46 protein-coding genes, 1 tRNA gene and 1 riboswitch (2 of these 48 cut by a window edge) are annotated in these 57,671 nt (G+C 45.9%); of the genes, 19 read left to right on the forward strand and 28 right to left on the reverse strand.

The window, feature by feature from the left end; translation table 11 throughout:
• On the forward strand, positions 1–1,198 hold the 3' portion of the coding sequence (locus WIG73_RS04965; RefSeq protein ID WP_337399529.1) for a sugar-binding domain-containing protein. 554 nt of this gene lie to the left of the window's left edge; 1,198 of the gene's 1,752 nt are visible here — the last part of the coding sequence; its start codon lies off the left edge, out of view; its stop codon occupies positions 1,196–1,198.
• Between the two features lie 54 nt (positions 1,199–1,252).
• Here the strand turns inward: WIG73_RS04965 and WIG73_RS04970 are convergent, their stop codons facing one another.
• Complete coding sequence (locus WIG73_RS04970; RefSeq protein ID WP_337399531.1) at positions 1,253–2,980, reverse strand: hypothetical protein; 1,728 nt, start codon at positions 2,978–2,980, stop codon at positions 1,253–1,255.
• Between the two features lie 61 nt (positions 2,981–3,041).
• Positions 3,042–3,722 (reverse strand): hemolysin III family protein, encoded by a 681-nt coding sequence (locus WIG73_RS04975; protein WP_337399533.1) that lies wholly within the window; start codon positions 3,720–3,722, stop codon positions 3,042–3,044.
• 239 nt (positions 3,723–3,961) lie between these two features.
• On the opposite strand from WIG73_RS04975, the gene WIG73_RS04980 reads away from it, so the two are divergent.
• The 3 genes from WIG73_RS04980 to WIG73_RS04990 all read left to right on the forward strand — a co-directional run bounded on the left by WIG73_RS04980 (position 3,962) and on the right by WIG73_RS04990 (position 7,515).
• A tRNA-Thr gene (locus WIG73_RS04980) sits at positions 3,962–4,037 on the forward strand.
• Between the two features lie 89 nt (positions 4,038–4,126).
• A complete protein-coding gene (gene gdhA / locus WIG73_RS04985; RefSeq protein ID WP_177678978.1) occupies positions 4,127–5,470 on the forward strand; it encodes an NADP-specific glutamate dehydrogenase in 1,344 nt (447 codons plus the stop codon).
• A gap of 266 nt (positions 5,471–5,736) precedes the next feature.
• Positions 5,737–7,515: an S-layer homology domain-containing protein gene (locus tag WIG73_RS04990; RefSeq protein ID WP_337399534.1), complete on the forward strand. Its 1,779-nt coding sequence runs from the start codon at positions 5,737–5,739 to the stop codon at positions 7,513–7,515.
• A gap of 154 nt (positions 7,516–7,669) precedes the next feature.
• Here the strand turns inward: WIG73_RS04990 and WIG73_RS04995 are convergent, their stop codons facing one another.
• Together WIG73_RS04995 and WIG73_RS05000 are read right to left on the reverse strand one after the other, a co-directional pair.
• Positions 7,670–8,995, reverse strand: coding sequence for a 2-hydroxyglutaryl-CoA dehydratase (locus tag WIG73_RS04995; RefSeq protein WP_337399535.1), 1,326 nt, complete (start codon positions 8,993–8,995; stop codon positions 7,670–7,672).
• Complete coding sequence (locus WIG73_RS05000; protein WP_337399536.1) at positions 8,992–11,937, reverse strand: acyl-CoA dehydratase activase-related protein; 2,946 nt, start codon at positions 11,935–11,937, stop codon at positions 8,992–8,994. The genes WIG73_RS04995 and WIG73_RS05000 overlap by 4 nt, the downstream gene beginning before the upstream one ends.
• A gap of 193 nt (positions 11,938–12,130) precedes the next feature.
• Between WIG73_RS05000 and WIG73_RS05005 the strand changes: the two genes are divergently transcribed.
• Positions 12,131–12,538: a hypothetical protein gene (locus tag WIG73_RS05005; protein ID WP_337399537.1), complete on the forward strand. Its 408-nt coding sequence runs from the start codon at positions 12,131–12,133 to the stop codon at positions 12,536–12,538.
• A gap of 48 nt (positions 12,539–12,586) precedes the next feature.
• On the opposite strand, the gene WIG73_RS05010 is transcribed toward WIG73_RS05005, so the two are convergent.
• On the reverse strand, positions 12,587–12,802 hold the full coding sequence (locus WIG73_RS05010) for a helix-turn-helix transcriptional regulator (protein ID WP_249311370.1): 216 nt from the start codon (positions 12,800–12,802) through the stop codon (positions 12,587–12,589).
• A 96-nt stretch (positions 12,803–12,898) separates the two neighbouring features.
• Here WIG73_RS05010 and WIG73_RS05015 point away from each other — a divergent pair, with 96 nt between their 5' ends.
• A complete protein-coding gene (locus tag WIG73_RS05015) occupies positions 12,899–13,507 on the forward strand; it encodes a GNAT family N-acetyltransferase (protein ID WP_337399538.1) in 609 nt (202 codons plus the stop codon).
• A gap of 56 nt (positions 13,508–13,563) precedes the next feature.
• Here WIG73_RS05015 and WIG73_RS05020 read toward each other — a convergent pair whose 3' ends face one another.
• Genes WIG73_RS05020 through WIG73_RS05035 form a run of 4 tightly spaced genes read right to left on the reverse strand, consistent with a single transcriptional unit; the run spans position 13,564 to position 19,937 of the window.
• Positions 13,564–14,241: an SGNH/GDSL hydrolase family protein gene (locus WIG73_RS05020; protein ID WP_337399539.1), complete on the reverse strand. Its 678-nt coding sequence runs from the start codon at positions 14,239–14,241 to the stop codon at positions 13,564–13,566.
• The gene (locus tag WIG73_RS05025; protein WP_249311373.1) at positions 14,231–15,157 is read right to left on the reverse strand and encodes a DMT family transporter; all 927 of its coding nucleotides are present in this window, start codon (positions 15,155–15,157) and stop codon (positions 14,231–14,233) included. Before WIG73_RS05025 ends, WIG73_RS05020 begins: the two co-directional genes overlap by 11 nt.
• A gap of 22 nt (positions 15,158–15,179) precedes the next feature.
• A complete protein-coding gene (locus tag WIG73_RS05030) occupies positions 15,180–16,433 on the reverse strand; it encodes a glycosyl hydrolase family 28 protein (protein WP_337399542.1) in 1,254 nt (417 codons plus the stop codon).
• Between the two features lie 18 nt (positions 16,434–16,451).
• Positions 16,452–19,937 (reverse strand): DNA polymerase III subunit alpha, encoded by a 3,486-nt coding sequence (locus WIG73_RS05035; RefSeq protein ID WP_337399543.1) that lies wholly within the window; start codon positions 19,935–19,937, stop codon positions 16,452–16,454.
• A gap of 188 nt (positions 19,938–20,125) precedes the next feature.
• Between WIG73_RS05035 and trxA the strand changes: the two genes are divergently transcribed.
• The 5 genes from trxA to leuS are packed head-to-tail and all read left to right on the forward strand — an operon-like array spanning position 20,126 to position 24,756.
• Positions 20,126–20,446 carry a thioredoxin gene (gene trxA, locus WIG73_RS05040; protein WP_177680060.1) on the forward strand — a complete coding sequence of 107 codons (321 nt, stop codon included), beginning with the start codon at positions 20,126–20,128 and terminating at the stop codon, positions 20,444–20,446.
• A gap of 17 nt (positions 20,447–20,463) precedes the next feature.
• Positions 20,464–20,766, forward strand: a complete 303-nt coding sequence (locus WIG73_RS05045; RefSeq protein ID WP_177680059.1) for a YhbY family RNA-binding protein — start codon at positions 20,464–20,466, stop codon at positions 20,764–20,766.
• A gap of 2 nt (positions 20,767–20,768) precedes the next feature.
• Positions 20,769–21,365 (forward strand): nicotinate-nucleotide adenylyltransferase, encoded by a 597-nt coding sequence (nadD, locus tag WIG73_RS05050; RefSeq protein ID WP_177680058.1) that lies wholly within the window; start codon positions 20,769–20,771, stop codon positions 21,363–21,365.
• Positions 21,366–21,374: 9 nt separating this feature from the next.
• Positions 21,375–22,325, forward strand: a complete 951-nt coding sequence (gene yqeK / locus WIG73_RS05055; protein WP_337399544.1) for a bis(5'-nucleosyl)-tetraphosphatase (symmetrical) YqeK — start codon at positions 21,375–21,377, stop codon at positions 22,323–22,325.
• Between the two features lie 19 nt (positions 22,326–22,344).
• On the forward strand, positions 22,345–24,756 hold the full coding sequence (gene leuS, locus WIG73_RS05060; RefSeq protein WP_337399545.1) for a leucine--tRNA ligase: 2,412 nt from the start codon (positions 22,345–22,347) through the stop codon (positions 24,754–24,756).
• Between the two features lie 41 nt (positions 24,757–24,797).
• Here leuS and WIG73_RS05065 read toward each other — a convergent pair whose 3' ends face one another.
• Positions 24,798–26,123, reverse strand: coding sequence for a hypothetical protein (locus WIG73_RS05065; protein ID WP_337399546.1), 1,326 nt, complete (start codon positions 26,121–26,123; stop codon positions 24,798–24,800).
• Between the two features lie 210 nt (positions 26,124–26,333).
• Between WIG73_RS05065 and WIG73_RS05070 the strand changes: the two genes are divergently transcribed.
• The 4 genes from WIG73_RS05070 to WIG73_RS05085 all read left to right on the forward strand — a co-directional run bounded on the left by WIG73_RS05070 (position 26,334) and on the right by WIG73_RS05085 (position 32,218).
• Positions 26,334–29,012 carry a rhamnogalacturonan acetylesterase gene (locus WIG73_RS05070; RefSeq protein WP_337399547.1) on the forward strand — a complete coding sequence of 893 codons (2,679 nt, stop codon included), beginning with the start codon at positions 26,334–26,336 and terminating at the stop codon, positions 29,010–29,012.
• Between the two features lie 9 nt (positions 29,013–29,021).
• Positions 29,022–29,900 (forward strand): hypothetical protein, encoded by an 879-nt coding sequence (locus tag WIG73_RS05075; protein WP_337399548.1) that lies wholly within the window; start codon positions 29,022–29,024, stop codon positions 29,898–29,900.
• A gap of 169 nt (positions 29,901–30,069) precedes the next feature.
• The gene (locus WIG73_RS05080) at positions 30,070–31,002 is read left to right on the forward strand and encodes a GerMN domain-containing protein (RefSeq protein ID WP_337399549.1); all 933 of its coding nucleotides are present in this window, start codon (positions 30,070–30,072) and stop codon (positions 31,000–31,002) included.
• A 67-nt stretch (positions 31,003–31,069) separates the two neighbouring features.
• Positions 31,070–32,218 (forward strand): Pr6Pr family membrane protein, encoded by a 1,149-nt coding sequence (locus WIG73_RS05085; protein WP_337399550.1) that lies wholly within the window; start codon positions 31,070–31,072, stop codon positions 32,216–32,218.
• A gap of 33 nt (positions 32,219–32,251) precedes the next feature.
• Here the strand turns inward: WIG73_RS05085 and WIG73_RS05090 are convergent, their stop codons facing one another.
• The 3 genes from WIG73_RS05090 to WIG73_RS05100 all read right to left on the reverse strand — a co-directional run bounded on the left by WIG73_RS05090 (position 32,252) and on the right by WIG73_RS05100 (position 35,546).
• Positions 32,252–33,700: an ADP-ribosylglycohydrolase family protein gene (locus tag WIG73_RS05090; RefSeq protein ID WP_337399551.1), complete on the reverse strand. Its 1,449-nt coding sequence runs from the start codon at positions 33,698–33,700 to the stop codon at positions 32,252–32,254.
• Positions 33,701–33,786: 86 nt separating this feature from the next.
• Positions 33,787–34,659, reverse strand: a complete 873-nt coding sequence (locus WIG73_RS05095; protein WP_337399552.1) for an AraC family transcriptional regulator — start codon at positions 34,657–34,659, stop codon at positions 33,787–33,789.
• Positions 34,660–34,769: 110 nt separating this feature from the next.
• Positions 34,770–35,546, reverse strand: coding sequence for an AraC family transcriptional regulator (locus tag WIG73_RS05100; RefSeq protein ID WP_337399553.1), 777 nt, complete (start codon positions 35,544–35,546; stop codon positions 34,770–34,772).
• Between the two features lie 128 nt (positions 35,547–35,674).
• Between WIG73_RS05100 and WIG73_RS05105 the strand changes: the two genes are divergently transcribed.
• Positions 35,675–37,744, forward strand: coding sequence for a beta-galactosidase (locus tag WIG73_RS05105; RefSeq protein ID WP_337399554.1), 2,070 nt, complete (start codon positions 35,675–35,677; stop codon positions 37,742–37,744).
• Positions 37,745–37,811: 67 nt separating this feature from the next.
• On the opposite strand, the gene WIG73_RS05110 is transcribed toward WIG73_RS05105, so the two are convergent.
• From WIG73_RS05110 to WIG73_RS05170, 13 genes are all read right to left on the reverse strand, one after another.
• Positions 37,812–39,308, reverse strand: coding sequence for a hypothetical protein (locus tag WIG73_RS05110; protein WP_337399555.1), 1,497 nt, complete (start codon positions 39,306–39,308; stop codon positions 37,812–37,814).
• 113 nt (positions 39,309–39,421) lie between these two features.
• Entirely contained in the window at positions 39,422–43,114 is a 3,693-nt protein-coding gene (locus WIG73_RS05115) for a phosphoribosylformylglycinamidine synthase (RefSeq protein ID WP_337399556.1), read from the reverse strand.
• A 2-nt stretch (positions 43,115–43,116) separates the two neighbouring features.
• A complete protein-coding gene (purD, locus tag WIG73_RS05120) occupies positions 43,117–44,370 on the reverse strand; it encodes a phosphoribosylamine--glycine ligase (RefSeq protein WP_177681056.1) in 1,254 nt (417 codons plus the stop codon).
• A 66-nt stretch (positions 44,371–44,436) separates the two neighbouring features.
• Positions 44,437–45,621, reverse strand: coding sequence for a phosphoribosylaminoimidazolecarboxamide formyltransferase (locus WIG73_RS05125; RefSeq protein ID WP_337399557.1), 1,185 nt, complete (start codon positions 45,619–45,621; stop codon positions 44,437–44,439).
• A gap of 13 nt (positions 45,622–45,634) precedes the next feature.
• Positions 45,635–46,354: an IMP cyclohydrolase gene (locus tag WIG73_RS05130; RefSeq protein WP_249311399.1), complete on the reverse strand. Its 720-nt coding sequence runs from the start codon at positions 46,352–46,354 to the stop codon at positions 45,635–45,637.
• Complete coding sequence (gene purN / locus WIG73_RS05135) at positions 46,351–46,974, reverse strand: phosphoribosylglycinamide formyltransferase (RefSeq protein WP_337399559.1); 624 nt, start codon at positions 46,972–46,974, stop codon at positions 46,351–46,353. Before purN ends, WIG73_RS05130 begins: the two co-directional genes overlap by 4 nt.
• Complete coding sequence (gene purM, locus WIG73_RS05140) at positions 46,968–48,011, reverse strand: phosphoribosylformylglycinamidine cyclo-ligase (RefSeq protein ID WP_337399560.1); 1,044 nt, start codon at positions 48,009–48,011, stop codon at positions 46,968–46,970. The genes purN and purM overlap by 7 nt, the downstream gene beginning before the upstream one ends.
• Positions 48,012–48,038: 27 nt before the next feature.
• Positions 48,039–49,475, reverse strand: coding sequence for an amidophosphoribosyltransferase (gene purF / locus WIG73_RS05145; RefSeq protein ID WP_249311405.1), 1,437 nt, complete (start codon positions 49,473–49,475; stop codon positions 48,039–48,041).
• Positions 49,476–49,505: 30 nt separating this feature from the next.
• The gene (purC, locus tag WIG73_RS05150) at positions 49,506–50,216 is read right to left on the reverse strand and encodes a phosphoribosylaminoimidazolesuccinocarboxamide synthase (RefSeq protein ID WP_177681072.1); all 711 of its coding nucleotides are present in this window, start codon (positions 50,214–50,216) and stop codon (positions 49,506–49,508) included.
• A 15-nt stretch (positions 50,217–50,231) separates the two neighbouring features.
• A complete protein-coding gene (gene purE / locus WIG73_RS05155) occupies positions 50,232–50,726 on the reverse strand; it encodes a 5-(carboxyamino)imidazole ribonucleotide mutase (protein ID WP_177681074.1) in 495 nt (164 codons plus the stop codon).
• 63 nt (positions 50,727–50,789) lie between these two features.
• A riboswitch (ZMP/ZTP riboswitch) is annotated at positions 50,790–50,872 on the reverse strand.
• Positions 50,873–51,035: 163 nt separating this feature from the next.
• The gene (locus WIG73_RS05160) at positions 51,036–51,866 is read right to left on the reverse strand and encodes a sugar phosphate isomerase/epimerase family protein (protein ID WP_337399562.1); all 831 of its coding nucleotides are present in this window, start codon (positions 51,864–51,866) and stop codon (positions 51,036–51,038) included.
• A gap of 17 nt (positions 51,867–51,883) precedes the next feature.
• Complete coding sequence (gene sigK / locus WIG73_RS05165; RefSeq protein WP_337399563.1) at positions 51,884–52,588, reverse strand: RNA polymerase sporulation sigma factor SigK; 705 nt, start codon at positions 52,586–52,588, stop codon at positions 51,884–51,886.
• 127 nt (positions 52,589–52,715) lie between these two features.
• Positions 52,716–53,519 (reverse strand): AraC family transcriptional regulator, encoded by an 804-nt coding sequence (locus WIG73_RS05170; protein WP_337399564.1) that lies wholly within the window; start codon positions 53,517–53,519, stop codon positions 52,716–52,718.
• A 114-nt stretch (positions 53,520–53,633) separates the two neighbouring features.
• Between WIG73_RS05170 and WIG73_RS05175 the strand changes: the two genes are divergently transcribed.
• On the forward strand, positions 53,634–54,704 hold the full coding sequence (locus WIG73_RS05175) for a uroporphyrinogen decarboxylase family protein (protein ID WP_337399565.1): 1,071 nt from the start codon (positions 53,634–53,636) through the stop codon (positions 54,702–54,704).
• Positions 54,705–54,812: 108 nt separating this feature from the next.
• The gene (locus tag WIG73_RS05180) at positions 54,813–55,658 is read left to right on the forward strand and encodes a hypothetical protein (protein ID WP_177680382.1); all 846 of its coding nucleotides are present in this window, start codon (positions 54,813–54,815) and stop codon (positions 55,656–55,658) included.
• A 32-nt stretch (positions 55,659–55,690) separates the two neighbouring features.
• On the opposite strand, the gene WIG73_RS05185 is transcribed toward WIG73_RS05180, so the two are convergent.
• Entirely contained in the window at positions 55,691–56,257 is a 567-nt protein-coding gene (locus WIG73_RS05185) for a 4'-phosphopantetheinyl transferase superfamily protein (protein ID WP_249311435.1), read from the reverse strand.
• Positions 56,258–56,362: 105 nt separating this feature from the next.
• On the opposite strand from WIG73_RS05185, the gene WIG73_RS05190 reads away from it, so the two are divergent.
• Positions 56,363–56,893 carry an inorganic diphosphatase gene (locus tag WIG73_RS05190; protein WP_177680384.1) on the forward strand — a complete coding sequence of 177 codons (531 nt, stop codon included), beginning with the start codon at positions 56,363–56,365 and terminating at the stop codon, positions 56,891–56,893.
• A gap of 43 nt (positions 56,894–56,936) precedes the next feature.
• Here WIG73_RS05190 and prfB read toward each other — a convergent pair.
• Positions 56,937–57,671 (reverse strand): peptide chain release factor 2 gene (prfB, locus tag WIG73_RS05195; RefSeq protein ID WP_337399566.1); it runs 391 nt beyond the window's last position. Within the gene, positions 56,937–57,671 belong to an annotated coding region that runs on past the window's edge; the region does not span the whole gene.

The raw sequence follows: 57,671 nt of genomic DNA on the forward strand, positions 1-57,671 counted from the left end.
CGTGAAATATACTTCCAATATTCACGACTGCTCCGTGCTCACCCAGGTGTATGTGACAAACGAAGCGCTGGGCTGCAAGCTGCGGGTGCGCACTTTCTTTGAAGGAGTGCCCACGGGGGAGGCCGAAACAGTGATTCACACAAGCGAAGCCTGCGTCACCGTTGCGCTGTCTCAAAAGCATTTGTGGGAGGCCGGCAAGGGGAATTTATATGACACAGAAATCGAGCTGATAAAAGACGGCGTCGTCTGCGACAGCATAAAAGGATATTTTGGCCTGCGCGAGGTGTCGCTCAAAGACAAGGCCTTTTGCCTGAACGGAACCGCGTTGTTCGGCAGATGGGTGTTAGACCAGGGCTTTTATCCCGACGGAATTTATACCGCCCCCAGCGACGAGGCCTTAAAAAACGACATTTTATACTCCATGGAGCTGGGCTTTAACGGCGCCCGCCTGCACGAAAAGATTTTTGAACCCCGGTTTTTATACTGGGCGGACAAACTGGGTTACCTTGTTTGGGGCGAGCACGCAAACTGGGGCCTGAACATCACCGAGCCAGGCCAGCTGATGCACTTCCTGCCCGAGTGGGCAGAGTGCTTAGAGCGCGACTATTCCCACCCGTCTATCATTGGCTGGTGCCCGTTTAACGAAACCTGGGACTGGAGCGACCTAAGGCGTCAGTGCGACGACATTTTGCGCACGGTGTATCAGGTGACAAAGGCCATTGACAAAACCCGCCCGGTGATTGACACCAGCGGAAACTTCCATGTGATTACAGACATTTTCGATGTGCACGACTATGAACAGAACCCGGAAAAATTGAAAGAACATTATAAAGATGCAAAGAACGGCGTTCTGCTGTGCCAGGTTGAACGCAACCCTTACCTTGCCGGGCGGCAGAAGCCAAAGGGCGAGCCGCTGTTTTTAAGCGAATATGGCGGCATACGGCAAAAAAATGGAAACGAGGGCTGGGGCTATGGCGAAGCGCCGGAAAACGACGAGGCGTTCATTGCGCGTTACCGGGGCCTGACAACGGCTATCTTAGACGACGAGCTGTTTATCGGCTTCTGCTACACCCAGTTATACGACGTAGAACAGGAGATTAACGGCCTGATGACCTATGACCGAAAATTTAAATTCGACCCGAAAATTTTCAGAGAAATTAACACCCTGCCGGCGGCAATTGAAAAGAAAAACAAATAAAAAAACGGGATATTGGCGTTTCTGCCAATATCCCGTTCCTGTTATGCAAAACAATTATTTTTTCATCATTTTTTCCGAATAGCATTTTCCGTCCGCCCCGCTGAATTTGCCGCATCTTAACTGAATCACTCTGTCAACAGGGGTAAAATCTGTAAGCATAATTCGAAACAACCCATTGGTTTCGCTGTGCATGGGCGTAATCATTTTATGGGCATAAAACCCGCCGCAAATTTTAATGGAATCATTGCCTTTTACATATATAGCGTCGTCTTTTTTCAAAAACATTGTCTCATCCTTGCACGCACGGAAGGAGCAATGCTCCATCTCAATGCTTCCGCCAGGCTCAAAGAAAAAATCCATGGAGAATTGAACGCCGTCTAATCCTTTGTCCGTCTTAACGTGCAAATCAAATCCGTTTTCCGCCTTATAAATGTCAATCCAAACGTCAAATTCAGGCCGCTTGTTCAGTTCTCTTCTTTCAACGTCACGAAATCCCAAAAGCTCGTTCATTGCAACCGTTTCGCCCAGCGGCATCCAAAAGGCCGGATGCTGTTTCACGTTATGCTCCGATTTCATATACACGCGAATGCCAAAGTCTGTTTTCTCTATGGAAGCCGCTTTATAAATTGCATTAAAATAATCCATCACGAGGCTTACCCTCGGCATTTTTACCTCTCCATAATTCAGCTTTAAAAATGCCGGGTTATCGCATTTTACCGTAGCGCTGAGTTTCCCCTCTTTCACACGGTAAAGCTGCGACTCTTGCATAAACCGCTCAACATGGGTTCTGATGGGCGCAGGTTCCAGTTCCGCTTCGCGCCAGTGCGGGTGTTTGAAGAAAAAATACAGGCAGGTAGACAGCTCTCCATAACCCTGATTCGTTCCCGGGCGCATGCTGTCAACGGCTATCTCTGCGGCAGCGGCATATTCCCCGTTTTGTTGTTCAATGGACATATAGATAAAAGCAGCCGCATTTCCCAATTCATATTTCTTACCATAATCCTGTCTTCCCGAAATATCGGTGTCAACAATGTTGTCAAAATCGGTGAAATCAAGACGGTTCTTCAAATTAACGTCCACAATCTTTAAAAAATCCTCAGCCGAATAAAGCTTGCTTTTACAGCATTCAGAAAGAATCAGCATTTTTTTACTCAATATCTGGTCGTAAACACCCAGACTTCTTTCGGTGAATAAACCGTCGGAATTGATGTCAATTCCCTCTTTGAGGTAGCTGTCTAAAACATCAGAAAAATCGCATTTTTCAGGTTCTAACGCCATGATCAAAGCCAGTGCGGCACAAATGACCCATCTGTGATTGGGGGTGTGAAAGCCGCCCTTGGCAACAGCCACAGCCGACGGCACCAGAAACTCCATTAACGCGGTGTAAAGCTCTGTGTCGTCCATCTGTTTGGCCGCATAAGCAAGATATCCGATGGGTGTTATGGCAAACGCGGTGTCCGGAGGGCTGTCATAATTGTTAAAGCGCAAATCAATCAGGCCGTCTTCACGCGTACACCGCTTCATATAATCCAGTGCGTCAAACAGGCGTTGTCTTAAGTCGCTGCTGTGATAAAACTTTGAGGTTTTCTCATAATAAAGAAATCCAATAACCGGAATAAATTCCGCAGTTGAACAATGATCCGGCAGCGCAACCCCATATTCGCTGTAAAACAAACCGCCGAAATCGGGCCTGCTTTTGTCCGTAACCTGATTTTGAAACGCGTTGTCGGCATAGCGTTCCGCCGCTTGAATGATTTTGTTATATAAATCATTAAATTTCATTGAAATATTCTCCTTCCTGTATCATAAGGCCGCTGATTTTTTATTTCATTAAAACGCACGTTTAAACGACGTAAAGCAAAATACAGAAAAAGTGGAGCACGCTTCCAAACACAACAAACAGGTGAAAAACCGAGTGCATATACCGGTGATTTTTCGCCTTGGCATACAGCACCGCGCCAATGGTGTAAAGAATGCCGCCGGCAATTAAAAAGGCAGTTCCGCCAAATCCCAGCGTGAAATAGGTGGCCTTTGCCGCAAACACAATGCACCACCCCATTGCAAGGTAGCAAATCATGGAAAATCTTTTATACTTTTTAATATCAATGGCGTTCAGCACAATTCCCAACACCGCGCTGCCCCAGATGACGCCGAAAATCCACCAGCCCAAAGGCGCGGAATATTCCCTGAATGAGCACAGGGCCAGCGGCGTATAAGTGCCTGCAATGAGCAGAAAAATGGAGCAGTGGTCAATTACCTGAAACACCTTTTTGGCCATTCGGTTTGGCCTCAGTCCGTGATAAATGCTGGACATGGTGTATAAAATAATCATTGTTGCGCCGTAAATTGCGCTTGCAACCACGCCATAAACATTTTTGTGCAGGGCCGAAAAAACGACGCACAGCACCAGCGCCGCCAACCCAAGGGCGCCGCCCACAATGTGGGACACCATGTTAAAAATTTCTTCGCCTTTTGTGTAGTCGGGCAGTTCCCGTTCTGAAAGTTTTGTCCGCTGCATTTTCATTTTCCATCCCCTTAACCTTTTTAAATTTATTATAAATCCACATGCAGCCGCTGTCAACAGGCACGGCGCAATATTTAAAAATCGTTTGCAAATCCCAAAAAATTTCAAATTTTTATTGACAAGCGTGCGCTGTTTATAGTATAATAAATTTCGTGCCAAATAAGGGATTGTAGCATTTTTCTCATAAATTTTCAAATTTCGGCAAAACTCTTTTTTGAGGACAACTACATACTTTATAAGCTGGAGTGGCACAGTTGGTAGCGCAGCTGATTCGTAATCAGCAGGTCGTGGGTTCAAGTCCCATCTCCAGCTCCAAATTTAGGCTGCGTTGAGATTGATACTCTCACCGCGGCCTTTTTTCATATACATCCCAAAAATCTAAATCGGAAAGCGGAGGTAAAAAAATGTTTAAAAGCAAGTATTTAAACGACGTTATGGAAACAGTGACAAAAAGAAACCCTGCCGAGCCTGAATTTTTGCAGGCTGTAAAAGAGGTTCTGGAATCGTTAGAGCCCGTTATTGAGGCGCATCCGGAATTTGCGGAAAAGGGAATTGTTGAACGAATTGTTGAACCCGAACGGGTGATCACATTCCGTGTGCCCTGGGTGGACGATTCCGGCAAGGTTCAGGTTAACCGCGGATTCAGAGTTCAGTTTAACAGCGCTATTGGGCCTTATAAGGGCGGCTTAAGGTTTCATCCGTCCGTATATCTTGGAATCATCAAATTCTTAGGATTTGAACAAATATTTAAAAATTCACTGACAGGCCTGCCCATCGGCGGCGGCAAGGGCGGTTCAGATTTCGACCCCAAAGGCAAAAGCGACAACGAGGTAATGCATTTCTGCCAGAGCTTTATGACAGAGCTTTCCAAACACATCGGCGCAGATACCGATGTTCCTGCAGGTGACATTGGTGTTGGCGGCCGTGAAATCGGATTTATGTACGGTCAGTATAAAAGGCTCAGAAACGAATATACCGGCGTGCTGACAGGAAAAGGCCTTACATATGGCGGTTCTTTGGCCAGAACAGAAGCAACAGGATATGGTCTTTGCTACTTCACGGAAGAGATGTTAAAAGACGCTGGCAAGTCCTTTAAGGGCGCAACGGTGGTTATTTCCGGTTCCGGAAACGTTGCCATTTACGCAACGAAAAAAGCCACAGAGCTGGGCGGAAAGGTTGTTGCTTTAAGCGACTCTAACGGCTATATTTACGACAAAAACGGCATTGATTTAGACGCTGTAAAGCAGATTAAAGAAGTAGAAAGAAAGAGAATTAAAGAATATCTTACCTATCACCCGGAAGCGGAATATCATGAAGGCTGCAGCGGCATTTGGGGAATTCCGTGCGACATTGCACTGCCCTGCGCAACACAGAACGAAATTGATGAAGAATCGGCAAAAAAACTGGTTGCCAATGGCTGCTACGCTGTGGCAGAGGGCGCAAACATGCCTTCCACGCCGGAAGCGATTGCGCAGTTCCAGTCTAACGGCCTGCTCTTTGGGCCTGCAAAAGCTGCAAACGCCGGCGGCGTTGCAACATCTGCACTGGAAATGAGCCAGAACTCTATGCGCTACAGCTGGACATTTGATGAAGTTGACGCAAAACTGAAAGACATTATGGTTAACATTTATAAAAACACCAGAGACGCCGCTGAAAAGTATGGCAAGAAAGGTGACTTTGTTGCCGGCGCAAACATCGCGGGCTTTATGAAAGTTGCAGAAGCCATGATGGCACAGGGAATTGTTTAAAAAAGCGAATAAAAAACTCCGGACAAAATGCTGAGGGTATTTATATAATGCGAAAAAGACAATGAATACAGAATCGGTATTGGAAGGTAGAAACAGAGGTGCGAATGGAAACGTTCGCACCTTTTTCTATGTGTTTCATAACTATATATAGCTTTCATAGTAAAAAAATGGAGCGGAATGAAATAGTTTTTGTTCGGCATTGTAATTTGATGAATTGTCTGATATAATTCTTTCATAGGACAAATAATAAAGATGGGAGATTTGATATGAAAAAACTGATTAGCGGAATACTTATGTTCGCAACGTTAATGATATCCCTACCAATATTGGCTGCAACCTCAACACTGCCGGAGGGGTATGAAGTTACTGACTTTCGCTTTTTTATTAACGATGAATTGCAACAAATTACAGTTTATAGGAACAGCAATTTCTTCCAATCAGACGAAAAGGAGTATGTACCATTACAAGCTTGCATGGAGGCATTAGGCTGTACTTTTGAACGGAAAAGCCCGACCAACATAATGATTAAAACCCCGGATAATCGCACAATTGATATGAGCATCGGCGAAAAAACCATCAGTTACACCGGCGGTTTAAGAGGCGTTGCACGTGTTCCCTGGGAGTATATGGAGTTAGATGGAACAATTTATTATCCACTATATGAATTTCCGGAGCTTATAAACTGTGAAGTTTTATATGAAGGGAACAATATTTATCTTGATACTGATGAATATCTTAAAAAGAATCATTCTAACGATAGTATTGGACGAAAAGTTAATATTGATGTTTATGTTAATGATATTAAAGTTGAGACGCTTGTATATAGCAACAGAAAAAGTCCATCCGTGCAGGGGCCGGATAATATAAGCGATTATGTTCAGTTAAAGCCGATTTTAGAAGTATTAGGCATAGCGTTGTCCGCGACTGCCGAATGGTATTATTGGATGGACGAACCGGTTGAAATTGACGGCGATATATATGTTCCTTTTTCAACAATACGTTATAATATCAATGGCAGTTTAAAGCAGGACGATTATGATAGCATGTATCTGTATTCCGCTGATTATGTACGTGAAGATATTCCTGCAACATTAGAAGATGCGTATAAGGCTCTTGACGAACTTTTATATCCGGAGGAAATTGAGTATATAAAAAATCTTGCGGAAGATGACATGATAGAATTGCATTTCAGTCTTGGACTGTGGATACGCAACAACTGGCTGTATCCGACAAACAGCCGATTAACCAAAGCATTATTAGAACAAAATCCAGATTTTAACCACCCTGATGATATGTCGCAGTTTATTCTTGTTGGATATCATCGTTATCTGAATAATGGTTCTGCGTCCACGCCGCCGACACTTTCCGAAAATCACAGCATTGTGTTTTCCGACGTTACCGAAACGCATTGGGCATATAACGACATTGTGTCCTTAACAAAGTCAGGCGTTTTAAATGGTTATGAGGACGGCACGTTTCGGCCGGATAATTATGTTACACAAGCTGAGATGGCAAAAATCATTACAATTGCTTTTGATTTGCAAGGCAATAGCGAGGACAAAAATGCTAATGAAGCAACGAAAGCCAACACCTTGAAAAGAAATATTAAAAAGAATAATCCCAACGAATGGTGGAGCGAGTTTGCTTTAATTGCAGTGGATTATTATGCAGGCGGGCCTTCGATGGTCTATAATAGTAATGAAGAAGCAAATCGAAGGCAGGTCGCTGTTGCTTTAGTAAATATTCTAAATCCCGAATATGGCTTTGATTATACGACAACAGGATATTTCTTTTCTTCAAATTGGAAAGATACTCTAAGAAGTGAATTCGTAGATTTTGCAGAAAATGATGGATGGGATGACGATCGCTATATTGATTATGAAGATGGCTATATTGTAAACTCTCCGAAACACATTTACCTTGCAAAAACAATGGGTCTGATATCGGGATATCCCGATGGCACATTCAGGCCTCTTGGCAATATCACACGTGCCGAGTTTTGTGCTATGGTAAATAGAGCCTTGGATTTACGCAATAAGAATTGAATGTTCATCAGGGAGCAAATAAGCAGTATGCCTCGATCTTTCACGCCGCTTACCGTATAAACATGAAACGGTGTAACTCACCCGGGTGAGTTACACCGTTGTTCACTTCTCCTACTGCCTTATTAGCATCGGGCAAATATCCGGCAATTTTATTTTATAAGTCTACCGAAATTCCGCCGGTGGCCGGAACTGTAATTTCTTTTTCTTCCGTTTGTTCCACATCGTCCATTTTTGCGTTTGCCAGCATGAGCTTAATTCGGTTTTGCTGGTTTACCTGGCTGGCGCCGGGGTCATAATCTACCGCAACAATGTTCGCGTCAGGGTGAATGGCCTTAATTTTATTCTGCATCCCCTTTGCAACAATGTGGTTTGGCAAACACCCAAAGGGCTGTGTGCACACAATGTTTTTCACGCCTTCTGTCACCAGCTCCGCCATTTCAGAAGTTAACAGCCACCCCTCGCCCATTTTCACGCCCTGGCCGATATATTGTTCTGTAATGTCCTTCTTTTCAGAAAAGCCCAGGGGCGCGCGGAACACGCCGTGGTCTTTTACGATTTTATACATGCTGTTTTGCCGCTTGGTCAGATAATGATAAGCAATCTTACTGATTTTAGCTTTCACAGCCTTTCCGCCGTAAAGCTTTTGGTCCACCACGCCGTTATAAACACAATAAAGACAAAAGTCTAAAAGGCCCGGAACAACGACCTCAGCTCCTTCCGAAACCAAAAAGTCCTCTAAGTGGTTGTTTCCGATGGGGGAATATTTTACATAAATTTCGCCCACAATTCCTACTCTGGGACGACGCTCTTCCCGCTTTTCCACCGCCGCAAAATCGTCTAAAATCTGCGGAAAATACTTTTTTAAATACCCAAAGGTAGTGAGGCTCCCCGTTTCCCATTTTTTCAGAAAAAACGCCTGCCATTTTTGAATCACCTTTTCCGTGTCTCCGCTGTGGACTTCATAGGGCTCACACTGGTTTTTAATCATCATTAAAAAGTCGCCCACAATCACGGCCGTCATGGCCTTCAGCAAGAACGGAACGGTAATTTTAAAGCCTGGCGAAGGCGAAAGGCCGGAAACGTTCAGCGAGATAACCGGAACCTTGTGAAAGCCCGCCTTGTCAAGGGCCTTGCGCAAAAGATGAATATAGTTCGAGGCCCGGCACCCGCCGCCGGTTTGGGTTATCATCAACGCGGTTTTTTCCGGGTCAAAATCCCCGCTTTCCAAGGCCTGCATCATCTGGCCAATTACAATAATGGCCGGATAGCACATGTCGTTGTGCACATATTTTAAGCCTGCCTCCACCACCGCAGGCCCTTCGTTTTTCAAGATATGGGTTTTATATCCGTCCTGCCTTAAAATCTGTTCGATAAAGGAGAAATGAAGCGGCAGCATATCTGGAATTAAAATGGTATGGGTATGCTTCATTTCCTCGGTGAACACCGGCGCACCGGTTTGAACTGTTTTTTCGTGCTTCATTTCGGCTTCACCTCCGTTTTTTGTTCAATGGCGCACAAAAGGCTTCTCAGCCGAATTTTCACCGCGCCGGAATTATTAATTTCATCTATTTTAATTTGCGTATAAAGCTTATCCTCTCGCTCTAAAATGCTTCGGCACTCGTCGGTTGTAACCGCGTCAATGCCGCAGCCGAACGAAACCAGCTGCACGAAATTTGCACGCTCCGACTGTGCACAGAATTTCGCCGCGCTGTAAAGCCGCGAGTGATACGTCCACTGGTTTAAAACCGAAACTTTTGGCGGGGAAACAAAATCGCACACGCTGTCGTCAGACAAAACCACCACCCCCAGGGAAGAAACCAGCCGGTCAATGCCGTGGTTAATCTCCGGGTCAATGTGATAGGGCCTGCCCGCAAGCACAATAATTGGCAAATCGTGCTCCTCGGCATATGCAATTCCCTTTCTGCCGAATTCCCGAACCCTTTCGCGGTAAGCGCCAATCGCCGCATAGGCCTTCTTCGCCGCCCGTTTTACCTCGGCGCGTTTTATGCCGGGATAAACTTCTGCAAGGCACTTCATCATTTGTTTTGGAAACGTATCCGGGTGATCAATCCCCAAATAGGGGTATAAAAACCGGACAGTTTTCACAGCCGGCATGTTGGCGGCAATCAGTTCCGGATAATATGCCACTACAGGGCAGTTAAAGTGGTTATCCCCTTTCTCTTCATCTAAGTTATACGACATGCAGGGGTAAAAAATGGTGTCAATTCCGCGATGAATTAAATCGCTAATTGCCCCGTGCACCAATTTTGCCGGATAGCACACCGTGTCAGACGGAATGGTGTCCCGTCCCAGCTCATAGGTCTTTCTGGTGGTCGGCTCAGAAAAGACAACCTCAATTCCAAGCTCAGCAAAAAATGCCGTCCAAAAGGGATAAAGTTCAATGATATTCAGTGCATAGGGCATGCCGATTTTCCCCCGTGTTCCGGGTTTTATCTTCGCTTTTTCCTCATCGAAAAGGCTCCGTTTAAACTGATAGGCATTGGGCAAATCCTTCTGTGCGGCGGTCTTCAACGGTGTTTCACACCGGTTGCCGGAAATAAATTTGCGCCCGCCGGAAAACGTGTTCACCGTGAGCCTGCACTTATTGGTGCATCCGCCGCAAACTGCTTCCTTCGTGGTGTTCACAAAATTTTCAAGCTCTTCTTTCGGGCTGATGGAAGATTGCGCCTTCCCCTGCTCTTTTGCATACAGAGCTGCGCCGAACGCGCCCATAAGACCGGCAATGGTGGGCCGGGTAACCTCTTTTCCAATTTCACGTTCAAAGGAGCGCAAAACCGCATCGTTATAAAACGTGCCGCCCTGCACCACAATTTGGTTTCCTAAATCGTCGGCGCTTTTTGCACGAATGACCTTATAAAGGGCGTTTTTCACCACGCTGACGGAAAGCCCTGCCGAAATGTCGTGAATAGAAGCGCCGTCTTTTTGCGACTGCTTCACCGACGAATTCATAAACACCGTACACCGGGAGCCTAAATCTACCGGGTGCTTTGCAAAAATGCCCAGCTTTGCGAACTCTTCGGCGTCATATCCCATGGATTTTGCAAAGGTTTCAATAAACGAGCCGCAGCCCGACGAGCACGCTTCGTTTAGCATAATGTTGTCGATTGCGCCGTTTTTAATTTTAAAGCATTTAATGTCCTGTCCGCCGATGTCGATAATAAAATCCACATCCGGCCGGAAAAATGACGTAGCTTTAAAATGAGCCATGGTTTCAACCAGGCCAAAATCCACGCCAAACGCATTTACCATTAAACTTTCGCCGTAGCCTGTGGCGGCAGAGCCGCGAATGGTTACCCTGTCTTCGCACAGGCTGTAAATTTCAAGCAGACACTTTTTCACAGCCTCTAACGGGTTTCCCTTGTTTGAGCTGTAGTAGCTGTATAAAATGCGGTTATCGCTGTCTGTCAGCACCAGTTTCACCGTGGTGGAACCGCAGTCGATGCCGAGGTAGGCGTCCCCTTTATATTCCGATAAGTCGGCGAACTCCACCGCGGCCTTTTGGTGCCGCGCAGAAAACGCCTGATATTCCTCCTCCGTTTCAAACAGGGGACGCATATAGGTGTTGTGCCCCGTGTCGGCAGCGGCATTTTTCAGGCGCTCCGCTAAACTGTTATACGTTAAGGCTGTGCCGCTTTCCTTTGCATATATCGCTGCGCCTGCGGCAACAAAAAACAGGTCATATTCCGGGAACACTGCAGTTTCATCCGAAAGTGCCAGCGTTTCTTTAAACTGCTTTTTTAAACAGTCAAAAAAGTGGATCGGGCCGCCCAAAAAGGCGATTTTGCCCGTTAGCTGCCGTCCCCTTGCAAGGCCGGTTATGGTCTGCTCCACCACCGCATGGAAAATGCTTGCGGAAATGTCCCGCTTATCCGCGTTTTGGTTTAACAGCGGCTGAATGTCAGACTTGGCAAACACGCCGCACCGCGACGCTATGGGATAAAGCCTTGCCGCCGCAAGCCCCTGTTTGTCCATTTCGTCGGGGGACAAGTTTAAAAGCACCGCCATCTGGTCGATAAACGAGCCGGTTCCGCCGGCACAGGTGCCGTTCATACGTTCTTCCACGCCGCCCGTTAAAAACAAAATCTTGGCGTCTTCTCCGCCCAACTCCACCACAATGTCAACATCGCCCAAAAGGAGCCGTACGGCTTTTTCCGTTGCAAAGACCTCCTGCACAAAGCTCACATTTGCGCTGTTTGCCAGCCCCAAACCGGCAGAACCCGAAATTGACACGGTAAATTCTTCGTCGCCTACAAGTGCTTTCACTTTTTCTAAAATCTCCAGCGTCTTTGTCCGCACCTGGGACATATGACGCTCATAATGCGTAAAAAGAATGCGGCTGCCTTCCATTACCGCAATCTTCACTGTTGTCGATCCAATATCTATTCCTATGCTGAGACGCAAAATTAATGCCTCCTCACGATTTTTCTACATAATATGACAAAAATCAAATTTTGTCCACAATCACTTTCATTTTATTCTAATTTATCATATTTATTTTATCACAAAATTCGCGCTCCGTCCAGCAATAAGTTCATTTTTTAACAATGTATTAACGTTTTCATTTCGGGCATATTAAACAGAGGTGATTAAATTTATGAATGAAAAATTAGCCGGCGGGCCTGTCCGTCTATTCGGATTGGCCGCGCTGTTTTTAATCGGCGCGGTTGGGTATGGCGCCATAGAAATTCTGTGGCGCGGATATACGCACTGGACCATGCTTTTCGCAGGTGGAACTTGTTTCACGATATATTACAAACTATGTGAAGATGAAAAAAATATGCCGCTTTTCGCAAAATGCTTCTTCGGCGCACTGATTATCACCTGTGTGGAGCTGATGTTCGGCACTGTGGTAAACGTTTTGCTGAACTGGAACGTGTGGGACTATTCAAACATTCCGCTGAACTTTTTCGGTCAGATTTGCCTGCCGTTTTTTGTGCTTTGGTTTTTGTTGTGTGTTCCAATAACTGCGCTGTGTAACGGAATTCGCAAATGGAAGGCGTAAAATAAAACTGCGTTGCTCCCGGAATTTCCGGGAGCAACGCAGTTTTATTTATGTTTGTTCAGAATAAAATGTCGGATCATCACTTCTTTCGAGGAGATAGTCCAATGAAACATGAAAATAATCGGCAATCAGAATCAATTCCCGATAGCCCGCCTCGCGTTCGCCGTTTTCATAACGGGAGATGGTATTTTGGTTCATATTTAAATCCATTGCAAGTTTTAGCTGCGTTATATTTTTTTGTTTTCTTAATTCTTTTAATCTCATACACACATCCTCTTGACATGATTATACCAATTTGGTATAATCAATATTATCCCAAATTGGTATATTTTAATTTTATTATTCGGAAAGGAAAAAGAAATGTTTATATATACAGATGCGTGTGAAGCCGAAATTCCCGAAATTGTGCAAGTTCACTTAAAATGCTTTGAAAGTTATTTTCTCAGTTCTTTGGGTGAAACGCTGCTTGAAAACTATTACAAACAATTTTTGAAAGAAGATAATTTATTTGTGGTTGCAAAGGATTCTGAAAATAATAAAATAATTGGTTTTTGTATGGGATATTACAGCGGTAGTCAGGCAAAAAATCATTTTGAGCAAAAAAATAAAGCCGCTTTAGCAAAAAAACTTTTCTTTCTGTGCTTAAAATTAGATAGAGCCGCAATATCACGGTGTTTAAAAAAAATCTCCACTGTTTTCAAACAAAAAAATAAACATACGACAGCGGAACATGCAAACACAGCGAGTTTGCTGTCTATTTGTATTTTAAATGATTATAGAGGAAAAGAATACGGCGTGTCAGAAGTATTGCTTCAAAATTTCGAAAAAAAATTAATAGAAAACAAAATAAAAAGCTACACATTATCTGTCTACAAAGATAACGGAAGAGCAAGAAATTTTTATCTGAAAAACGGTATGAAATGTATCGCAGAACATGACGGCAGCGCCATATATATCAAAACTTGTTAAAATTTGATGATATAAAAACAGGCCGGAAAGCAAATGCTTTCCGGCCTGTTTTTATGTTACTGTGAAAGGACGCGGCTGAGGCGTGAAAAGTCGAACCCAACTTCTTTTAAAAATTCCATTGCAATCAGCGTGGCGCCTGTGCCGTTGGGGTGTACCCTGTCCCAGGTGAGGTAGCTGGAATGGCGCACCTTTAAATATTCGTCAAACACCCTCTGCAAATTAATGCAGATAAATCCATAATCCTTTGCTATGCGTTTTACTGCCGCCACATATTCATCCATGCGTTTTCGCATCATGTCCTCTTTTAACGGTTCCATGTAATAGGGCGTCATCAGCGTAACGCCTTTCACATAGGGAACGGTTCTGTCTAAAAGCTCCCGGTAGGTTCTTTCATAAATTTCAGGCGTAATGCAGTCTTTGGCGCAGCAGTCCGGCGTGTCGAACTGCCGCCACACGTCGTTAATCCCAATTAAGATGTTCACCCAATCCGGCTCTAAATCTAAAACGTCAGACTGCCACCGGTCGTCTAAATCCAAAACATTGTTGCCCGAAATGCCCATGTTCGTAATTCTGATGTTTCTTTCCGGGTAATAGCCATTGATGAAATTGCTGATTACGCGGATAAACCCTGTTCCCACACCGTCGTGCAGGCCCTCGCCCACAGGGCGCGCTCTTCCGAAGTCTGAAACAGAGTCGCCGATAAACAAAACCCTGTCTTTTGCGTCAAATATCATTTTCTGCCATCTCCTTATTATTTTTCAAAACAGCCGCCCTTTCAGGAAGCTGAACCAGCACAATGGCGGCAAACATCAGCGTGCAGCCAAAAATCTGCGGCACGTTCATGCGTTCGCCCAAAAGAATCCAGCCGGAGAGCACCGCAAACACCGACTCTAAGCTCATCAGCATGGAGGCCGATGTGGGGTCTGTATATTTTTGCCCCACAATCTGCAGGGTGTAGGCCACACCGCAGGACATAATTCCCGAATATAAAATCGCGCCGATGCACTGCTTAATTAAGGCCCAATCAGGGCTTTCAAAGAGAAACATTGCAATGCAGTTTAACAGTCCGCAAACAAAAAACTGCGTGCAGGCAAGCTTAACCCCGTCGGTTTTCGGCGCAACCCTGTCAATGACTAAAATATGGAACGAAAACACAATGGCGCACAAAAAGGTTAAAAAGTCGCCAAAGCAAAAATTGATTTCCGCCCCAAACAGGCACAAAAAATACATTCCCAAAACCGCTAAAAGCACGCCGGACACTATTTTCAGGTTCAGCTTTCTTCCGGCAAAAATACCCATGACGGAAACAAAAATAATATACAGCGCCGTGATAAACCCGCTTTTTCCCGCCGTTGTTTCCTTAAGTCCCAGCGACTGCAGCGTGGAGGCTACGCACAGCAGCACGCCGCAAACAGCGCCGTAAAGCAGCAGCTTTTTAAAATTGCACTTTTTATACGTTCCCTTTTTCTTTTTCCCTGCGTCCGTTATCAAAATCACGGGCAAAAGAACCAGGCCGCCTAACAGCGTCCGGATTCCGTTAAAGGTGTTTGCGCCGATATAATCCATCCCTATGCTTTGGGACACAAACGAAATTCCCCAAACCAATGCGGTAATTGCCAAAAGAAAATTACCGCGCATTTTCGTTGACATTTTACTCCTCCAAATTCACAATTTATTCTTTTATATCTTCTGTAACACACATCGGCCGAACATCCTTACTTTTCAGCGTCAGGTTCACGTTTTCCGCACGAAAGCCGTCTGCATGGCGCACATAAATTCCCCAGGCGGGCAGCACGCCGAAGTTATGAAATTCAGGATAGCGCACGCCCATTTCAGGAACTTTGCCCACAGGCGCCATGGCTTCCCCGCCTGCCATTTGCATATCCACATTGCGGATTACAATGTTTTTAAGGCGCGCGGTTTCCGTTCCCGAAACCACAATGCAGCTTTTCGCGTTTCCCCAGGCCTCGCCTTTGTAGGTTGTGCCAATTGCGTTCACCGCGTCGCCGTGAATGTCAGAAATTAAAAGGTTTTCAATCACACCCGGTTCCTTTCGCTCATGCCCTTCGTGGTAAACCCGCAGGCGCTCGCCGTTGGCAATGAAAATCGGCCCGGTGGTGTTTAAAAACGTAATATTTTGAATGGTGACATTTTTCGCGTTTCCGCCGTCAACAGGAACAATTTTAATGCCGCAGCCGTTGCAGTCGTAAACAAAACAGTCGGAAATGGTGATGTTCTCGAAATCGCCCACCGACTCTGTGCCGATTTTGATTGCCGCCCAGTTGGTAGTAATGACACAGTTTTTCACCGTAATGTCACGGCACGGCCTGTCTACCGTGGCTTTCAGGCAAATTGCATCGTCGCCGGTGTCTAGGCTGCAGCCTGAGATGACGCACCTTCTGCATGCGTCAATGTCAATGGCGTCGTTGTTTTCATTCACGCGGCTTTTAATGGTAACGTTTGTAACCGTTACGTCCTCACAGTCCATCAAATGCAGGTTCCAGGCCGCGGAATCGCGAAGTTCAATTCCGTCTAACGCAATGTTCTTACAGCCAATGAGCCGCACCAAAAAAGGCCGCTCCAAATGGTTGGGGTGTTCCTGATTAAAAATGCCGCCCCTGCCGGAAATCACGCCGCCGCCATAAATTTTTACGTTTGTCACATTTTCGGCATAAATTAAACTTTTGCCCCGCAGGTTGTCCACCGCGTCGGTAAACAAATCCACGTCAGAGGAATATTCGCTGAAATCTGCCGTGCCGAAAAGATAAGCTCCTCTTTTTAAATTCAGTTTCAAATTGTCCCGCAAAAAAATGGTTCCCAGCACATAAGCTCCCGGTTCAACCGTAAGTTCCGTCCCGCTCTTTGCGGCGCTGTCAACCGCCTCTTGAAACCGTTTTGTTGTCATATTTTCAGGTGTAATGTTCATTGTTGTGTTTCGTCTCCTCTATTTTAAAATAACGTTTTTTTCTCCAAGCAGGCGCTTTAGCGCGCCAATCACATCGTCTCCCCCGCTGCACCAAAGGCTTTTTGGGGCCAGGGCAGTCATATTTTTTTCCTCCACAAAAATATATGCAGGCACGTCGCCTGTGTGCTCCGCCAAAATGGCTTTTGCCCGGTCGATTAAAAAGTCCTTCCCCAGCTCAAATTTCATAAAGAGCTTTTGCTCGCCTGCCGGAGGCTTCATGCCGTGCTCTAAGGGAGAAATGGCGTCGCAGAGGATTTTTGGCTCTTCGTCCTCCCGGAAAGACAGCCTGCCGCTGATAACAATAGGAGCATCCTCGGATAAATATTGTTTGCACCGCTCATACACGTTGGGAAACACCAATATTTCCGCCTGGCCGGTTAAATCCTCAGCGGTGACGAACGCCATCATCTTGTTATTTTTTGTTATCTTTGTTTTCACTCCGGTGGCTAAAGCGCAGATTTTCACTTTTGCGCCGTCTGTAACGTTCCGGTTTTCTTCAAAAACTGCCGCCTCGTCCTCTCCGTCCGGGGTGCTTCCCCGCTGCAGCTCAGAAAAAGACAGCGTTGAAATGTCCGCAATTTCGTCTGCAAACTCGTTTAAGGGGTGGCCGGAAATGTAGTAGCCAATGCTTTCTTTTTCCAGCTTTAACAGTTCCTTTTGAGAAAACTCTGCAATGTCTGTGGAAAAAGCGTCGGCGGTTTCTTCTTCGTCCCCCCAGAGGGACATCTGACCGGAAATGTTCCGCTTAAAGTCGTCGGCAAACGAATCGATAATACCTTCAAAATCCTTTAGCAGACAGGAGCGTTTTTCGCCCAGGGCGTCGAACGCGCCGGCCTTGATTAAATACTCATGCACGCGCTTTGTAACGTTCAGCGAAAGGGTTCGCTTTGCAAAATCGCGGTAGCTTAAATATGCCCCGCTGCTTCTGCGCTCCTCCACAATCGCCTCAACACAGCCAACGCCTACGTTTTTAATCACCGCCAGCCCGAACCGGATATCCCCGTCGGTAACGGTGAACCCTGCGGCGCTTTTGTTAATGTCCGGCGGCAGAATTTTAATGCCCATCCGCGCCGCCTCCGCGGAATAGCCGTTTACCTTGTCCGGCGAATCCAGCACCGAAGAAAGCAGCGCCGCCATATACTGGGCGGGATAGAAATATTTTAGATATGCGGTCTGGTAAACCACAAACGCATAGGCCGCGGCGTGGGATTTGTTAAAGGCATAGTTGGCAAAGTCCATCATTTCGTCAAAAATCGCGTTTGCGGTTGCCTCGTCCACGCCACGCCGCAGGCAGCCTTCAATCTGAACTGTGCCGTCTTCATTTTCCTTGCCGTAAATAAAGTTTTTGCGTTCTTCGTTCATCACATCGGCTTTTTTCTTGCTCATGGCGCGGCGCACCAAATCTGCCCGGGCCAGAGAATAGCCGCCTAATTTCCGCACAATTTCCATAACCTGCTCCTGATAAACCATGCACCCGTAGGTGACGTTTAAAATAGGCTCTAACGCAGGGTGTTTATATTGCACGTTTTCAGGGTGAATTTTGTTTGCAATATACCGCGGAATCTGGTCCATTGGGCCGGGACGGTAAAGAGAAATGGCGGCAACAATATCCTCTATGTTTTCCGGCCGCATTTCTTTAATAAACTGTTTCATGCCCGGGCTTTCCAGCTGGAAGACCCCCTCTGTTTCTCCCCGGGAAATCATTTTATAAACGCCGTCTTCGTTTAAATTAATGTCGTCAATGTTAATTTCCTCGCCGGTGGAATCCTGAATAATGTTCAGAGCGTCTTTAATAATTCCTAAATTCCGCAGCCCCAAAAAGTCCATTTTTAAAAGCCCAAGCTCCTCCACGGTGTCTTTCGGAAACTGCGTGATTAACACATCGTCATTTTTTTGCAGAGGCACATATTCCGTCAGGGGCTTTTGCGAAATCACCACGCCTGCCGCGTGGGTGCCCGCGTTGCGGATTAAGCCCTCTAAGGCCATAGCGTCGTCAATCAGTTCATGAACGGTTGCGTCGCCGTCATATTTTGCCTTCAGCTCCGGATTGAGCTTTAACGCCTTGTCTATGGTCATGTGCAGGTCAAAGGGAATCATTTTCGCAATTGCGTCCGTGTCGCTGTAGGAGATGTCCAGCACGCGCCCAACGTCGCGTATGGCGTTTTTGGCCTTCATTTTGTTAAACGTAATGATCTGCGAAACGCAGTCCCTGCCATATTTTTCAACAACATAGTCAATTACCTGCTGCCGGTCTTCGTTGCAGAAGTCAATGTCAATATCCGGCATGCTGATGCGTTCCGGATTTAAGAACCGTTCAAAAATCAGTCCGAACCGAATGGGGTCGATGTTGGTAATATTCAGGCAATAGCTCACCACACTGCCGGCGGCGGAGCCTCTGCCCGGCCCCACGGGAATTTTTCTGTCTTTGGCAAATTTAATAAAATCCCAAACGATTAAAAAATAGTCTACATAGCCCATGCTGCGGATCACTTCAAGTTCAAAATCAAGGCGTTCCTTTACTTCATTCGCTTTTTCGCCGTACCGTTTGCGAAGCCCTTCATAGCAGAGGGATTTTAAATAGTCAAACGCGTCGCCGCTGTTTGGCACCGCAAACTTTGGCAGCTTCAGCACGCCGAATTCAAATTCCAAATCGCACATGTCTGCAATTTTCTGTGTGTTAGAAAGCGCGCCCGGAACCTGGCCGAATAAAGCGTTCATTTCCTCTTCGCTCTTTAAATAAAACTCGTCGGTCTCAAAGGCCATTCGGTCGGTTTCCGCCACCTTGCGGTTGGTTTGAATGCACATGAGCAAATCCTGATATTTTGCGTCCTTTTTTTCAATGTAGTGCACATCGTTGGTGGCAACCAGCCCAATGCCGGCTTCCTGGGCGTAAGGAATTAAAAATGCGTTCACGCGGCGCTGGTCGGCAATTCCGTGATTTTGAATTTCCAAAAAGAAATTTTCTTTGCCGTAAAGGCTGCTGTACTGTGCGATCAGCTTCTTTGCCCGCTCCTCATCTCCGTTTACAATGGCCTGGGGAATTTCCCCGGCCAGACAGGCAGAAAGGCAAATCAGCCCCTCTGCGTGCTGTTTTAAAACAGAAAAATCCACCCGGGGCTTGTAATAAAACCCATCTATGAACCCGGCGGAAACGACTTTAATTAAATTGCGGTATCCCGTCATGTTTTTTGCAATCAGCACAAGGTGGTGGGTGGTGTTGCCGTTATCGTGAGACTTTATGTTCCTGTCCTTCGCCGCCACATACACCTCACAGCCGATTAACGGTTTTATTCCGGCTGCTTTCGCCTCTTTATAAAACTCAATTACGCCGCACATGTCCCCGTGGTCTGTAATTGCTAAGGCGTTCATATTCAGTTCTTTGGCTCTTTTAACCAGCGGCCCGATTCTGCAGGCGCCGTCTAAAAAGCTGTATTCCGTATGGGTGTGCAAATGAACAAAGCTCATAGTTCTCTCCTTTTATGTAAATCTTACATCTATTGTACATTGATTCCGTAAGAAAATCAACATTTTTCTCAATATTTTTATCGTTTAGCATTTGACTTTTTTCCTGCATGCCTGTATAATATTATAGTATAAATAGGCAAACTATATTGAGCATGTTATGTGCAAACTAAAAAAAGGAAGTGTGCTTTATGGCGGCAATTCATTTGACAAAAGAAAATTTCGACGCTGAGGTATTATCCTCCGACGTTCCGGTTCTGGTGGACTTCTGGGCATCCTGGTGCGGCCCGTGCAAAATGGTTGGCCCGCTGATTGAGGAGCTGTCAGACGAATTCAGCGGAAAAGCAAAAATTGCAAAAGTGGATATCGACAAAGAGGGTGAGCTTGCTATGCGCTTCAACGTGATGAGCATTCCCACCATTATTGTGTTTAAAAACGGCGAGGTTGCCGACCAGAGCGTTGGCGCGTTCCCCAAAGGCCATTACAGCGATATGCTGACAAAACAACTTTAACACAAGGCGGTAAAACTATGATAACCAGCAAACAGAGGGCATATCTTCGTTCCCTTGCAAACGGCGTGCCGTCCATTTGCCAAATCGGCAAGGACGGAATTACGGAAAATTTAACAAAACAGCTCGACCAAGCACTTGCGGCAAGAGAAATTGTAAAAACCAACGTTTTGGAGAATGCCCCCTGTTCCGCCAGGGAAGCCTGCACCGAGCTTTCTATAATTTTGTCGGCGGAGCCGGTTCAGGTAATCGGCAAGGTGTTTGTGCTCTACCGGCAGGCACCCGATGAGAAAAAAAGGACCATTGCGCTGAAAGGGAACTGAAAATGAGTAAAATCGGTCTTTTCGGCGGGACGTTCGACCCCATTCATTTTGGACATTTAATGCTTGCGGAACAAGTTTTAAAGGAATTTTCCCTTGATGAAATTAAATTTATTCCGGCGGGCATTCCTCCCCACAAGACAAAAAAAAAGGTGACGGATAAACAGCACCGGCTTAACATGGTGCTTCTGGCCACAAAGGACAACCCCCGGTTTTCCGTTTCAGATTACGAAATTTGCAATGAGCGCTTAAACTATTCCTATATTACGATTTCACATTTTAAAGAACAAAATCCAAAGGACGAATTTTTCTTTATTGTGGGCGGCGATTCGTTCCGTAATTTTCCCGAATGGAAAAATTACAGAACCTTAATTTCGCTGTGCACTTTTATTGTTGTGCCGCGGCCGGGAATCGAGCCGACCGGGTATTTTGAAAAGTTTTGCGGAGATGAGGCGCCGCCCCGGGTGTTTTTTTTAACCGGATTTTCGTGCGGAATTTCCTCAACAGCAATCCGAATGCAGCTGAAAGAGGGAAAAGAAGTTTCAGGGCAGGTGCCGCCTAGTGTAGAGCAGTATATAAAAACCAACAAACTTTATATTTAGGAGCCGGAAATGACTACGGAACAAATGAAAGAAAAACTTGGCGGTATGCTGACCGACCACAGATATACACACTCTTTGGGCGTGATGGAAACGGCCGAAAAAATGGCAAGGCTGTTCGGTGCAGATGTGCAAAAGGCGCAGACAGCCGGCCTGCTTCACGACTGCGCCAAACAAATTGACCGCGAAACCCAGCTCGCCATGTGCGACAAGCTGGGCGTGCCGTTAGACGATTTAAAGCGCGAAAACACTGCACTCTTGCATGCGGAGCTGGGCGCACGCTTAGCAGAAACGGAGTTTGCCGTATGCGACAGCGAAATTCTGGGGGCCATCAAGTATCACACCCTGGGCCGCGCAAACATGACGGATTTAGAAAAAATTTTGTATCTTGCCGACATAATTGAGCCCAACCGCAGGGAGTTTGAGGGATTAAAAGAATTGCGCGCCCTGTGCGAAAAGGATTTAAACGAGGCGCTTTTGTATGGGCTGGAGCTTACCATTGCCCACATTGGCAGAAAGGGCCGCATTTTACATACACAAACCATGGAAGCAGAAGCATTTTACCGAAACCTGCTCCACAAGGAGGCTTACCATATGAAACCACTGGATGCATTTGAAAAAGCAAAAAAGGCTGTGAAGGTGTTAGACGCAAAAAAAGCCAACGACATTGCGCTTTTAAAGGTCAGCGACCTAACAATTTTGGCGGACTATTTTGTAATCTGCTCGGCAAATTCCACAACCCAGGTGCGCGCTTTGGCCGACAGCATTGAAGAAGAATTTGAAAAGGTTGGGATAAACCCTCTGTCCCGGGAGGGCAAGCAGGGGCTGAACTGGATTTTATTGGACTACGGCGATTTTATTCTTCACATCTTCTATCAGGAAACCCGGGAGTTTTACGGTTTGGAAAAGCTGTGGGACGACGCGGAAAAGATGGATGTTGATAAAATTATAAACGAATCATGAAATAATTTGGAGGCTCTAAATGGACTATAATTTTAAAGAAATTGAAAAAAAGTGGCAGGATAAATGGTATTCGGAAAATACCTTTGCCGCAAAAGACGACTTTACGCTTCCGAAGTTCTACGCCCTGGTGGAATTTCCCTACCCTTCCGGTCAGGGCCTGCACGTGGGACATCCCCGAAGCTACACCGCCTTAGACATTGTGGCGCGAAAAAAACGCATGGAGGGCTTTAACGTGCTCTACCCCATGGGGTGGGACGCTTTTGGCCTGCCTACGGAAAACTACGCGATAAAGAACAAAATCCACCCTGCAATTGTTACAAAAAATAACATAGAAAACTTTAAACGCCAGCTGAAAAGCATTGGGTTTTCGTTTGACTGGTCGAGAGAAATCTCCACCACCGACGAAGCATACTACAAATGGACCCAGTGGATTTTTCTGCAGTTGTTTAAAAAAGGCCTGGCTTATAAGCAGGAAATGCCCATTAACTGGTGCACCAGCTGCAAGGTTGGCCTGGCAAACGAAGAAGTTGTTAACGGCGTTTGCGAGCGCTGCGGCAGCGAGGTTGTGCAGCGGAATAAATCGCAGTGGATGCTGAAAATTACCGACTATGCCCAAAGGCTTATTGACGATTTAGAAGGCCTTGACTACATAGAAAAGGTGAAAACCCAGCAAAAAAACTGGATTGGCCGCTCTGAGGGTGCAGAATTGGATTTTCAAATTGACGGCACCGACGACGCCATCCGCGTTTACACCACCCGGGCCGACACGCTGTTCGGCGCAACCTATATGGTGCTTTCGCCGGAACACAAAATCATTGAAAAATATGCGGACAAACTGCAAAATATTGACGAAGTGCGCGCATACCAAAAAGAGGCCGCAAGAAAGTCGGAATTTGAGCGCACTGAGCTGACAAAAGAAAAAACCGGCGTAAAGCTTTGCGGAATTACAGCAATTAACCCGGTAAACAATGAAAAAATTCCGGTGTTCATCTCCGATTATGTGTTAACCAGCTACGGAACCGGCGCCATTATGGCGGTTCCCGCCCACGACGACCGCGACTGGGAATTTGCCAAAAAGTTTGGCCTGCCCATTGTGGAAGTGGTTGCCGGCGGCGAGGACGTGCAAAGCAAAGCCTACACCGACACCTACAGCGGCAAAATGGTGAACTCCGGCTTTTTAAACGGCTTAGAGGTGAAAGACGCCATTCGTAAAATGATTGACTTTTTAGAGGAAAAGGGCATTGGAAAACGGAAAGTCAACTACAAACTGCGCGACTGGGTATTCTCGCGTCAGCGGTATTGGGGCGAACCCATTCCCCTGGTTCACTGCGACAAATGCGGCTGGGTTCCGCTGCCGGAAGACCAGCTGCCGCTGACCCTTCCTGAAACCGACAACTTTGAACCCGGTGAAAACGGCGAATCGCCTTTGGCAAAAATGACCGACTGGGTAAATACGACCTGTCCGCACTGCGGCGGCCCCGCCGTGCGCGAAACAGACACCATGCCCCAGTGGGCAGGTTCCTCGTGGTACTTTTTGCGCTACATCGACCCCAAATGCGACACCGCCCTGGCCGCCAAAGAAAAGCTGGACTATTGGCTGCCGGTGGACTGGTATAACGGCGGCATGGAGCACACCACGCTTCACCTGTTATATTCCCGGTTCTGGCACAAATTTTTGTATGACATCGGCGTTGTTTCTACGCCGGAACCGTATAAAAAGCGCACCTCCCACGGCATGATTTTGGGCGAAAACGGCGAAAAGATGTCTAAATCCCGCGGGAACGTTGTAAATCCGGACGACATGGTAGCAGAATTCGGCGCAGACACCTTTAGAACGTATGAAATGTTTATCGGCGCGTTTGACCAGTCTACCCCCTGGTCGATTAACGGCGTTAAGGGATGCTACCGGTTTATTGAGCGCGTTTGGAATTTGCAGACAATTGTAACAGACGAAGAGGGCTTAAGTCCCGACTTAGAAAAGGCGTTCCACAAAACCATCAAAAAGGTGTCGGAAGATTTCGACAAAATGAAGTTTAACACCGCAATTGCAGCTTTAATGGCGCTGATCAATGAGATTTATAAAAAAGGCAGCATTACCCGGGGTGAGCTGAAAATTTATATTACGCTCTTAAACCCCGCCGCTCCCCACCTGACGGAGGAAATGTGGGTAAATGCCGGATTTAGCGGCTTTCTGCACGACACAAAATGGCCGGAATTTGACGAAGCAAAAACAAAGGACGATACGGTTGAAATTGTTGCGCAGATTAACGGCAAGGTGAAAGACAAAATTGTGATTTCCGCAGACCTTTCCCGGGAGGAAATGGAAAAGGCCGCGCTGGAAAACGATAAAATTAAAGAGCTTGTCAGCGGCAAAACCATTGTTAAAGTGATTTGTGTGCCCAAAAAGCTTGTAAATATTGTTGTAAAATAAATTTTAAAACCGCACAGGGAATTTCCCCGTGCGGTTTTTATTTACTGTGTGAGAAAAAGAATGGAATTGGGTTTTAGGTGAAACACCGCTTCATTGCCGTTTAATTCCGTTATGCCCGTCTTCTCAAAATCATGCCCGTCGTCCAACAAAAATGTATCAAACCCGCCTTTGCTGCCGGACGTGCGGACGGCAACTGCTTGATTTTCAGCGTTTCCGTCCTGGGGATAGTAGCAAATCACTGCGGCACACTTGCCGTCTTTTCCTCTTGCTGCAACGGTATAAAGTTCGCCTAAATCACTGTCCGCCTGAACCTGCGTGCCCATTTTTGAAAGCTTTGAAAAAATGAAAAACGGATAGTAGCCTTTCAGCGGACGGTAGGTGTAAAAATCAAATAAGCCGTTAAATGCACAAGGTCTCGCGTCATAATACATCATCATATCAATGGTGCTATTTTGTCCCAGGCACATGCTGGCCTGGGTAAACGCCGCGCCGCGCATGGAAATAATCATTTCAATGCTGTGAATGAACTGGTCCGTCCACCCCTCCACATAATTCCACTCATTTAAAATGCTTTCGGTTGTTTCATATCCTGCCCGGTTGAGCTTTTCGCGGATTACGTTTGCCATTTCGATAATGCGTTTCGGATCGGTTGTGTAAATGTGCCAGGAAAAAAAGTCTAGCGGAACGCGGCCGCCGTTTTCAGTTAAAGAGGCCAAAAATCCGTCCAGCCATTTGCCCGTTTTTCCTGCCAGCGCAGGGCCGCCGATTTTAAGGTGCGGAAACCGTGATTTTAAGTGGCGCGCCGCAACCGCATAAAACGTATAAAACTCCGCCGCCGTGCCGCCCCATGTGCGCTTGTTGTCTGAGTCATCTGGGTCTAAATCCGGCTCGTTCCAAATTTCCCAATAGTCAATGTCCCAATGAAAGCCGTCTGCCCAGCCCTCGTTATAGTGCTTGATGACATGCTCGCATATAACCGCCCACTTCTGGAAATCCTTTGGCGGCAGCGTGCCATATTTTTTACACCAGTGCTCAATGCTGCTACCCAATCGGTAGAAAATCTTTGTGCCTGCGTCTAAGGTCGTTTTTAAATATTCATCTGTTAAAACAAAATCATAAGAATCAGGATTTTCAGGGACGCTGTCAAAGTTGGGAAAAACAGCACCGATGTCTACCGCATGCGGCCCGCCGTATGTGCTGCAATGGGACGCATCGTGGTTCCGTGCATAGGGAATGTTTGCAGCGGAATACGCATCAAAATTTCCCCTTGTTTGGTCCGATCCTGCTTTGATTGGCCCGTTGTTCACCGCATGCATGGGCTTGATTACGCCGATTTCTTTTGTGAAGTCTATGGTAACCTCTGGCATATGCAATACTCCTTTACACCATTTTTTCTTTTATTATAGCACCCGCTTTCTCCATGTCAACGAAAAAAATAACGAAAACTTTTCGTTTGTCTCCTTCATGGCAAAAACTGTCCTTTTTGCGGCTCAAAACAGCAAAATATGTAGTTGAATCTCCGCTTTCTATCCGGTATAATAAAGATATTCAATATCAATATGAAAGGCGGTTTTTTTATGAATTTAAAATTTAAAAAACCAGCAGTGTTGCTTTTGGCGTTTGTGTTTTCTGCCATTTCTCTTTGCTCTGTTGGGTTTGCAGAGGGCGGTACTTATCGGGAGCTATATATAGGTACAGCTGAACTGAATAACTTTGTGTTTGAGACCTTTAATTCGCCAACGGAAGCAACGATTGACGGTGAGAACACATCTAACACCTCCGGCGACAAGGCTTTTGGCATAGGCGATACTTATTATCAAATGGAAATGCATGCCGGTTATCGGGACGGCATGGTAATGACCTTTGACAACAAGTCGGAAAGTCTGCAGGACACAAGCGCAGGCGCTGGTTATACTGCGGAGGCAGCCTTTGATTTTCGGCCGGACAGAACAACGGATAAACCAACCAAAATCCGCCTTTATCCCGCCGATAAATCCGGAACGGTTCATTTGGGCAACAGAATTGTGCATCTCACATTTATTACCCAGCCTGACGGCGCTACCAAACTCACGGTTTATGACCGGTCCGGCTCCGCGATTTTGGGCGAGGTGAACCTTTCTGACGTTTTAGGCGACTATACGAAAAACCCGGAGCATTTCTTCCGTATCCGCGCCGTTTTCAATCCCACAGATGCTTCCGGCAGCCTTACACGGTCGTTCAAACTGTTTGTGGACGGAAAGCTGTGTTTAGACACCACATATGTGGATAACCTAAAGGAATGGCGGATTGCCGGATTTGGTATTCAGAGCGAAGCAGAATATTTTGGCGATTTGGACAACCTGACCATGTGCGACTACATTGGCCAGCGGACAGACGCAGACGGAACGGAACATATCAATGACGACAGGGCGGTTTCGGCTATCCGATGCGCTTCTATCCTTTTGTCAGGTGCCGCAGAAGAAAATGAACTTACACAAAAATTGCGCACGGCTATTTCCGAAGCAAAAGAAGCGTATCAAAGCATGACAGCTCAAGACGACTGCGACAAGCTGGCCGAAACGCTGGAGGAAGAAATGAAGACCTATTCCAATGAAGATATTTTAAGGAACCTTGTGTTTTCCGACTTTACGGACGAAGATGCAGAAATGATTACAAAAGATCTTTCTCTGCCGGCAAATTACATGCCCGCAACCGGCGGTGTGTTCGACTGCTCTTTTCATTCCGACAAGCCTGAAATCATAGCAAGAACGGGCGAAGTTACCCGTCCTAAATATAACGAAACCGTGACGCTTACAGCAAAGCTCACAAGAGACACCGACGGCGCCGCCCTTGAAAAGAAATTCACTGTGCGGGTTCTGGCAGACGGTGATGTAACCCCGCTGGGAACAATTGCAGGTGATGAAACCGTTCCTCTGCCCACAGGCGGCAAACGAATCTTGTTCGGCGGAATTGCAGAGGGAGACGCTTCCGTTTCCATTTCATTCGGCGGAGCAAACACGGTTACGGTGGAAAATGAAGGAGAATTTTCTGTCATTGCGAATTTGCAGACCGAAGAGCTGATTCTTTATTCCGCGGGAACTGTGCTGGAAACGAAATCGCTTGAGGGCGATTTGCAGGCCCTTTCTATTTCCGGCGGTACGGTGAATAACAGCGTTCTGATAAAAACCGACAACTATGGCTACACCGTGAAAAACCTGTTGTTTGCAACAAGCGACGGTCAGCCCAGAAGCATTCCCGTATCCGGCGGAACGGTAACGGGGGCGGAGATTGTTTGCAAGGACGATACCATTGAAAGCGCCGAAGTTCTTGCAGCAGTGTATGACAACGGCGTTTTATACGACACCAAAGCGGCGTCTATTACCAAAAGTGCAGGATATAATGAAACCTTTACATTAGAGTTTGGCGCTTCTTTGCCTGAAAATATTGAAACTGCCGTGGTTAAGCTGTTCTTTTTAAATTCCTTAGCCAACTTAAAGCCAATTGCACCAGAATTCTCTTATGTGGTATCGGAGGAAGTGAACTTCAATCCTGTCATTTATGTGGCGGGAGATTCCACCGCGTGTAACTACAGCGACAGCTTTTTTCCGCAAACAGGCTGGGGGCAGGCCTTAGGCGGCTATTTCGACCAATCGAAGGTCACGGTGTCCAACCATGCCATGGGCGGCAGAAGTTCCAAAAGCTTCATTGACGAGGGCCGCTTAGACACTATTTTCTCCGCCATTAAACCGGGTGATTATCTGCTCATTCAGTTTGGCCACAACGACCAAAAGGACGGCGACCTGCATACCGACGCGGACACAACCTATAAAACCTATATGACAAAATACGTTGAGGGCGCTAAAGAACGCGGCGCAATTCCGATTATTCTCACCTCGGTTACACGACGGATTTATAACAATGGTATTTATGACAACGGAAACAGTCTGGGTAAGTATCCGCAGGCCGCAAGAGAGCTGGCGGCAGACTTAAATGTGCCGTTGATTGACATGTTCAATTTCTCTGTGGATTTGGTAAACACCCTTGGCGAGGAGGACTCAAAGGACATTTTCCTGTTTATCAACCCCAACGATCCGCGGTTTACCGGCGACGAACGGTTTACCCAATCCCGCTATAACAAAAATGAAGCCACGGAAGATAACTCTCATTTTCAATATTACGGCGCAGAAGTGCTGGCAGGCTTTGTAGCCCAGGAACTGGATAACTTAAATTTGTCCCTTTCCCCGTATTACAGGCCCTACACGCCGGTGAAACCTTAAGGAGGAACCATGCGGTACGCAGTAGCAGACACAGGCTCTAACACCATTCGTCTTGGTGTTTACGATTATGAAAACGGACAGCTGAAACAACTATGCAACACAGCGGTTTTTGCCAACCTGGCAGGATTTATTCACGACGGAGTTTTAACGCCGGATGGGATTTGCGCCGCAGAGGCGGCAATAAAAAAACATCAGGAAACAGCGGCAGAATTTGGCTGCCGGCTAAACGTGTTTGCCACGGCAGCAATTCGCAACGCGGTAAACACGGAAGAAATCTGTAACGAAATAAAAATGCGCACCGGCGCAGCGGTAGACGTATTAACCGGAGAAGAGGAAGCGCTGTTTAGCTTTGCCGGCGCGGCGGAGGATTTTCCCTGCGCAGACGGCGTAATGGCAGACGTCGGCGGCGGAAGCAGCGAGGTGATTGTGTTTTCAAACAAACAACCGATCTCTACGCTGTCTGTTCCGTGGGGATCGTTAAAAGCCTACAAAGCCTTTGTCAGCGGTTCTCTTCCAACCGAAGATGAAATTTGCGCAATTCAGGAAGCAATAGCAAAAGCTTTTGCCGCCCAGCCAAGATTTTGCGGCGTTGTGCGACAAAACTTGTGTATTGTGGGCGGCGGCGTGAGGGCATCCACAAAATTGGCGAAGATTTTTCTTAACGAAACAGCACTTACTGTTCAGGCCGTAAACAAAATGCTGAAAATGATAACGGAAAACCCGGAGCATTCCAAAAATGTGATCGACCAAACCACGCCAAAACGTGCGCTGACCATTGCCCCCGCCATGGCGATTTATTCTGCGGTAGGCGCACAGTTTGCCTCAGAGCAGATTTTCGTGTCGGACAAAGGGATCAAAGAGGGGTATATTTTAAAAAAATTGTTATAACTGTGACGTTTCTTAAAAAAAATAAATTAGCCGCTCTTTGTCTTAAAGAAACGAATTCTATCACATTGTGTATGCTAATTTTAATATTAATGTTATTGTTTTTTAATATATTGATAGTATAATTACAATAAGGATAGTATGAAAAGTTTTGGCAAAGAAGGTTGATACAATGAAACGGTGCATATTATTAATCCATGTGCTGCTGCTCACATGCGTCTTGGTTTTGACAGGCTGCAGCAGAACAGAAGCACCTCAGGCGCAGACAAGCGAATCTAAAATTTCAGCCGGCGTGTACTATATCAGCGGAAGCGGTTCAGACCTTATTGCAGAAAAGACAGAAATTCCCGACACCTCCAGAAAAGGACAGTTAAAATATTTAATTGAACAGCTGATTTCTCCGCCCGCCGGAAAAACGAGCCCCCTGTGCGACGGCACAAAGCTGAATTCCGTCACCATTAAAGACGATGTTGCAGTAGTGGATTTTTCTAAAGAATTTTCCAATAAGGACGACTTAAAACAAACCCTTGCTCCGGCAGCCGTAGCAAAAACACTTTGTACGCTGGACTTTATTTCAGGCGTTCAAATTTTAGTTGACGGCAAAGAGGCCATTGGAACCGATGGAAAACCGTTAGGAATTATCCGGGAAAACGATTTGGTAATCAACAAAGGCGAGCCTACCCAGGCCCCCAAAACAACTTTGGTGTTATATTTCAGCGACGAAAACGCAGAATATCTTGTTCCCGAACGGAGAAACGTTGAAATTGCCAGCGGCGACACGGTTGAAAAGGTTATTGTAAACGAGCTTTTAAAAGGCCCTACAGAGGGCGGACATTTTAAAACCATTCCAGCTGAGGCAAAGGTTCTTTCCATTGAAACGAAAAACAATGTTTGTTTTGTGAACTTCTCGAAAGAGTTTGTCGACAAACATTCAGGCGGCTCCGCCGGAGAACGGCTGACGGTTTATTCCATTGTAAACTCCTTAACAGAGCTGGGCACCATCGACATGGTGCAGTTCTTAATTGAAGGCGAAAAAAGAGAAGAATTCGTTCACATGGCGTTTAACGAACCAATCGTGCGGGATAAATCAATCATAAAACAATAATTGAAACGAGGGCGCCTTATCCCTTTTAGGCGCCTTGTTTATTTTAGATAAAGGATTTGAAATACATATGAAACAAACAATTTCAATGATATACCGGCTGGGGTTTATCCTGTTTTTCATTTGGGCGTCTTTTGAAAATGCCGCCCTTTCCCTGCAGGGGTTTTTCGGCTCGTTAAAAGACCTTGCAGTTTTAACCGACACCATCTGCTTTATTTGCATTGCCGTGGTGTTTGTTCTTTCTATATCCGGCCGGTTTCCGGAATTTCTTTTGAAAACGAAAGCAGTTTGCACAGCCATGGCCGTGCTTGTGCTGATGATGAATTTCACCATATGGTTTGTGCCGGCAGCCCCGGGCTGGATTTTAAAGGTTCTGCTTCCTGCCCTGATGTTTTTTGACTGGCTGCTGTTTGACAAAAAAGGTATTTTTAAGCCATATGACCCTCTGCTGTGGCTGTTGGGCATTGTTTTGCTTTACGGTATATGGTCGCTGCTTTCCAGACAATTTTTCAATTTAGACTTTTTGCTGAAGTTGTTCGGCGGCAAAGAGGCGCTGATAAAAACCCTGCTTTTCACCCTTGCTGCCGGCGCGCTGATGTATCTGACCGACCGTTTGTTTTCCGGCAAGGGCGCTAAGCTGTGGGACGTTTTCTCTTATCTTTACAGAATTCTGTTTTTGTGCTTAGAAGGCTGGGCGCTGTCGAATGCCTGCGGTCACAGTCTGCTGAACTTGTTTTTCAGCCTGAAAAATTTTGGCTGGCTGTTTAACTTTTTAAGCTTTTTGTGTATTGCAGTGGTAGTGATAACCTGTCTGGTGCGTTCCCGCGGCCTGCACGCCTCCACCCCGTTTCCCCGGGTTAAGGGCGCGTTTACAGCATCTGCGCTGATTGTGCTTTTTGGGTATCATTTTGTGTTAAAGGGCGGGTTTCATCCAAACGACCCCGTTTCAGTAATTTTGCATTATGTAGGGCCGCTGATGATGATTTTCGACTGGATTTTGTTTGATTCTAAAGGAAAATTTAAGCTCCCGGACCCTTTATGGTGGTCTGCCGCACCTTTTGCATATGGCGTTATTTTGCTCGTCAGCGGCGTACTGTTTCAATTTTATCCGGCTCTTTTGCCGTTCCGGCTTGAAACAGTCATCACCTTTGGCATTTTGGGCGTGCTGGCCTGCGGATATGCAGTATATCTGCTGGATTTGTGCTTTAAACGAAAATAAAAGGACGCAAATGCGTCCTTTTATTTTTTTGCGTCAGCCTAAAAATACAATGGGAACATATGCCGCCATTGCCTTTCCCGGCGAGGTAATTTCCACAATTACTTTGTTCACCGGCTCTAACCGTTCTCCGGCGGTAATGGTCACGCTCCACACCGCGCTGCCCGTGTCTGTAAATCCAGTCACGTCGCCATGTGCCACATGGATGCACTTTTCGTAAGCCGAAGCGGCAAAGCCCTCCGGCAGAATTGGTTTAAAATAAAAATTTCTGGGATCGGGAAACCGATTCTTGATGGTAATATAGGCGGTTAGCGACTCGCCCTCTTTTATCTGCGGTTTCGCTGCAAACGACACATACATCTGCGCGTAAACAACGTCTGCCCCAAAATAAGAATATGGCTTGTAAAATTCAAGCTCTTTCATTGCATGCTTTGCCTTTTTGTTGTCCTCTTCGTCAGACAGATCTGTGGCCCCGTTTGAAATTGCGGCGTCAATCCAGTGGGCTTTCATTACAGCCGGAATCATTTTCATTACACGTTCGGTCAGCTCAGAGCAGGTGGCAGGCGCTTTCCAGCAAGATGCGTCGATTGCCTTTGTCACAATGCCGTCTCCGATATACTCGCTCCAATCAGACGGAACGCCCTCGCTTCCGTATAAAATACCCAAAAACGCCCCTACGGTTGCGCCTGTGCAGTCGGTGTCGTCGCCGCAGTTGATGGCATAGATCATAGACTTTTTAAAGTCCCCCTCACCGTAAATTAGCCCCAACACGGTAAAACCGATGTTGGCAGGCGCCTGAAACCAGCCCAGATCCTCACTGTCTTTCACCAGAAGCTCTCTGGTCTTTCTGTAGTCAACCCCTTTGTCGAAAGAAGTTAAAACCAGGCGAACACTTCTCGCCACGCGGGAGTCTGCCGGTATAAAGGAAAGGGCCTGTTCAATCAGTTCCCGAATTTCCCCTCCGCGGAATGCCAGACTGTCCAGCGCAGCGGTGAACCACTCGGCATAGGTTCCCTCACTCATACCATGGTCTACCGATGCGTCCATCTGCGCATATTTTACCGCAATTTCCGGGAAACCCGGCGCCATGCACGCCCACACCTCAGAGCGTATCCATGCGCCGTTAGACGTCTTCCATTTGCTGTTATGAATTTCGCCGGAAAGCGGCGGCAGCAGCCCCGCCCGCAGGTTTGATTTTCCCACGCCATATTCGTTCCATTCCGGCGGAATGTATTTGAGCCAATATTCCCCCAGCACATTGGCGTTCATCTGATATGGTCCATATTCCTCCATGGCCACCAGCCAGATGAGCTGCAAATCCAAATCGTCATTGGGCAGAATAACGCCTTTGTCTGTGACAAATCCGGAAATATCGTTCATTTCGCGCTTGCCTTCATAGGGCGTTCCCATGGTGCCGCCAATGTTTTTGCCCACCCAGCAGGCATGAATTTTGTCCCGCAGTTCTGCTTCGTTATACGTTATCATTGTTTTTCCCTCCATAAAAAAATAACTTCTTTTTCTGTTTTTCATCATATCAAAAGAAGTTATTCTTGGCAAGCGCAAAAATTTACTTAAATTTCGTATTCAATATTGACTTTTTTTCGATATTCCGCCGGCGACATGCCGGTTTTTTCCCGGAATTTTTTATAAAACAGCGTTTTGTTGGTATATCCCACGCCCAGGCTGATTTCCTCCACACTTTTGTGGGAGTGGAGCAGCAGGCCGCAGGCCCGCTTGATTCTGTTTTCGTGAATAAATTCTGTGATGGTCATGCCGCTGTAGGCCTTAAACATTCTGCAGAAATAGGAGGGATTGTAAAAACATTGCTCCGACAGCTCGGTTAAAGACAGCTTTTGGGTGCAGTTCTCTTCAATATATTGAATTAAGTCGCCGATTTTGTTTCCATTTTCTCCCGGCTGCACCCCGCCAAACGCCGCCATTTTCCGAAACACGTAGGTTAACAGTATCATCAGGTAAGACTGAAGCACCGTTCCCGTTCCGTTTTCTTTGTGTTCATATTCCCGCAGCATGGCGGACAAACAGGATTCAACCTCCGCCATCTCACCGCCTGAAAAGCGCACCACAGGGCTTTCCTCTCCAACGGTTTCACGAAAATCCTCAAAGGCGGTGAGCGTCAGCATTTGCATGGCGTTGTCCGCATTAATCAGCTCGCTGGAAATAAAGCCGGGCTTTAAATATATATTATAATATTCCATGCCCTTATCCGTGGTAAACGCATGGGTGTGGTTTAAATTGATAAAGAGCATGTCGCCGCGCATAACGGAATATTTTTTTCCGTCAATATACTGATGTCCCCTGCCCCCAGCGATATACACCAGTTCAACAAAGTCGTGAATGTGAATTTCTTCGTTATGAGCTGGATGAAACACCACGGCGATGTTCTCGTTTTCACAAAATACGTGGTTTTCCGTGTAGTGATGCATTGCTTTCCTTTCCGCCGGCTGGGCCAACTAAATTTACTTTGACGCTGCTGCGGCTTCAATAAAAATTGATGTTCGGGAACAGGCTTTAGCCCCGTCCTCCCTGCTTCGGTTCACTGCGTATCCAACCGTTCCAGCGCAGGGCTCGTGCCAAACTTTTTGCGATAGCGCAGGCAAAAATAGCTTACGTCGTCAAATCCGCTTTGCCGGGCGCACTCCGCCACCTTCAGTTTCCCATTGCTTTTTAAAAGGGACTGTGCATGGGAAAGGCGCATATCCATAATTTTTTCAAACGCCGTCATGTTCCAGCGAAGCTTTGCCATGCGGCAGAATTTCGATTTGGAAAAGCCTGTTATCTGTACCAAATCGTCCAACGTAATCTTTTCTGAAAAATTGCGGATCATGTAAAGTTCCGCCCTGTCCATTGCGGTTTCTTCCGTTGTCGCGTTGCTTCTGAAAAACTCAATGATAATGCGGTAAATCATGGTAGACATCACAGTTTCCCGGTGCTTTCCAAAGTATTCCACGCTTAGCTCCTTTAAGAGTGCAAGAAAGTTTTCCATGTCTGCCTGGCTGCACACCAAATAGCCGCGGACGCCAAAATGCTGGCGGATTCCAGCAAGTGCATCTCCCCGAAAGGTTACCCACGCCGTTTTAAACGCGCCGCTAAAGCCGCGATATGCGTGAGGCACATTATTTTCAAAATAAACGGCGCTTCCGGGCTTTAAGGAAAACCGCTTTCCCTCGCAGCAAAACACGCCCTCGCCGCTTAAAACCAGCATAATTTGGTCAGAATCAAACCCATTTGGCCGAAATACTTCTTCCTGTTCGTGCTCACAGCAGATAGACGTAAAATAAAGCGGCAGGTTTGCAATGGACTGTGTTACCATAAAACATCACCCAATGTGTAATATATTCATATTCAAAAACACCATTTTCATATTTACAAGGTTTTTATCGTGTTCTATAATAATATTGTAGCATGTTTTTTTTGAAAATCAAGAAGGAGCGATGAAAAATGAATAAATTTAAACCGACTTTTCCCGATTATCCCCACTTTTTACACGGCGGGGACTACAACCCCGAACAGTGGCGGGACACGCCCGAAATTTGGGACGAGGACATGCGGCTGATGAAATTGGCAAACTGCAACGAAATGACCATGGGTATTTTCTCCTGGGCGGAGCTTGAGCCGCAGGAAGGTGTGTTCGATTTTTCTGTTTTAGACACCTTAATGGATAAAATCTATCAAAACGGCGGGAGGGTAATTCTTGCCACGCCCTCCGGTGCGCGCCCCCACTGGCTGGCAGACAAATATCCTGAGGTGCTGCGCAAAAACGAGGATTTTGTGAACGAGCATTTCCGCACAAGGCACAACCACTGCCCCTCCTCCCCGGTGTACCGTGAAAAGGTGCGCATCATAAACGAAACGCTTGCCCGGCGCTATGCCGGTCACCCGGCGCTAATCGGCTGGCACCTTTCCAACGAATATGGCGGCGCGTGCTACTGCGAACAATGCGCTGAAAAGTTCCGCGAATGGTTAAAACAAAAATATGGCTCCATTGAGGAGTTAAACCGCCGCTGGTGGACGCGGTTTTGGAGCCATCGCTGCGATTCATTTGCGCAAATTGAGCCGCCCATGCCAAGGGTTGGCGAAACATGCGTTCACGGCCTGAATTTAGACTGGAAACGGTTTGTCAGCGACATTACCGTTGATTTTATGAAAGCAGAAATTAAGGCGGTGCGCGCCTTTTCTGACAAACCCGTCACCACAAACTGCATGGGCTTTTACCAGGGGCTGAATTACCGCGACTTTGCAAAAGAACTGGACTTTTTCTCCAACGACACCTATCCCTTCTGGGGTGCGGGCACGAAGCAAACGGCAGAAGATATCGGCTTTCTTTCCGATTATTGCCGCGGCATGAAGCAGGGCCAGCCCTTTATCACCATGGAGAGCGCGCCGGGCATTAATATTGGCGGCATGAATTTTAAAAAGGTGAAATCAAACGGCCAGCAGCTGTTGGAGGCTGTGAAAATGGTTGCCCACGGTTCCGATTCTATTCTATATTTTCAGTGGAGGAAAGGCCGCGGCGCGTGGGAAAAGTTTCACGGCGCGGTGGTTGACCACTACGGCAAGGAAGACACACGTGTTTTTCAAAACGTTTCTAAAGTGGGCGAAATTTTGCAAAAATTAGACGGCGTTGTTGGCACAGGCGTGAAAAGCGACGTTGCCATCACCTTCGACATGGAAACCCTGTGGGCGTTAAACGGCAGCGCAGCCACCGGCGGCTGGAGCGACGATTACAACGGCTATCGGAAATGTGCCGCGGCATTTTACAATGCGTTTTATGAAAGCAACATTCCAACAGACGTAATTGGTTATGAAGACGATTTTTCAAAATATAAAGTTGTGGTGCTCACTGTGCCATACCTCATGACAAAATCCTTGGCGGATAAATTGAAAAACTATGTGAAAGGCGGCGGCATTCTCATTTCAACTTATCTTACCGCAGTTGCCGACAGCACAGACTTGTGCTATTTAGGCGGCGTTCCCGGGGCGGGCCTTTCTGATTTGTTCGGCCTCAGGGTAGACGAGGTGGACTCCTATCAAAACCCCAGCGTGGACGGGCTGCATCACAACTGCAAAAATGCCGTGTCCTACAGCGGTAAGACATATCCGCTTTCCGGTATTGCGGAAATTATCGTTCCCCAAACGGCACATGCCGTCGCACACTATACCGGCGATTTTTATGCAGGCAACGGCGCCCTGTTTGAAAACAGCTTTGGCGCCGGCAAGGCCTATTATATGGGATTTGAGCAGGAGGGAGAACTTCAGAAAGCTCTCGTTAAAACCTTGATTGCCGAGCTTGGCTTAAATGCTCCTATGAATATAACGTGTGACAGCGGTGTATGCATCAGAAAACGGGAAGGCGACGGGGAAAATTATTATTTTGTTATGAACGAATCGGACGAAGAAAAGAACATAACCCTCGACAAGACATATCGAAACGTGTTAACCGGAGAAGCTGTTTCCGGAAAGCAAACGCTTCCTGATTGTGGATTTCTTATTCTGACGGATAATAAATAAAAAGAAACGACAAGGAAATAATGGGGCTACAGCAAAAAATGCAGTAACCTCATTATTTCCTCATTTTTTATGACCTGTTCCTTGAAATTGCAATCTCCGCATATCCGAGAACCGCTCCCGATATTGCTTTAATCTCAATAATATAATAACCGGATACATCAGACTTTTTATTAATATGAAATATATGCCCGGTAAGCTTTGAAATATTCTCATCAAGTCCGCCATATCCTTGAAACTCTGCCTCTTCGCAGTTAATAAATACTTTTATTGCATCAGGATTCAATTTACTGTTAAACCCTAAGATTAAACATGCCTTCTCTTCTTTTCCTACTTCTCCCACTGCAATTTTTATAGATTCCCATTTATTGTTTTCAAACAGGATTGGCAACCTCGAAACATTTTTCTTCCAATAGGGAATAAAATCTTCATATGTAAGGACGTGGCTGCGTTCCTGCTGCGAAGCCGTTTTATAATCTCCAATATTTTTCAGAATCTTTTTCAAATTTTCTTTGTTCCTTATGCTCGTAGGATGAGATATTTCCTTAAGTTCGGTGTCTACCAAATCCATATAATTATAAAGATAAACAAAATTACATCCATTATATAAATTGGCACACGCCTGTCCGTATGCCATATTTACATTAGAGATAATATCGGCTTTTGCCTCCATTGAGGGCCTTACAAGAAGCTGCTGACCTCCTCCTAACAAAATATCGTTTCCCAGAAATCTTTTCCACAAAGCAATAGGATAATCTGTATTAATGGTTTTCCATCTGGAAATTAATGTCACGGAAGAAATTAGCTTTTGTCTTGCCCAATATGCAACATCTAATCCAAATGCTATACAGGTGTCCGGGTTTCCACTTACCAAAATGTTAATTGGCATGTTCTTGCCATATTTATCGGCAAGTTCTTTCACTCGGAACATAATTTTATTCATAATGTCCATGCCCTTTTGTTCGTAACCCGGACAAAACAGAAAGGCTTCTCTGGTAAAATCCAGTTCCAGTCCGTCTGGTCTATATCGTTCCAAAGACTCCTCTAAATAATCAAGAAAATTTTTTTGTACCTGTTCCTGTGAAAAGTCGAACGTTCTGTCAAAATACTCGTTTGCTTCTCTATGGCGTATTCGCCATAACTCAGGATGGTCGCTTACATATTTACTTTTTCGCAGGTCTGTTTCCATAAAATTTCCGTGACAATCATTTACTCTTATAGAAATCCATGGTTTTATGCCCACTTGACGCAGCGCTGATATCCAAATTTTATACATATCCAAATTTTTTTCATGAAAAATTTCATATGCTTTTTTAGCAAAAGTATTTTTATAATTAACTGAAACGCCATTTTCTTTAGTTGCCATGTATTTATCGCAAAAATTTTCCCTGGTTTTAGAAGGATATGTTGAAACAGTACCATTTACATTCATAACAAAATCTGTTACCTGTGTACCCTTATATTGATAAATAAATTCTTTTAAGACGGCTTCATCAACATCAATATTTTGTTCATATCGAGTCATAAGAAAATGTATCCAGTCCTCATTAAACATCAATCTGCCCATAGTCTTTCTCTCCTTTTTTATATTGCTTTATATTGTTGAAGTTTAAAAAGCTTAAAATACATAGGTTAATCGCCGGTTTACATGACAACTATTTTCAAACAATTTGGCAGTCCTTATTTAAAATATTCAACTGCAGCTTCAAACATACCCATATCAAACTTGCCCGGAACGTTTTTGTAAAGCCCGTTTCCAATTCGTTCAGAGTGCCCCATTTTACCGAACACTCTTCCGTCGGGGGAGGTAATTCCCTCAATGGCAAGAACGGAGCCGTTGGGGTTAAACAAAATATCCGTGGTGGCGTTGCCGTCTAAGTCAACATACTGGGTTGCAATCTGTCCGTTTGCAATCATTTTCTGCAAAACCTCATCACTGGCGATGAACCTGCCTTCGCCGTGAGAAATTGGCACAGTATAAACGTCGCCCACATTGGTTTTCGATAGCCACGGGGACTTATTCGACGCAATTCTCGTGCGCACCAGTCTGGACTGGTGGCGGCCAATGGTGTTATATGTTAATGTGGGACAGGTTTCGTCTGTGTCTATAATTTCACCAAACGGCACCAGTCCCAGCTTAATAAGCGCCTGAAACCCGTTGCAAATGCCGCAAATCAGGCCGTCGCGCTGGTTTAACAGGTTGCTTATTTCCTGCTTAATGACCGCATTTCTCATAAACGCAGTGATGAATTTGCCCGAACCGTCTGGCTCGTCGCCGCCGGAAAATCCGCCGGGAACAAACATAATTTGTGAGGCCGACAGTTTCTTCGCAAAAGCATCGGTAGATTCCGACACCGCCTGAGGCGTTAAGTTTTTAATTACAAAAATGTCGGCCTCCGCACCTGCGGTTTCCAATGCCTTTGCCGTGTCATACTCACAGTTGGTGCCCGGGAACACAGGAATTAAAACTTTTGGTCTTGCCATTTTCATTTTAGGCGACACTCTGTTTTCCGCCATATAAGAAATGTTGTCGAGCTGTTCTGCTTTCCCATCTGTTTGGCTGGGGAAAATAGGCTCTAAGGTTTCCTCATAGCTTTTTAAAAGCTCTGCGCCGGAAACGGTTTCGTTTTTTAACTGAATTTCAAACGCGTCTATTGTTTCGCCAAGCACTTCGCCTACAGAGACAGCCCCATCAAGCTCTAAAACAAACGCGCCGTAACTGTAGGAGAAAATGTCTTCTAATGTCACGCTGTCTGCAAACCGAAAGCCTATGGAGTTGCCCAAACACATTTTCAGCACCGCTTCTGCAACGCCGCCCAAGCCCGGGGTGTAGGCCGCTTTCACGCTGCCCTGCCGCACAAGCTCCGACACCGTTTCATAAATTGCTTTTACGCTGGCGGCCTTCGGCAGGCCGTTTTCGTCATAGTCCGGCTTGAGCAGCGCCACTTTGTGGCCCGCTGACTTAAATTCCGGCGAAATAATATTGTTTGTGCTTTCCGTTGTTACTGCAAACGAAACCAGTGTGGGCGGAACGTCAATGTCCTCAAAGCTTCCGCTCATGGAATCCTTTCCGCCAATGGCCGCAATTTCAAAATCGAGCTGAGCACGGAATGCGCCCAACAGCGCCGCAAGGGGCTTGCCCCAGCGTTTTTGGTCCTTCATCGGCTTTTCAAAATATTCCTGGAATGTAAGATAAACATCGCTAAACGAAGCACCTGTGGCAATGAGCTTGGAAACTGACTCAACTACTGCAAGATACGCGCCGTGGTATGGGCTCTTTTCCGAAATAAACGGATTATAGCCCCACGCCATCAGCGAGCATGTATCTGTGTGGCCATGCTCTACCGCCACCTTGTGCACCATGGCCTGAATGGGCGTGAGCTGCCTTTTGCCGCCAAAGGGCATTAAAACGGTGTTAGCACCGATTGTGGAGTCGAACCGCTCAGAAAGCCCGCGCTTTGAGCAGATGTTTAAATTCCCCGACAAGGCCAGCAGACTTTCAGAGAATCCGTCCTTGATATAATTTGTCTGATATGATTTTGGTGCAGCAGGCTCAATGTCAATGTGCTTTTCCGCGCCATTGGAATTTAAAAATTCCCTGGAAATATCGATTATTTTTTTACCGTTCCAGTTTAACACCAGCCTGGGTTCTGCCGTTACATATGCAACCTGGGTCGCTTCTAAATTTTCTTTTTCTGCAAGGGCAATAAAACGGGAAACGTCTTCTTGTGCAACCACAACCGCCATTCTCTCCTGAGATTCGCTGATGGCAAGCTCTGTGCCGTCTAACCCCTCATACTTTTTGGGCACCTTGTTTAGGTCAACACAAATACCGTCTGCCAGTTCGCCGATGGCAACCGAAACGCCGCCGGCGCCAAAGTCGTTGCAGCGTTTAATGAGCAGGGACGCCTCTTTGTTGCGAAACAGACGCTGAAGCTTGCGTTCTTCCGGCGCGTTACCCTTTTGCACCTCTGCGCCGCAGCTTTCCAGCGACTGCACATTGTGAGATTTTGATGAACCTGTCGCGCCGCCGCAGCCGTCGCGTCCAGTTCTGCCGCCCAGCAGAATAATGCAGTCCCCTGGCACAGGGCACTCGCGGCGGACATTTTCAGCCGGTGCCGCGCCAACCACCGCACCAATTTCCATTCGTTTTGCCACATAGCCGTCGTGATAAATTTCGTCCACCTGTCCGGTTGCAAGCCCAATCTGGTTGCCGTAGGAGCTATACCCCGCCGCAGCAGTGGTTACAATTTTACGCTGGGGCAGTTTTCCCTCAATGGTTTCTTTTACAGGCTTTAACGGATTTGCCGCGCCCGTTACGCGCATGGCGCTGTAAACATAGCTGCGGCCGGAAAGCGGGTCACGGATTGCGCCGCCAATGCAGGTGGCCGCGCCGCCAAAGGGTTCAATTTCCGTGGGGTGGTTATGGGTTTCGTTCTTAAACAATAACAGCCACTTTTCTGTTTTGCCGTTCACGTTCACGTCCATTTTCACTGTGCAGGCGTTAATTTCTTCCGACTCGTCCAGCTTCTCCAGTTTGCCCTGCTTTTTTAAATATTTCACCGCAAGAGTGGCAATGTCCATCAAATTAACGGGTTTTGTTCTGCCCAGTTCTTTTCTGACGTTTAAATATTGATTATATGTATCCTCTAACAGCTTATCATGAAACTTTACGCTGTCAATCGTGGTTAAAAACGTGGTGTGGCGGCAGTGATCCGACCAATAGGTGTCAATCATTTTAATTTCCGTAATGGTGGGGTCGCGGTGTTCGCCGCTGAAATAGCTTTGGCAGAACTTGATGTCGTCTAAGTCCATCGCCAGGCCGTTTTTGGCCATAAAGTCTGAAAGCTCTGTTTCATTAAAATTGCAGAAGCCGGAAATTACGCTTACTTCGGTGGGAATATCATAGTTCGCGGCCAGCGTTTCCGGCTTTTTGAAAGAAGCTTCGCGGCTTTCCACCGGGTTGATTACATATTTTTTTACCGCGCTAACATCTTCGGCGGAAAGGTTGCCATATAAAAGATAAACCTTCGCCGTGCGGATTAAAGGACGTTCCTTTTGTGAAATTAGCTGAATGCACTGCGCTGCAGAGTCCGCCCGCTGGTCGAACTGTCCCGGCAGGAATTCCACTGCAAAGGAAACATCTGCATCGTTATCTAAATCGTTTGTCACAACGTCTAACTGCGGCTCGGAAAACACCGTGCTTTTGCAGTATTCAAACAAATCTTCTTCAATGTTTTCCACATCATAACGATTTAAAATCCGCACCTTTTCAATGCCTTTTATTAAAAGAAGCTTCTTTAAATCGTCACGCAGTGTGTTGGCCTCATGGGCAAGAGCTTCCTTTTTTTCCACATAAATTCTATATACCATTTTTATACCTCCAACGCCTTTTTCCCAATGTCGCGTCTGAAATAAGCATTTTCAAACTGCACCGTTTCGGCTAATGCATAGGCTTTGTCAATTGCGGGCTTTAGGCTTTCTGCCACGGCGGTAACGCCCAGCACCCGTCCGCCGGATGTTACGAGCTTTCCGTCCTCTATCGCCGCACCGGCAACATAAATTAGCTCCCCCTCCGGCATGGTAATTTCAAAGCCTTTTTCGTAATGGCCGGGGTATCCGTCTGAGGCCAAAATCACACAGCACGCCGCGCCGTCTGAAAATTCAACGTCACAGTTTGAAAGCGTTCCTTCCCGCACACTTTTCATAATTTTTAGCAAGTCGCTTTTTAAAAGGGGCAGCACCACCTGGGTTTCCGGGTCGCCGAACCGGCAGTTATATTCAATTACCTTCGGCCCGTCCGGGGTCAGCATTAGGCCAAAATATAAACAGCCGCGGAACGTTCTGCCCTCTTTGTTCATGGCTTCAATGGTGGGAAGAAAAATTGTTTTCATGCAGAGGTCGGCAACCTCTTTGGTGTAATAAGGATTGGGCGCAACCGTGCCCATTCCGCCTGTGTTTAAACCCTTATCGCCGTCCTTGGCGCGTTTGTGGTCCATGGAAGACACCATGGGCACAACGGTTTTACCGTCTGTAAACGACAGCACCGAAACCTCGGGGCCGGTTAAAAATTCTTCAATTACAATGTTAGAGCCGCTTTCGCCGAACACCTTGTCCTCCATCATAGACCGAACCGCCGCTTTCGCGTCATCCCTTGTTTCCGCAATGATAACGCCTTTTCCCAGTGCAAGGCCGTCTGCCTTAATAACGGTGGGGATTGGCGCAGTGTCTAAATAACGAAGGGCCGCGTCCACGTCTGAAAACACCTCATATGCCGCCGTGGGAATATGATATTTTTTCATTAAATTTTTTGCAAACACCTTGCTCCCCTCAATGATGGCCGCCTTAGCCTCCGGTCCGAAGCAGGGCACGCCGGCTTTTTCCAGTTCGTCCACAGCGCCTAAGACCAGCGGGTCATCAGGGGCAACAACCGCAAATTCTATTTTTTCCTGTTTTGCAAAGGCCACAATTTTGTCGATCTCTTTTGCGCCGATGTCCACGCACGTTGCATCTTTTGCAATTCCGCCGTTTCCGGGAAGGGCAAAAATTTCTGTTACCGCGTCGCTCTCGGCCAGTTTCTTTATAATGGCGTGCTCTCTGCCGCCGCCGCCAACTACCATAACTTTCATGGATTTTCCGCCTTTCTATATGCAAGATGAAGTCACCCCGCTTAGTTCGCGAAGTGACTTTATTTTTTAATGGTGGAACAGCCTCATGCCTGTAAACGCCATTGCCATGTTATATTTGTTGCAAACCTCAATGACGTTATCGTCCCGGATGGAGCCGCCTGGTTCAGCAATGTAAGTTACGCCGCTTTTTGCAGCGCGCTCAATGTTGTCGCCAAAGGGGAAAAAGGCATCACTGCCCAATGCTACGCCGCTGATGGTGGAAAGATAGGCTCTTTTTTCTTCTTTCGTAAACACTTCGGGCTTGTGGCTGAACAAGTGCTCCCAATTGCCGTCGGTTAACAAATCCTCATAGTCATCTGAAATGTAAACGTCGATGGCGTTATCCCTGTCAGGGCGTTTCACGCCGGGCAAAAACGGAAGGTTTAAAACCTTATCGTGCTGCCGCAGATGCCAGTTGTCGGCCTTCGAGCCGGCCAGGCGCGTGCAGTGAATTCTGGACTGCTGCCCCGCCCCAACGCCAATCGCCTGGCCTTGCGCTGCAAAGCACACAGAATTGGACTGGGTGTATTTCAGCGTTATTAGTGATATGATCAAATCGCGCACGGCATCTTCCGGCATATTTTTGTTCTCTGTAACAATATTCTCTAATAACGTACGGTCAATTTTAAATTCGTTTCTTCCCTGCTCAAAGGTTATGCCATAAACCTGTTTGTGCTCAACGGGATCGGGTTTAAAGCCGGGATCAATTTGAATGATATTATAATTCCCTTTTCGTTTTCCTTTTAATATTTCCAGCGCCTCCGGCTCGTAGCCTGGCGCGATAATTCCATCTGATACTTCTCGCGCTATCAGTTTTGCTGTTGTGACGTCACACACGTCGCTCAATGCAATAAAATCGCCGAAGGAGGACATTCTGTCTGTTCCTCTTGCCCGCGCATAGGCTGTTGCCAGGGGGGAATCGTCAAGCCCCTCCACATCATCTACAAAGCAGGCCTTTTTTAGTTTTTCCGGCATTTTTATGCCGACTGCCGCAGAGGTAGGGCTTACATGCTTAAAGGATGTTGCCGCACACATACCTGTAGCTTCTTTAATTTCTTTAACCAGCTGCCAGCTGTTAAACGCATCTAAAAAATTAATATATCCCGGCCGGCCGCTTAAAATTTCAATGGGCAGCTCGCTTCCGTCTTGCATAAAAATTTTGGCCGGCTTCTGGTTGGGGTTACAGCCGTATTTTAATTCAAATTCTTTCAATTTTGCTGCCTCCTTAACTGTTTTTGTTGATTAACCGGTTTTCGGTTTTCCCGGTTTCAATGTCTATGTAACGCACATAAAGAGAAATTTTGTTTTCCTCATTTAAATTGCTCCAAAGGCTGTTTGTCAGCTCGTCAATGCTGTCGGGAATTTCCACCCGCTCCGGCTCACCGCAGAACGTAGGAATGGGCGTTCCGTCGCACATGTAGGTGTGGATAAAATGGCCCAATCCATCGTCCGGTTCATAAGAAAAGGTAAACCGGTTGCAGCCTGCGCCGTCAGGCGTACTGCTTTTTAAAATGCTCATTTCATAGGTAAACTCGCCCTCTTCAATCGTCACCATTCCGCTGATTCGGGGCGTAAAATTGGGGCAGTCCGGCTCAAACTCACGAACTTCCAATGCTTCCGAAAACCGTGCGCCCTGGGCCAGAAAGTCGTAAATGGTGTCTGTCTGGTCGCCGTTTGTAACAATGGTGTGGTTGTCGCAAACGCGGATCGGGGAATAGATGATTAACGACGGATCCTCCACTTTCGATTCGTCAAACGGATAAATGGTCACGCTGTCGCCTTCTTCGCGAAAAATGCGGTTGCGGCTGTTTTCGCTTCTGCCCATAATAAAATATGCAATTGCGGCCTTTTTCCCGTCTTTGCTTTTGCCAATTACAATGCCGCGGCCCACATAGGTGTTGTCGCGGATTAGCTCACCGATGTTGTTAATTTTATAAATGTTCATGAAATAAATCCTTTCTGCCTGCAAATTTTCTCTGAAACCTTTTCCGCCGCCTGGGGCAAAATGATCCACTCGGCCTGCTCCATTACGCGCTTTTGCAAAATTTCTGGCGTGTCGCCGTCTTCAACCTCCACAGCCTTTTGCATGATGATTTTTCCGCCGTCACACACCTCGTTCACAAAATGAACCGTAGCCCCTGTTATCTTTACGCCGTAGGACAGCGCCGCCTCGTGAACATGCAGGCCGTAAAACCCCTTGCCGCAAAAGGATGGGATTAAGGAGGGGTGCACATTGATAATTCTGCTTGGAAACTGCGCGGTGAAGTTTTCGCTTAAAATGCTCATAAAGCCTGCAAGCACAATAAAATCTATCTTGTTTTCTTTCATAATTTCAGTAAGCCTTTCTTCAAAGGCTTGCTGAGAACCGCATTCTTTTTTGGTTACTGTAAAGGCCGGAATTCCGTTCTTCTCTGCTCGGGTCAGGGCATATGCCCCCGCCCTGTTGGATATCACTGCCTTTATCTCGCCGCTTTTTAAAACGCCGTTGCTTTGCGCATCAATTAAAGCCTGCAGATTGGTTCCCCCGCCGGAAACCAAAACCGCTATGTTCGCTTTTGTTAGCATATGGTCACACTTTCGTCGGATGCTACAATCTCTCCGATGATGTAAGCGTCCTCACCGTTCTCCTTTAAAATTTTAAGCGCACAGTCAGCATCATCGTTAGAAACTACAACACTCATGCCAACACCCATATTATAGGTGTTAAACATATCCCGCTCCGGAACGTTTCCTGTTTTGGCCAACAGGTCAAAAATCGGCAGAATGCGAATTGCGCTTTTTTCAATTTTTGCGCCGAAGCCTTTTGGAATACTTCTCGGAATATTCTCATAAAATCCGCCGCCGGTAATGTGGGAAACCGCTTTTACCGTAATTTTCTCAAACAGTGCCGTCATGGGTTTTACATAAATTTTTGTAGGCGTAAGCAGGGCCTCACCCAAAGATTTCCCGCCCAGTTCCGGTAATGGCTTAGTTAAGTCGTTGTTTTCCACGTCAAAAATGCGGCGCACCAGCGAAAATCCGTTTGAATGTACGCCGGAGGACGGCAGAGCAATGATCACATCGCCCTCTTTTATGGTTTTGTTGTTTAAAATTTTCTCTTTGTCTACAACGCCCACAGAAAATCCTGCCAAATCATACTCATCTTCCGGATAAAATCCGGGCATTTCGGCAGTTTCGCCGCCGATTAACGCACAGCCGGACTGAACGCAGCCCTCTGCTACGCCCTCCACAATCTGTGCAATTTTTTCAGGATAGTTTTTGCCGCAGGCAATATAATCTAAGAAAAACAGAGGTTTTGCGCCGCAGCAAATAATGTCGTTTACACACATTGCCACGCAGTCAATTCCTACGGTGTTATGCTTGTCCTGCAAAAAGGCCATTTTCAGTTTGGTTCCCACTCCGTCCGTGCCGCTGACCAAAACGGGATTTTTTATCCCGGAAAGGTCCAATGAAAAAAGCCCTCCAAAACCGCCAATGTCAGACATTGCGCCGGCGGTCATCGTTCTTGCTATATGGTTTTTCATGAGCTCAACCGCTCTGTATCCGGCCGTGATGTCCACGCCGGCAGCCTTGTAGCTTTCACTCTGACTTTTTGTGTTCATAAACGTTGTCCTTTCTTTATCTAAAAATTATTTCTTTTTGCTTTCGCTGATTTTAGTTTCAAACTTGTCCTTGCAGGTAGAACAGGGCATTTCTGTGGGATAGTTTGCGTCGAAGCATGCGCTGCAATAGCCCTCGCCAAGCTTTGAGCCGATTAAAAGCGGTAAATGCTCCGTTTCTAAAAATCCCAGACTGTCCACGCCAATAATTTCTGCAATTTCTTCAACGGTGTGATTGCAGGCAATCAGCGAATCCCTGGAGGGAATGTCTGTTCCATAAAAGCAGGGGTTTAAAAACGGCGGCGCCGAAACCCGCATATGCACCTCTGTTGCGCCGGCTTCGCGAATCAGTTTAATAATTCTTGCACAGGTAGTGCCGCGCACGATGGAGTCGTCTACCAAAACAACTCGTTTTCCCTTAATGTTTTTTGAAATCACGTTTAATTTAATCCGCACCAAATCCTCCCGGGCAGACTGTCCGGGCGCAATAAATGTTCTTCCGATATATTTATTTTTAATCAGTCCAATGCCATAGGGAATTCCAGACTGTTGGGAATAGCCAATGGCCGCGTCAATGCCCGAATCCGGCACACCAATTACAATGTCTGCGTCCGCAGGGTGTGAAAGCGCCAAACAGTGACCGGCTTTAAGCCGTGCGCCATGCACGCTCACGCCGTCGATAACAGAGTCTGGCCGTGCAAAGTAAATATATTCAAAAATGCAGGACCGCTTGGGGCTTTTCCCGCAGTGGTCTTTTAAGCTTTTCACGCCGTCTTTCGAAAAAACAACAATTTCACCGGGCTCAATGTCGCGAATCAGTTCCGCGCCCACAGAATCCAGCGCGCAGGTTTCCGAAGCAACAACAAAGCTTCCGTCCTCAGTTTTGCCGTAGCAAAGCGGATGAAAGCCAAATTCGTCCCGGGCCGCAATCATTTTAGAAGGCGACATCACAACCAAAGAGTATGCACCCTTAATTTTACACATTGCACGGTTCACCGCTTCTTCAATCGACGGTGCAGTGAGACGTTCTTTTGTGACAATATAAGAAATCACTTCGGTGTCGCTGGTGGTGTGAAAAATGGAACCCTCCAGCTCTAAATCGTGCCTGAGCTCATAAGAATTCACTAAGTTTCCGTTGTGCGCCAGCGCCATTCTGCCCTTCACATGGTTCACCACAATGGGCTGGGAGTTTAATCTGTCGTTGGTTCCCGTGGTGCCGTAGCGAACATGGCCCAAGGCAGCATTGCCCAGGCCCAGCTTCTCAATCACCGGCTTGGTAAACACGTCGTTCACCAGGCCTAAATCCTTATAGGAATGAAACAGACCGTCGTCGTTCACCACAATGCCGCAGCTTTCCTGGCCCCTGTGCTGCAGGGCAAACAGCCCGTAGTAACAGGTGGAGGCAACGTCTTGCCTGTCCGGTGCAAAAATTCCAAATACTCCGCATTCTTCATGAAGCTTTCCCATACAAAATCTCCTTAAAAAAATATTTGCTGATTACTCACCCAAAAGGCGTTTTAAAATTTCGTTATAAGCGTCTTCCACGCCGCCTAAATCTCTTCTGAAACGGTCCTTGTCCAGCTTCTCTCCGCTGACAGAATCCCAGAACCGGCAGGTATCAGGCGAAATTTCGTCAGCCAGCACGATTGTGCCGTCTTCTGTTTTGCCAAATTCCAGTTTAAAGTCAATCAGTTCAATGTTTGCGTCTTTTAAATAGTCGGTTAAAACCTGGTTCACTTTTAATGAATACTGCGCAATTAAGTCCAGTTCTTCTTTTGTGGCATATTCCATTGCTAAAATGTGATATTCGTTCACCATGGGGTCGCCCAGCTCGTCGTCTTTATAACAATATTCTAAAACCGTGCGTTTCATTTTTGTGCCTTCTTCAAGCCCTAAACGCTTCGCCAGCGAACCTGCTGCAATGTTTCTTACAATAACCTCCAGCGGAACAATAGAAACCTTTTTCACCACGGTTTCGCGGTCAGACAATTCCTCCACAAAATGAGTGGGAATTCCGTTCTTCTCCAAAAGCTTCATCAAATGGTTTGTTACGCGGTTGTTAATGGCGCCCTTTCCCATAATTGTGCCTTTTTTCTGGCCGTTAAAAGCGGTGGCGTCGTCTTTGTAAGATACGATGCAGAACCGTTTGTCATCTGTTGCAAATACTTTTTTTGCCTTTCCTTCATACATCTGAACTGTTTTTTCCATGTCTATCTTCCTCCGTTAGTTTTGATATTCTTTTTCGATGGCCGCATTTTTCTCTAAAACCTTTTTTGCATTTTCCTCACGGCTTTTTAAAAGCTTGTCCGCAAGGGCTTTGTCTTCAACGCTTAAAATTTGAACGGCCAAAAGCGCCGCGTTCTGTGCGCCGTCAATGGCAACGGTGGCAACCGGAATTCCGCCGGGCATCTGGACGGTGGAAAGCAGGGCGTCAAGTCCGTCTAAGGTTGAAGATTTTACCGGAATTCCAATAACCGGAAGCGTCGTATTTGCAGCAATTGCGCCTGCCAGGTGCGCCGCCTTTCCTGCTGCGGCAATGATTGCACCAAAACCTTTCTCTCTTGCAGAAAGGGAAAAATCTCTTGCCTCTACCGGGGTTCTGTGTGCAGAAAACACATGCACTTCAAAGGGTACGCCAAAATTCTTTAACGTGTCTATCGCCTTAGACACCACGGGCAAATCGCTGTCGCTGCCCATAATTACTGCAACTTTTTTCATAACCAACTGCCTCCTTGCAATTTTGCTTTTAAAAGTAAACAGGGCGGTCCTATCTGTTTCGGATAGGACTGCCCAGACGGTCGACAAAAAATATTGTTTTTTGCTCCCCTGTGGTAGTCCACGCTCCGTCAGTTGCAAAAAACCGCTCCTTTTTTATACATAAATAAACGAATTATTCATAAATAAAACAAAATCTAACATTATCATTTTAACACTCAGAAAGGCCTGTGTCAAGGCGAATTAAAAAAATCAGAGAGTATGACAATTGGCTTTATTCGATACCGTCTTTTTATAGTAATTTTAAATAATCTATCTTCCGAAAACTTCCTTTATTCTCTCAGTAATCCGGTTTAAATCCTTTTCCTTCACTTCCTCTAACAGCAACGGAATGTACGGCTTTTTGTCGTTTAATAGTTTTACTAAAAATGCATAGTCCAGCTCGCCTTCTGTAGGCAGGGCATATTTTAAAGCGCCGTTTTCCACCGTAAAATCCTTTAAATGCACCACCGCAATGCGGTCGCCATAGAGGTCAAAAGCCGTTTGAAAAATTTCCCGCTGATTTTTGTAATTGGAATCATCTAAATAATTTACCGGGTCAAAAATGACAAAGATGTTGGGCATATTAAGGTCGTCTAACATGCGCTTCATGGTTTGCGGCGAATGAATGGTAAAGATGCTCACCGCCTCAATTCCAATACACACGCCCAAATCCCGGGCATATTCTGCCAGTTCCCGCATAACAGACAGAAAATCCTGATAGTTCTCCTCCGAACGGTTTTTTTCGTGAAAGCTTCCGTCTAAATTTACAGAGCCGGTTTCCGTTCCTATCATGTCTGCGCCCAAAAACTTTGCATATTTTATGTGCTCTTTAAACCGGTTTACCTGAATCTGCCGCTCTTGTTTGTCCGGGCAAACCGGATTGATGTAGCACCCCAAAACGGATATGCTGATGTTATTTTTATCCAGCGCCTGCTTAATTTTTCGTGCTAAGCCCGGCGAGAACGCCCCGTCTTTTAAGCCTAAATTCGTAACCGATTTAAACAGCGCAAGCTGAATGGTGTGCTTGTCAAACTGCGCAAGCTTCTCCGACAACACCGCAATGTCGCCATATTCTAAATCGTGTGCTCTCATTCCTATCATTTGTAATCAACTTCCTTTCATTTACATTCGTCAAAACATTTTGCCAAAGCTCCCAGCGCCTTTTTTTCAATTCTGGACACATAAGACCTGGATATTTTCATCTTTCTCGCAATCTCCTGCTGGGTATATGCCCGTTCCCCCAGTCCATACCGCTTAATAATAATTTCCTGTTCCCGGGGCGTAAGGCATTTATCCATGTAAGCGCACAGCTTTCTAATGTCAAGATCGGTGCCGACACGGTCTGCAATTTCTTCGTCGTCAGAGGGTAAAATGTCCATAAACGTCACTTCGTTGCCGTCTGTGTCGTGGCCCAAACATTCATTCAGCGAGATTTCCTGCTTCAGCTTTTTCCCGGCCCGCACCGTCATTAAGATTTCATTTTCAATACATCTTGCAGCATAAGTTGCAAGCCTAGCCTGTTTTGTATAATCAAACGAAGCAATTGCCTTAATGAGCCCAATAGTGCCGATGGAAATTAAATCGTCGTCGTCGCAGCCCGACACCTGGTTATATTTTTTCGCAATGTGGGCCACCAGCCGCAGATTTCGTTCCACTAAAACGTCTTTGGCGCCTTTGTCGCCTTTTGCCGCAAGCTCTAAATAACGTTTTTCCTCGCTGGCGGATAGCGGTTTTGGAAAGTTATTCTGTCCCGAAACATAAGATATTAGAAACAGGCCATATCTTAAAAAATAAAGCAGTGCAAAAAAACAAGAAGAAAACATATCATCTACCTCATTCATTTAAATATGTTGAAAGTATATGTTTTGCTTCCGCCCTTTTTGCCAGTCCAAACGGAATAAGTTCGCCAACATGCAAATGAGAAAAACAGGGCTTTCATTTTATATCATTTTAATAAGAGTTCCTTTTTTCTGAAGGCATATAGTTTTTAAATTTTTTGAAATTTCTATAAAACGAGGTAAGACTGTTAAATCCGCATTCATATGCTATTTCTGTAACAGTTTTCGGCAGGCGCAGCATTTTTTCTGCCATATTAATCCGAAAAAACTGCAAATAATTTTTAAAGGTCATTCCCGTCATTTGTTTAAACAACCTGCAAAAATGCGGCACGCTCAAATTCGATGCCCGGGCCGCATCTTCAAGGGTAATTTCTGTTGAATAACTGTTCTGCACAAGCCCGAACGTGTTTTTTAACACATTTTTATATAAGTCGTTATACCGTGTTGTTTCAGATACATAATCGGAAAACCTCAGCAGCATGGAAAAGAAATTATAAAGGCTGGAAATCGCTTTATACTCATATGCCTTATCTTTTTGTGTAAGTTCTCTATGAATCTCCTCAATACAGTTTCTCATATCCGTGTATTTTGGATTTTTGTCATTAATGGGATTTTGAAACGCAATCGTTTCATTGTTAAAAATAAAGCCGGAGTCTGCCATAATCACCAGAACCTGACACGGTTCTTCCTGATAGGAATAGGTGGAATGAAGCTGATTTTTTGAAATCACAACAATATCGCCCGGAAAGGTAATGACATATTTATCGTCAATTTGCTGAATGCAATGGCCCTTCTGAAACAAGAGTATTTCAATCTCACTGTGCCAATGCGGCACGACTTCAAGCTTTTTATTGTTAAGACCCGAATACATGCTTCTTATCTTAACGTTATCCATATCAACAAATTCAAAATGCAAAACAAAGACCCCTTAAATGATAATTTTTGAAAGTATTTTAACAAAAAATGATATGAATTTCTGTTTCTATATTATATAATAATAATATAAATTTAAAAAAGGAGCAATAGTTTTATGAAAAAATTTGATCATAAATTTATTGACATCAACAGTTTTCTCGAAAAATCGCACAAGCCCGATTTTGACAACATTTTGAAAGTATTAAAAAAAGAAGCTCCGAACCGTCCTACCCTGTTTGAATTCATTTTAAACGGCGATTTGGTAGAAGCTTTTACAAAGCACAAAACGTATGAGGGAACAGAGGAAGAAATTTCGTGCAAAAAGCTTGCCGACACCTATTATTTCTGCGGATATGACTATGCCTGCATGCATGGAAGCTATTTTTCGTTTAAAAGCGCCACTAAACACGAAGCCGGCAAAAGCACCATTTCGTTAAATCAAGGATTTGTCATAACCGACCGCGAAAGTTTTGAGAACTATGAATGGGCAAACCCCGAAGATTTTGATTATTCCCGCATTGAAATGCTGAGCAATTATCTACCCGAGGGCATGAAATTAATTATATACGGCCCCGGCGGAATTTTGGAAAACGTAATCCGCCTTGTTGGTTATGAAAACCTTTGCTACATGCTGTATGAAGACCCCGAGCTTGTGGAACAGATTTTTAAAGAAGTTTCAGAGCGGCTTTTAACCTATTACGACATCTGCGCCAAGCACGACTGCGTAGGTATTTTAATGTCCAATGATGACTGGGGCTTTAACACCCAGACCATGCTTTCTGTAGACCAAATGAGAAAATATGTTTTCCCGTGGCACAAAAAAATTGCCGAACTTGCTCATTCTTACAACAAGTCCATCTGCCTGCATTCCTGCGGTAAATTCGACGCCGTTGTGGACGACATTGCCTATGACATGAAGTATGACGGCAGACATTCTTATGAAGACAACATTCTTCCCGTTGAGGAAGCATATAAAAAATACAAAGACAAATTTGCAATCCTCGGCGGTATTGATGTGGACTTTTTAACCAGAGGCACCCCGGAAGAAATTTATAACCGCAGCGCAAAAATGTTAGAATTGGCGAAAACAGGTTATGCTTTGGGTTCAGGCAACTCCATTGCGTCCTACATTCCCTTTCAGAACTATTTGGCAATGATTGCCGCAGCAGTATTCAACGAAAATTGAAATTGAATAAGAATGAAAGATGTACATGCAGGGCCGGTCACAAACCGCAAAGGCTTTCATATTATATTGTAGAGATAAATTCTCAAATAATATTTATGGAGGTTCATTATGGGAGAAAAACGTTATCCCTCGCCCAGTTCACCCTGCGAGGAATTTAAAGGTTCGGTTTGTATACATACAGATAAAGTTTATGATTCATGCAAGGACAAAGACTGCATTGAAGACGCCCGCGTGTTTCTGACCGCCTGCGGCCAGGAACTGATCGACAAGGCTGTAAACGTAAAATGCAGAAAGGCAGAAATTATTTGGGCGTTCCCCGACGTGGAACCCATCCCGTTCAACAAGGGCTATTTTACAGTTGACATTAAGTTCTTCTTCAAAATTACTCTTGATGTATTCTTAGGCGTTGGAAAACCCACAACGGTTGAAGGCCTGGCCACCTTTGACAAAAAAGTAATTTTGTTCGGTTCGGAGGGCGCGGCAAAAATATTTGAGTCCCGCTACAGCTACGACAGCTTTGACGAACAGCTCTGGCAGAAGACAAACATGCCGAAAGCAGTTGTAGAGGTAGTTGACCCGCTGTGCCTGTCCGCCAAGGTAGTGGATTTGGACGACAAAATTTGCTGCTGCACAGACGACATTGACTTTACTACAATTCCGGAATGTATCTGCAACGTATTTGATGACAGGCTCGTGTTAAGCGGTGAGAAAAAGCGCGTGTTTGTTTCTATCGGCCTGTTCTCAATCGTTAAGATTGAACGGAGCGTACAGCTTTTAATCCCGGCTATTGACTTCTGCGTACCGCAGAAGGAATGCACAACATCCTGCGACGACAGTCCTTGCGATTTGTTTGACAAAATCTGCTTCCCCTTTGACGAATTCTTCCCTCCTGAAAGAGAAGACTGCGATTTTGACGACCGCGACCATGACCACGGGCACTGCTGCCGCGACTAAGACAACGAAAAACAGGGGCGCTTTAAGCGCCCCTATTTTCTTGCCACGGATACCGTGTAATTCTGATAGAAAATGGTGTCAATTGTTTTGTTTCCCACAACATTAAATTTCAAAAAATCTTGAATTCCCGTGCCCAGCAGCTTCACATAAGCTTCTTTTTTTGTCCAAACCTCAAAAAAGCGCTGTTGGCTCTTTTCTTTTCTCGATAAAACATATTGCAGTTCTGCTTTTGTAAAACACCGTCTGGCCACATTGAAATTGGCCTTTTTGTTCTGCTCCACGTCAATGCCCACAGGCTTGTCGGATATGGCGCATACCGCTAAATTCCCCGAATGGCTCAAACTAAAATGAATGTCCAACCCTTCCGCATAGGGCTTTCCGCCTTTGTGGTTTCGAAAAGAAATATCCTCCGGCCGCAGGTTTAATTTTTGTGCAATGGAAACGCGCGCCAGCATTCCGGCTGCTAACGACAATTTTTTTGAAGGCAAATGCTTGAGTCTGTCTGCTTTTTCCTGCCGCTGTTTATCCGATAGCTGATACATTCTTAAAAATTCTTCGTCTGTTAGCTTTGAAACATCACAACAATAAAGATGAAGCACTGATTTCACCCCAGAATAAATGTTTTAATTTAAAATGAACCGCGCATATGAATAGCCGTAAAGGTAAAAATAAATGTGCAGAGTTTCACAAAAAGGAGAACGATTATGAATATTTGGCACGACATTAACCCAAAACGGATTTCAAAAGACAATTTTGTTGCTATTATTGAAATTTCCAAGGGCAGCAAAAACAAATATGAGTTGGACAAGGAAACAGGAATATTAAAGCTGGACAGAATTTTATACACCTCAACCCACTATCCCGCAAATTATGGCTTTATCCCCCGCACCTATGCAGACGACTTAGACCCCTTAGACGTTTTGGTGCTCTGTTCCGAAAGCATTCACCCCTTAACCATGGTAAACTGCTATCCCATTGGCGTAATATCTATGATTGATAACGGTTACGCCGATGAAAAAATTATCGCCATTCCCTTTAACGACCCAAACTATAATACCTATACGGACATTTCCCAAATTCCAGCCCATATCTTTAACGAAATGACGCACTTTTTTACGGTGTATAAGGAGCTTGAGGGCAAGCAGACAGCCGTCAGCGAAATGAAAGGAGCCGCCGACGCAGTTTCCATTATTGATAAGGCGCTCATAAGCTACATTGAAAACTATTGTAAATAAAATTATAAAAAGAAACAGCTAAAAACTGTTTCTTTTTATTTTATTATTTTAAGTTTAAGCTGCCCGTGTTCGCCGCCTTTAAATAAGCGTTGATAAATCCGTCTAAATCGCCGTCCATCACAGCGCCAATATTGCCCACCTCAAAATTTGTTCTGTGGTCTTTCACCATGTTATAGGGATGGAACACATAAGAGCGGATCTGGCTGCCCCAGGCAATGTCTTTCATGTCGCCCTTTAAGTCTTCAATTTTCTCCATTTGCTCACGTTCGGCCATTTCCACCAGTTTCGCTTTCAGCATTTTCATTGCGGTTTCCCGGTTTTGATGCTGAGAACGCTCGTTCTGGCACGACACTACTACCCCAGTAGGAATGTGGGTCATGCGAATTGCAGAATCCGTTTTGTTAATGTGCTGGCCGCCGGCACCGCTGGCCCGGAACGTGTCCACACGAATGTCTTCAGGATTAATGTTTACCTCAATGTCGTCGTTAATTTCCGGCATAACATCCACCGACGCAAAAGATGTGTGCCGCCTGCCGGAAGCGTCGAAAGGAGAAATGCGCACCAGCCGGTGCACGCCTTTCTCGCACTTGGCATATCCATAGGCGTTGGGGCCGGAAAGCTGAATGGTAACGCTTTTCACACCTGCCTCATCGCCGGCCAGAAAATCCAGTGTTTCAACCGAAAAACCTCTGCGTTCGCCCCAGCGCTGATACATTCTCAGCAGCATGGAGGCCCAGTCCTGCGCCTCAGTGCCGCCCGCGCCCGGGTGAATAGAGAT

Origin of the sequence: Congzhengia sp., from assembly GCF_037235575.1 — a bacterium.
Taxonomy (GTDB): domain Bacteria; phylum Bacillota; class Clostridia; order UBA1381; family UBA9506; genus Congzhengia; species Congzhengia minquanensis.

Bases quoted from the DNA above. Each gene is read 5' to 3' on its own strand.
- WIG73_RS04990 (WP_337399534.1), top strand. From the start codon at position 5,737: ATGAAAAAACTGATTAGCGGAATACTTATGTTCGCAACGTTAATGATA.
- WIG73_RS05010 (WP_249311370.1), bottom strand. From the start codon at position 12,802: ATGAGATTAAAAGAATTAAGAAAACAAAAAAATATAACGCAGCTAAAA.
- sigK (WP_337399563.1), bottom strand. From the start codon at position 52,588: ATGTTTTCTTCTTGTTTTTTTGCACTGCTTTATTTTTTAAGATATGGC.
- purF (WP_249311405.1), bottom strand. From the start codon at position 49,475: ATGGGAAAGCTTCATGAAGAATGCGGAGTATTTGGAATTTTTGCACCG.
- WIG73_RS05160 (WP_337399562.1), bottom strand. From the start codon at position 51,866: ATGATAGGAATGAGAGCACACGATTTAGAATATGGCGACATTGCGGTG.
- WIG73_RS05070 (WP_337399547.1), top strand. From the start codon at position 26,334: ATGAATTTAAAATTTAAAAAACCAGCAGTGTTGCTTTTGGCGTTTGTG.
- WIG73_RS05020 (WP_337399539.1), bottom strand. From the start codon at position 14,241: ATGATATTTGACGCAAAAGACAGGGTTTTGTTTATCGGCGACTCTGTT.
- trxA (WP_177680060.1), top strand. From the start codon at position 20,126: ATGGCGGCAATTCATTTGACAAAAGAAAATTTCGACGCTGAGGTATTA.
- WIG73_RS05025 (WP_249311373.1), bottom strand. From the start codon at position 15,157: ATGTCAACGAAAATGCGCGGTAATTTTCTTTTGGCAATTACCGCATTG.
- WIG73_RS05030 (WP_337399542.1), bottom strand. From the start codon at position 16,433: ATGAACATTACACCTGAAAATATGACAACAAAACGGTTTCAAGAGGCG.
- WIG73_RS05080 (WP_337399549.1), top strand. From the start codon at position 30,070: ATGAAACGGTGCATATTATTAATCCATGTGCTGCTGCTCACATGCGTC.
- WIG73_RS05190 (WP_177680384.1), top strand. From the start codon at position 56,363: ATGAATATTTGGCACGACATTAACCCAAAACGGATTTCAAAAGACAAT.
- WIG73_RS05045 (WP_177680059.1), top strand. From the start codon at position 20,464: ATGATAACCAGCAAACAGAGGGCATATCTTCGTTCCCTTGCAAACGGC.
- WIG73_RS05085 (WP_337399550.1), top strand. From the start codon at position 31,070: ATGAAACAAACAATTTCAATGATATACCGGCTGGGGTTTATCCTGTTT.
- WIG73_RS05035 (WP_337399543.1), bottom strand. From the start codon at position 19,937: ATGAGCTTTGTTCATTTGCACACCCATACGGAATACAGCTTTTTAGAC.
- purN (WP_337399559.1), bottom strand. From the start codon at position 46,974: ATGCTAACAAAAGCGAACATAGCGGTTTTGGTTTCCGGCGGGGGAACC.
- WIG73_RS05115 (WP_337399556.1), bottom strand. From the start codon at position 43,114: ATGGTATATAGAATTTATGTGGAAAAAAAGGAAGCTCTTGCCCATGAG.
- purC (WP_177681072.1), bottom strand. From the start codon at position 50,216: ATGGAAAAAACAGTTCAGATGTATGAAGGAAAGGCAAAAAAAGTATTT.
- WIG73_RS05075 (WP_337399548.1), top strand. From the start codon at position 29,022: ATGCGGTACGCAGTAGCAGACACAGGCTCTAACACCATTCGTCTTGGT.
- purE (WP_177681074.1), bottom strand. From the start codon at position 50,726: ATGAAAAAAGTTGCAGTAATTATGGGCAGCGACAGCGATTTGCCCGTG.
- WIG73_RS04975 (WP_337399533.1), bottom strand. From the start codon at position 3,722: ATGAAAATGCAGCGGACAAAACTTTCAGAACGGGAACTGCCCGACTAC.
- WIG73_RS05015 (WP_337399538.1), top strand. From the start codon at position 12,899: ATGTTTATATATACAGATGCGTGTGAAGCCGAAATTCCCGAAATTGTG.
- purD (WP_177681056.1), bottom strand. From the start codon at position 44,370: ATGAAAGTTATGGTAGTTGGCGGCGGCGGCAGAGAGCACGCCATTATA.
- WIG73_RS05110 (WP_337399555.1), bottom strand. From the start codon at position 39,308: ATGGGCAGATTGATGTTTAATGAGGACTGGATACATTTTCTTATGACT.
- leuS (WP_337399545.1), top strand. From the start codon at position 22,345: ATGGACTATAATTTTAAAGAAATTGAAAAAAAGTGGCAGGATAAATGG.
- WIG73_RS05175 (WP_337399565.1), top strand. From the start codon at position 53,634: ATGAAAAAATTTGATCATAAATTTATTGACATCAACAGTTTTCTCGAA.
- purM (WP_337399560.1), bottom strand. From the start codon at position 48,011: ATGAACACAAAAAGTCAGAGTGAAAGCTACAAGGCTGCCGGCGTGGAC.
- WIG73_RS04995 (WP_337399535.1), bottom strand. From the start codon at position 8,995: ATGAAGCACGAAAAAACAGTTCAAACCGGTGCGCCGGTGTTCACCGAG.
- WIG73_RS05130 (WP_249311399.1), bottom strand. From the start codon at position 46,354: ATGAACATTTATAAAATTAACAACATCGGTGAGCTAATCCGCGACAAC.
- WIG73_RS04970 (WP_337399531.1), bottom strand. From the start codon at position 2,980: ATGAAATTTAATGATTTATATAACAAAATCATTCAAGCGGCGGAACGC.
- gdhA (WP_177678978.1), top strand. From the start codon at position 4,127: ATGTTTAAAAGCAAGTATTTAAACGACGTTATGGAAACAGTGACAAAA.
- WIG73_RS05090 (WP_337399551.1), bottom strand. From the start codon at position 33,700: ATGATAACGTATAACGAAGCAGAACTGCGGGACAAAATTCATGCCTGC.
- WIG73_RS05095 (WP_337399552.1), bottom strand. From the start codon at position 34,659: ATGCATCACTACACGGAAAACCACGTATTTTGTGAAAACGAGAACATC.
- WIG73_RS05100 (WP_337399553.1), bottom strand. From the start codon at position 35,546: ATGGTAACACAGTCCATTGCAAACCTGCCGCTTTATTTTACGTCTATC.
- yqeK (WP_337399544.1), top strand. From the start codon at position 21,375: ATGACTACGGAACAAATGAAAGAAAAACTTGGCGGTATGCTGACCGAC.
- WIG73_RS05005 (WP_337399537.1), top strand. From the start codon at position 12,131: ATGAATGAAAAATTAGCCGGCGGGCCTGTCCGTCTATTCGGATTGGCC.
- WIG73_RS05180 (WP_177680382.1), top strand. From the start codon at position 54,813: ATGGGAGAAAAACGTTATCCCTCGCCCAGTTCACCCTGCGAGGAATTT.
- WIG73_RS05105 (WP_337399554.1), top strand. From the start codon at position 35,675: ATGAATAAATTTAAACCGACTTTTCCCGATTATCCCCACTTTTTACAC.
- nadD (WP_177680058.1), top strand. From the start codon at position 20,769: ATGAGTAAAATCGGTCTTTTCGGCGGGACGTTCGACCCCATTCATTTT.
- WIG73_RS05065 (WP_337399546.1), bottom strand. From the start codon at position 26,123: ATGCCAGAGGTTACCATAGACTTCACAAAAGAAATCGGCGTAATCAAG.